This is a genomic window from Nonomuraea sp. N2-4H (assembly GCF_045291505.1).
Classification (GTDB): Bacteria; Actinomycetota; Actinomycetes; order Streptosporangiales; family Streptosporangiaceae; genus Nonomuraea; species Nonomuraea fastidiosa.
Genome location: NZ_CP147987.1, coordinates 2,742,565 through 2,796,537, shown reverse-complemented (window position 1 = coordinate 2,796,537; position 53,973 = coordinate 2,742,565). Strand labels below are relative to the sequence as shown.

64 protein-coding genes and 2 pseudogenes (1 of these 66 only partly in view) are annotated in these 53,973 nt (G+C 70.8%); 35 read left to right on the top strand and 31 right to left on the bottom strand.

Going from position 1 to position 53,973, the window contains the following annotated elements; all coding sequences use genetic code 11:
* The 7 genes and pseudogenes from WBK31_RS12660 to WBK31_RS12630 all read right to left on the bottom strand — a co-directional run.
* Positions 1-270: the 5' end (the start) of a DUF6895 family protein gene (locus tag WBK31_RS12660; protein WP_406675483.1), read on the bottom strand. It extends 918 nt beyond the left edge of the window; the window shows 270 of its 1,188 coding nt (coding positions 1-270); its start codon is at positions 268-270; the stop codon falls past the left edge of the window.
* A gap of 135 nt (positions 271-405) precedes the next feature.
* Positions 406-639 carry a hypothetical protein gene (locus WBK31_RS12655; RefSeq protein WP_406674878.1) on the bottom strand — a complete coding sequence of 78 codons (234 nt, stop codon included), beginning with the start codon at positions 637-639 and terminating at the stop codon, positions 406-408.
* A gap of 199 nt (positions 640-838) precedes the next feature.
* Positions 839-1,814, bottom strand: a pseudogene (locus tag WBK31_RS12650) (IS5 family transposase).
* A 56-nt stretch (positions 1,815-1,870) separates the two neighbouring features.
* Positions 1,871-2,440 (bottom strand): hypothetical protein, encoded by a 570-nt coding sequence (locus WBK31_RS12645; RefSeq protein ID WP_406674877.1) that lies wholly within the window; start codon positions 2,438-2,440, stop codon positions 1,871-1,873.
* Between the two features lie 284 nt (positions 2,441-2,724).
* The gene (locus WBK31_RS12640; protein WP_406674876.1) at positions 2,725-3,084 is read right to left on the bottom strand and encodes a metalloregulator ArsR/SmtB family transcription factor; all 360 of its coding nucleotides are present in this window, start codon (positions 3,082-3,084) and stop codon (positions 2,725-2,727) included.
* A 65-nt stretch (positions 3,085-3,149) separates the two neighbouring features.
* Positions 3,150-4,535, bottom strand: a complete 1,386-nt coding sequence (locus WBK31_RS12635; protein WP_406674875.1) for an FAD-dependent oxidoreductase — start codon at positions 4,533-4,535, stop codon at positions 3,150-3,152.
* Between the two features lie 96 nt (positions 4,536-4,631).
* Positions 4,632-5,726 carry a flavin-containing monooxygenase gene (locus WBK31_RS12630; protein ID WP_406674874.1) on the bottom strand — a complete coding sequence of 365 codons (1,095 nt, stop codon included), beginning with the start codon at positions 5,724-5,726 and terminating at the stop codon, positions 4,632-4,634.
* Between the two features lie 84 nt (positions 5,727-5,810).
* On the opposite strand from WBK31_RS12630, the gene WBK31_RS12625 reads away from it, so the two are divergent.
* Positions 5,811-6,146: a metalloregulator ArsR/SmtB family transcription factor gene (locus tag WBK31_RS12625; protein WP_364069328.1), complete on the top strand. Its 336-nt coding sequence runs from the start codon at positions 5,811-5,813 to the stop codon at positions 6,144-6,146.
* 16 nt (positions 6,147-6,162) lie between these two features.
* Here WBK31_RS12625 and WBK31_RS12620 read toward each other — a convergent pair whose 3' ends face one another.
* Entirely contained in the window at positions 6,163-7,002 is an 840-nt protein-coding gene (locus tag WBK31_RS12620; RefSeq protein ID WP_364069326.1) for a universal stress protein, read from the bottom strand.
* A gap of 323 nt (positions 7,003-7,325) precedes the next feature.
* On the opposite strand from WBK31_RS12620, the gene WBK31_RS12615 reads away from it, so the two are divergent.
* From WBK31_RS12615 to WBK31_RS12595, 5 genes are all read left to right on the top strand, one after another.
* Entirely contained in the window at positions 7,326-7,601 is a 276-nt protein-coding gene (locus WBK31_RS12615) for a DUF4342 domain-containing protein (RefSeq protein WP_364069325.1), read from the top strand.
* A gap of 190 nt (positions 7,602-7,791) precedes the next feature.
* On the top strand, positions 7,792-8,868 hold the full coding sequence (locus WBK31_RS12610; RefSeq protein ID WP_406674873.1) for a PP2C family protein-serine/threonine phosphatase: 1,077 nt from the start codon (positions 7,792-7,794) through the stop codon (positions 8,866-8,868).
* A 60-nt stretch (positions 8,869-8,928) separates the two neighbouring features.
* Complete coding sequence (locus WBK31_RS12605) at positions 8,929-9,825, top strand: universal stress protein (RefSeq protein WP_406674872.1); 897 nt, start codon at positions 8,929-8,931, stop codon at positions 9,823-9,825.
* Positions 9,826-9,921: 96 nt separating this feature from the next.
* Positions 9,922-10,962, top strand: coding sequence for a zinc-dependent alcohol dehydrogenase family protein (locus WBK31_RS12600; protein ID WP_406674871.1), 1,041 nt, complete (start codon positions 9,922-9,924; stop codon positions 10,960-10,962).
* A gap of 799 nt (positions 10,963-11,761) precedes the next feature.
* The gene (locus tag WBK31_RS12595; RefSeq protein ID WP_406674870.1) at positions 11,762-12,163 is read left to right on the top strand and encodes a hypothetical protein; all 402 of its coding nucleotides are present in this window, start codon (positions 11,762-11,764) and stop codon (positions 12,161-12,163) included.
* A gap of 8 nt (positions 12,164-12,171) precedes the next feature.
* Here the strand turns inward: WBK31_RS12595 and WBK31_RS12590 are convergent, their stop codons facing one another.
* A complete protein-coding gene (locus WBK31_RS12590) occupies positions 12,172-12,582 on the bottom strand; it encodes an ANTAR domain-containing protein (protein WP_364069320.1) in 411 nt (136 codons plus the stop codon).
* Positions 12,583-12,777: 195 nt separating this feature from the next.
* On the opposite strand from WBK31_RS12590, the gene WBK31_RS12585 reads away from it, so the two are divergent.
* A complete protein-coding gene (locus tag WBK31_RS12585; protein WP_364069318.1) occupies positions 12,778-15,285 on the top strand; it encodes a cation-transporting P-type ATPase in 2,508 nt (835 codons plus the stop codon).
* On the opposite strand, the gene WBK31_RS12580 is transcribed toward WBK31_RS12585, so the two are convergent.
* Both WBK31_RS12580 and WBK31_RS12575 read right to left on the bottom strand, forming a co-directional pair.
* Positions 15,286-15,807 (bottom strand): hypothetical protein, encoded by a 522-nt coding sequence (locus WBK31_RS12580; RefSeq protein WP_364069316.1) that lies wholly within the window; start codon positions 15,805-15,807, stop codon positions 15,286-15,288.
* Between the two features lie 116 nt (positions 15,808-15,923).
* On the bottom strand, positions 15,924-16,178 hold the full coding sequence (locus WBK31_RS12575; RefSeq protein ID WP_406674869.1) for a hypothetical protein: 255 nt from the start codon (positions 16,176-16,178) through the stop codon (positions 15,924-15,926).
* Positions 16,179-16,195: 17 nt separating this feature from the next.
* On the opposite strand from WBK31_RS12575, the gene WBK31_RS12570 reads away from it, so the two are divergent.
* Both WBK31_RS12570 and WBK31_RS12565 read left to right on the top strand, forming a co-directional pair.
* Positions 16,196-16,411 carry a hypothetical protein gene (locus WBK31_RS12570; RefSeq protein ID WP_364069313.1) on the top strand — a complete coding sequence of 72 codons (216 nt, stop codon included), beginning with the start codon at positions 16,196-16,198 and terminating at the stop codon, positions 16,409-16,411.
* Between the two features lie 126 nt (positions 16,412-16,537).
* Positions 16,538-17,572, top strand: a complete 1,035-nt coding sequence (locus tag WBK31_RS12565; RefSeq protein WP_406674868.1) for a hypothetical protein — start codon at positions 16,538-16,540, stop codon at positions 17,570-17,572.
* A 6-nt stretch (positions 17,573-17,578) separates the two neighbouring features.
* On the opposite strand, the gene WBK31_RS12560 is transcribed toward WBK31_RS12565, so the two are convergent.
* Positions 17,579-18,133, bottom strand: a complete 555-nt coding sequence (locus tag WBK31_RS12560) for a TetR/AcrR family transcriptional regulator (protein ID WP_364069309.1) — start codon at positions 18,131-18,133, stop codon at positions 17,579-17,581.
* Between the two features lie 112 nt (positions 18,134-18,245).
* Here WBK31_RS12560 and WBK31_RS12555 point away from each other — a divergent pair, with 112 nt between their 5' ends.
* Both WBK31_RS12555 and WBK31_RS12550 read left to right on the top strand, forming a co-directional pair.
* The gene (locus tag WBK31_RS12555; RefSeq protein ID WP_406674867.1) at positions 18,246-18,899 is read left to right on the top strand and encodes a class I SAM-dependent methyltransferase; all 654 of its coding nucleotides are present in this window, start codon (positions 18,246-18,248) and stop codon (positions 18,897-18,899) included.
* 244 nt (positions 18,900-19,143) lie between these two features.
* Positions 19,144-20,067 carry a hypothetical protein gene (locus tag WBK31_RS12550; RefSeq protein ID WP_378789557.1) on the top strand — a complete coding sequence of 308 codons (924 nt, stop codon included), beginning with the start codon at positions 19,144-19,146 and terminating at the stop codon, positions 20,065-20,067.
* A gap of 184 nt (positions 20,068-20,251) precedes the next feature.
* Here WBK31_RS12550 and WBK31_RS12545 read toward each other — a convergent pair whose 3' ends face one another.
* Positions 20,252-21,118 (bottom strand): aldo/keto reductase family oxidoreductase, encoded by an 867-nt coding sequence (locus WBK31_RS12545; protein WP_406674866.1) that lies wholly within the window; start codon positions 21,116-21,118, stop codon positions 20,252-20,254.
* 123 nt (positions 21,119-21,241) lie between these two features.
* Here WBK31_RS12545 and WBK31_RS12540 point away from each other — a divergent pair, with 123 nt between their 5' ends.
* A complete protein-coding gene (locus tag WBK31_RS12540; protein WP_406674865.1) occupies positions 21,242-21,667 on the top strand; it encodes a winged helix-turn-helix transcriptional regulator in 426 nt (141 codons plus the stop codon).
* A 14-nt stretch (positions 21,668-21,681) separates the two neighbouring features.
* Here the strand turns inward: WBK31_RS12540 and WBK31_RS12535 are convergent, their stop codons facing one another.
* Positions 21,682-22,026 (bottom strand): hypothetical protein, encoded by a 345-nt coding sequence (locus WBK31_RS12535; protein WP_406674864.1) that lies wholly within the window; start codon positions 22,024-22,026, stop codon positions 21,682-21,684.
* Between the two features lie 71 nt (positions 22,027-22,097).
* The gene (locus WBK31_RS12530) at positions 22,098-22,472 is read right to left on the bottom strand and encodes a hypothetical protein (RefSeq protein ID WP_406674863.1); all 375 of its coding nucleotides are present in this window, start codon (positions 22,470-22,472) and stop codon (positions 22,098-22,100) included.
* Positions 22,473-22,868: 396 nt separating this feature from the next.
* Between WBK31_RS12530 and WBK31_RS12525 the strand changes: the two genes are divergently transcribed.
* Positions 22,869-23,063: a hypothetical protein gene (locus WBK31_RS12525; RefSeq protein WP_364069297.1), complete on the top strand. Its 195-nt coding sequence runs from the start codon at positions 22,869-22,871 to the stop codon at positions 23,061-23,063.
* A gap of 7 nt (positions 23,064-23,070) precedes the next feature.
* On the opposite strand, the gene WBK31_RS12520 is transcribed toward WBK31_RS12525, so the two are convergent.
* The 5 genes from WBK31_RS12520 to WBK31_RS12500 all read right to left on the bottom strand — a co-directional run bounded on the left by WBK31_RS12520 (position 23,071) and on the right by WBK31_RS12500 (position 28,704).
* Entirely contained in the window at positions 23,071-24,573 is a 1,503-nt protein-coding gene (locus WBK31_RS12520) for a hypothetical protein (protein WP_364069295.1), read from the bottom strand.
* A complete protein-coding gene (locus tag WBK31_RS12515; RefSeq protein ID WP_406674862.1) occupies positions 24,570-26,495 on the bottom strand; it encodes an AAA family ATPase in 1,926 nt (641 codons plus the stop codon). Before WBK31_RS12515 ends, WBK31_RS12520 begins: the two co-directional genes overlap by 4 nt.
* A 301-nt stretch (positions 26,496-26,796) precedes the next feature.
* Positions 26,797-27,111 (bottom strand): hypothetical protein, encoded by a 315-nt coding sequence (locus WBK31_RS12510; RefSeq protein ID WP_378789564.1) that lies wholly within the window; start codon positions 27,109-27,111, stop codon positions 26,797-26,799.
* A 96-nt stretch (positions 27,112-27,207) separates the two neighbouring features.
* Positions 27,208-28,098, bottom strand: coding sequence for a hypothetical protein (locus WBK31_RS12505; RefSeq protein WP_378789566.1), 891 nt, complete (start codon positions 28,096-28,098; stop codon positions 27,208-27,210).
* A gap of 12 nt (positions 28,099-28,110) precedes the next feature.
* Positions 28,111-28,704, bottom strand: a complete 594-nt coding sequence (locus WBK31_RS12500; RefSeq protein ID WP_378789567.1) for a hypothetical protein — start codon at positions 28,702-28,704, stop codon at positions 28,111-28,113.
* Between the two features lie 530 nt (positions 28,705-29,234).
* Here WBK31_RS12500 and WBK31_RS12495 point away from each other — a divergent pair.
* Positions 29,235-30,641, top strand: a complete 1,407-nt coding sequence (locus WBK31_RS12495) for a glycoside hydrolase family 6 protein (RefSeq protein ID WP_406674861.1) — start codon at positions 29,235-29,237, stop codon at positions 30,639-30,641.
* A gap of 51 nt (positions 30,642-30,692) precedes the next feature.
* On the opposite strand, the gene WBK31_RS12490 is transcribed toward WBK31_RS12495, so the two are convergent.
* Entirely contained in the window at positions 30,693-32,045 is a 1,353-nt protein-coding gene (locus tag WBK31_RS12490; protein WP_364069285.1) for an MFS transporter, read from the bottom strand.
* Between the two features lie 687 nt (positions 32,046-32,732).
* On the opposite strand from WBK31_RS12490, the gene WBK31_RS12485 reads away from it, so the two are divergent.
* Genes WBK31_RS12485 through WBK31_RS12465 form a run of 5 tightly spaced genes read left to right on the top strand, consistent with a single transcriptional unit; the run spans position 32,733 to position 36,211 of the window.
* Positions 32,733-33,167, top strand: coding sequence for a helix-turn-helix domain-containing protein (locus tag WBK31_RS12485; RefSeq protein ID WP_364069284.1), 435 nt, complete (start codon positions 32,733-32,735; stop codon positions 33,165-33,167).
* A 56-nt stretch (positions 33,168-33,223) separates the two neighbouring features.
* The gene (locus tag WBK31_RS12480; RefSeq protein ID WP_364069282.1) at positions 33,224-33,694 is read left to right on the top strand and encodes a hypothetical protein; all 471 of its coding nucleotides are present in this window, start codon (positions 33,224-33,226) and stop codon (positions 33,692-33,694) included.
* A 9-nt stretch (positions 33,695-33,703) separates the two neighbouring features.
* A complete protein-coding gene (locus WBK31_RS12475; protein WP_378789572.1) occupies positions 33,704-34,795 on the top strand; it encodes an MAB_1171c family putative transporter in 1,092 nt (363 codons plus the stop codon).
* A 17-nt stretch (positions 34,796-34,812) separates the two neighbouring features.
* On the top strand, positions 34,813-35,349 hold the full coding sequence (locus WBK31_RS12470; RefSeq protein WP_406674860.1) for a hypothetical protein: 537 nt from the start codon (positions 34,813-34,815) through the stop codon (positions 35,347-35,349).
* A 55-nt stretch (positions 35,350-35,404) separates the two neighbouring features.
* Positions 35,405-36,211 carry an LLM class flavin-dependent oxidoreductase gene (locus tag WBK31_RS12465; RefSeq protein ID WP_406674859.1) on the top strand — a complete coding sequence of 269 codons (807 nt, stop codon included), beginning with the start codon at positions 35,405-35,407 and terminating at the stop codon, positions 36,209-36,211.
* A gap of 75 nt (positions 36,212-36,286) precedes the next feature.
* Here the strand turns inward: WBK31_RS12465 and WBK31_RS12460 are convergent, their stop codons facing one another.
* Positions 36,287-36,604 (bottom strand): hypothetical protein, encoded by a 318-nt coding sequence (locus WBK31_RS12460; protein WP_406675583.1) that lies wholly within the window; start codon positions 36,602-36,604, stop codon positions 36,287-36,289.
* A 62-nt stretch (positions 36,605-36,666) separates the two neighbouring features.
* Positions 36,667-36,840, bottom strand: a pseudogene (locus tag WBK31_RS12455) (PH domain-containing protein); the annotation flags it as partial.
* On the opposite strand from WBK31_RS12455, the gene WBK31_RS12450 reads away from it, so the two are divergent.
* Both WBK31_RS12450 and WBK31_RS12445 read left to right on the top strand, forming a co-directional pair.
* On the top strand, positions 36,766-36,984 hold the full coding sequence (locus WBK31_RS12450) for a hypothetical protein (RefSeq protein ID WP_406675582.1): 219 nt from the start codon (positions 36,766-36,768) through the stop codon (positions 36,982-36,984). The pseudogene WBK31_RS12455 and the gene WBK31_RS12450 sit on opposite strands and share 75 nt — an antisense overlap.
* Positions 36,985-37,200: 216 nt before the next feature.
* Entirely contained in the window at positions 37,201-37,473 is a 273-nt protein-coding gene (locus WBK31_RS12445) for a GlsB/YeaQ/YmgE family stress response membrane protein (protein ID WP_364069272.1), read from the top strand.
* 132 nt (positions 37,474-37,605) lie between these two features.
* On the opposite strand, the gene WBK31_RS12440 is transcribed toward WBK31_RS12445, so the two are convergent.
* Entirely contained in the window at positions 37,606-38,217 is a 612-nt protein-coding gene (locus WBK31_RS12440) for a class I SAM-dependent methyltransferase (RefSeq protein ID WP_364069270.1), read from the bottom strand.
* A gap of 200 nt (positions 38,218-38,417) precedes the next feature.
* On the opposite strand from WBK31_RS12440, the gene WBK31_RS12435 reads away from it, so the two are divergent.
* The 5 genes from WBK31_RS12435 (at position 38,418) to WBK31_RS12415 (ending at position 41,417) form a co-directional block, all read left to right on the top strand.
* Positions 38,418-39,029: a TetR family transcriptional regulator gene (locus tag WBK31_RS12435; protein WP_406674858.1), complete on the top strand. Its 612-nt coding sequence runs from the start codon at positions 38,418-38,420 to the stop codon at positions 39,027-39,029.
* Positions 39,030-39,037: 8 nt separating this feature from the next.
* Complete coding sequence (locus WBK31_RS12430) at positions 39,038-39,973, top strand: NADP-dependent oxidoreductase (RefSeq protein ID WP_406674857.1); 936 nt, start codon at positions 39,038-39,040, stop codon at positions 39,971-39,973.
* 260 nt (positions 39,974-40,233) lie between these two features.
* Positions 40,234-40,524, top strand: coding sequence for a hypothetical protein (locus WBK31_RS12425; protein ID WP_364069264.1), 291 nt, complete (start codon positions 40,234-40,236; stop codon positions 40,522-40,524).
* 130 nt (positions 40,525-40,654) lie between these two features.
* Positions 40,655-41,107 carry a VOC family protein gene (locus WBK31_RS12420; protein ID WP_364069262.1) on the top strand — a complete coding sequence of 151 codons (453 nt, stop codon included), beginning with the start codon at positions 40,655-40,657 and terminating at the stop codon, positions 41,105-41,107.
* 103 nt (positions 41,108-41,210) lie between these two features.
* Positions 41,211-41,417 carry a hypothetical protein gene (locus WBK31_RS12415; RefSeq protein ID WP_364069260.1) on the top strand — a complete coding sequence of 69 codons (207 nt, stop codon included), beginning with the start codon at positions 41,211-41,213 and terminating at the stop codon, positions 41,415-41,417.
* A gap of 85 nt (positions 41,418-41,502) precedes the next feature.
* Here the strand turns inward: WBK31_RS12415 and WBK31_RS12410 are convergent, their stop codons facing one another.
* On the bottom strand, positions 41,503-42,402 hold the full coding sequence (locus tag WBK31_RS12410; RefSeq protein ID WP_378789583.1) for an AraC family transcriptional regulator: 900 nt from the start codon (positions 42,400-42,402) through the stop codon (positions 41,503-41,505).
* A 90-nt stretch (positions 42,403-42,492) separates the two neighbouring features.
* On the opposite strand from WBK31_RS12410, the gene WBK31_RS12405 reads away from it, so the two are divergent.
* Positions 42,493-43,704: an erythromycin esterase family protein gene (locus WBK31_RS12405; protein WP_406674856.1), complete on the top strand. Its 1,212-nt coding sequence runs from the start codon at positions 42,493-42,495 to the stop codon at positions 43,702-43,704.
* 12 nt (positions 43,705-43,716) lie between these two features.
* A complete protein-coding gene (locus WBK31_RS12400; protein WP_406674855.1) occupies positions 43,717-44,889 on the top strand; it encodes an NAD(P)/FAD-dependent oxidoreductase in 1,173 nt (390 codons plus the stop codon).
* A 92-nt stretch (positions 44,890-44,981) separates the two neighbouring features.
* On the opposite strand, the gene WBK31_RS12395 is transcribed toward WBK31_RS12400, so the two are convergent.
* On the bottom strand, positions 44,982-45,113 hold the full coding sequence (locus WBK31_RS12395) for a hypothetical protein (protein WP_406674854.1): 132 nt from the start codon (positions 45,111-45,113) through the stop codon (positions 44,982-44,984).
* A gap of 601 nt (positions 45,114-45,714) precedes the next feature.
* On the opposite strand from WBK31_RS12395, the gene WBK31_RS12390 reads away from it, so the two are divergent.
* Positions 45,715-46,107, top strand: coding sequence for a hypothetical protein (locus tag WBK31_RS12390; protein WP_406674853.1), 393 nt, complete (start codon positions 45,715-45,717; stop codon positions 46,105-46,107).
* A 24-nt stretch (positions 46,108-46,131) separates the two neighbouring features.
* On the opposite strand, the gene WBK31_RS12385 is transcribed toward WBK31_RS12390, so the two are convergent.
* The 4 genes from WBK31_RS12385 to WBK31_RS12370 form a co-directional block, all read right to left on the bottom strand.
* Complete coding sequence (locus WBK31_RS12385) at positions 46,132-46,845, bottom strand: hypothetical protein (protein ID WP_406674852.1); 714 nt, start codon at positions 46,843-46,845, stop codon at positions 46,132-46,134.
* 131 nt (positions 46,846-46,976) lie between these two features.
* Positions 46,977-47,255 carry a hypothetical protein gene (locus WBK31_RS12380; protein WP_406674851.1) on the bottom strand — a complete coding sequence of 93 codons (279 nt, stop codon included), beginning with the start codon at positions 47,253-47,255 and terminating at the stop codon, positions 46,977-46,979.
* Positions 47,252-47,752 (bottom strand): SigE family RNA polymerase sigma factor, encoded by a 501-nt coding sequence (locus WBK31_RS12375; RefSeq protein ID WP_406674850.1) that lies wholly within the window; start codon positions 47,750-47,752, stop codon positions 47,252-47,254. Before WBK31_RS12375 ends, WBK31_RS12380 begins: the two co-directional genes overlap by 4 nt.
* Positions 47,753-48,279: 527 nt before the next feature.
* Positions 48,280-48,507, bottom strand: a complete 228-nt coding sequence (locus tag WBK31_RS12370; RefSeq protein ID WP_406674849.1) for a hypothetical protein — start codon at positions 48,505-48,507, stop codon at positions 48,280-48,282.
* A 463-nt stretch (positions 48,508-48,970) separates the two neighbouring features.
* Between WBK31_RS12370 and WBK31_RS12365 the strand changes: the two genes are divergently transcribed.
* From WBK31_RS12365 to WBK31_RS12345, 5 genes are all read left to right on the top strand, one after another.
* Positions 48,971-49,447, top strand: coding sequence for a DUF3237 domain-containing protein (locus tag WBK31_RS12365; RefSeq protein WP_406674848.1), 477 nt, complete (start codon positions 48,971-48,973; stop codon positions 49,445-49,447).
* Positions 49,448-49,742: 295 nt separating this feature from the next.
* Entirely contained in the window at positions 49,743-50,051 is a 309-nt protein-coding gene (locus WBK31_RS12360; RefSeq protein ID WP_406674847.1) for a hypothetical protein, read from the top strand.
* Between the two features lie 78 nt (positions 50,052-50,129).
* Positions 50,130-50,906, top strand: a complete 777-nt coding sequence (locus tag WBK31_RS12355; RefSeq protein WP_406674846.1) for an SDR family oxidoreductase — start codon at positions 50,130-50,132, stop codon at positions 50,904-50,906.
* The gene (locus WBK31_RS12350) at positions 50,903-51,271 is read left to right on the top strand and encodes a DoxX family protein (protein WP_406674845.1); all 369 of its coding nucleotides are present in this window, start codon (positions 50,903-50,905) and stop codon (positions 51,269-51,271) included. Before WBK31_RS12355 ends, WBK31_RS12350 begins: the two co-directional genes overlap by 4 nt.
* 89 nt (positions 51,272-51,360) lie before the next feature.
* On the top strand, positions 51,361-51,861 hold the full coding sequence (locus tag WBK31_RS12345) for a hypothetical protein (protein ID WP_406674844.1): 501 nt from the start codon (positions 51,361-51,363) through the stop codon (positions 51,859-51,861).
* Between the two features lie 109 nt (positions 51,862-51,970).
* On the opposite strand, the gene WBK31_RS12340 is transcribed toward WBK31_RS12345, so the two are convergent.
* Positions 51,971-53,191 carry a cytochrome P450 gene (locus tag WBK31_RS12340; RefSeq protein WP_406674843.1) on the bottom strand — a complete coding sequence of 407 codons (1,221 nt, stop codon included), beginning with the start codon at positions 53,189-53,191 and terminating at the stop codon, positions 51,971-51,973.
* A gap of 73 nt (positions 53,192-53,264) precedes the next feature.
* On the opposite strand from WBK31_RS12340, the gene WBK31_RS12335 reads away from it, so the two are divergent.
* Positions 53,265-53,891, top strand: a complete 627-nt coding sequence (locus WBK31_RS12335; protein ID WP_406674842.1) for a TetR/AcrR family transcriptional regulator — start codon at positions 53,265-53,267, stop codon at positions 53,889-53,891.
* Positions 53,892-53,973: the final 82 nt, after the last annotated feature.

Genomic DNA, 53,973 nt, shown 5'->3' with positions numbered 1-53,973 from the left:
AATTGCATGAGTTATGCCAAGTGGCCATGCAATATGAGGCGCCCGAGCAAGCATGTCAAAATATCGCTCGGGATAGGCTCTAGCCGCCAACGTCTTGAGCAGCCGTTTATGGGACTGCTCAAGACAGGGGGCCACCGAAGCATCCGCAGCCAAAACCTTCTGCGTAACATGCAGTAGTATCGCCGCTTCGGTCAGGACCTTATCCTCCACTGCACGGCGCGAGGGTGCCGCGTAATCGGCTCTAGCGGATTGGTCACTGCAAGGTAGCATCAGATCCAAGCATTCAATCCAGTCCGCAGCCAGGTCAAGGATATCGCGAAGGCGAAGAGACAGGTCCGTTTTCGACGGTTTCATGCGTTTCCTTAGTGGCGCCGGGGGAATCCCCCGGCGCGGAGTCGGGCTCGGCTATTCCTGCGACTTGCAAATCACTACGTAGCCACTGCCGCCACCCACGTACCAGCGGGCTTCGCCGTCGCTTTCCGCCGCGTCTACAAAGTCGCTTTCGAGAATCTCTCGAACAGTCATGTCTAGATTGATGATATTTGTGCCCTTCAGTGCGTCCGTGCCTGCTGCGATCTCGCTCTGCGGCATTTCTCCCCCTTGCTTGAAGTTGGCATTGACCACCACGTTTTTCGCCACTTATCCACCCTCCCAAACCGCCGACATCGATAATGGAAGGTCTCTTGGAATTTCATGTCGCGAAATATTGGATCGCTGGGGTTTCATTGCGCCGCCTTAGCCAGGCAGAAGCCGGAAGCGCTCTCTATTCATGCGAATCATGGAGTAACCCATACCCGAATATTGGATTGTAGGTGATTTGTGTAGACCCATGAGCGCTTCAGATGATTGAGCTTAGGAGGAGGTGCAACCCGGCCTCATAGCTTTGCGGGGCCTCGTCGTAACGAGTGGCCAGGCCCCGCCGGGTCTTGATCTGCTGGAAGCAGCGTTCGATGGTGTTGCGCTGCCGGTAACGCTGCGCATCGAAGATCACAGGGCGGCCACCGGCCGAGCCCTTCTCCTTCCGGTTGAGCTGCTGATCGCTCTTCTCAGGGATGATCGCGCCGATCCGGTGGCGGCGCAGGTAGGCGCGGTTGGCCTTGGAAGAGTAGGCCTTGCCCGCGGCCATCGTGCCCGGGCGGGTCCGTGGCCGGCCCACCGGCCCAGCCACCCGGATCTTGTCCAGGACGGTGATGAAGCGCGGGCAGTCGGCGGCCTGGCCGGGCGTGACCACGAAGACCAGCGGCAACCCGGCGGCGTCAACCCCGGCATGGATCTTGCTGCTCAGCCCGCCCCGGAATCGGCCGAGTGCGGCCGCCTTCGCCCGTGCCTTGCGCCGCCGCCGGATGGCAGCACGCTCATGTGGCGCTGATGTGCCGACCTCGGGTGTGGCCTGCGACGCATCACTCGCAGCACCGGCGGCTGCTCCGGCAGGGGAGCCTCCCTTTTCCTCGGTCAGCGCCTGCTCCAGCGCATCCAAGGTCTCCCCGGCGACCGCCAGCCCGACCGAGTTCTGATGCGCGGCGTACGATGGTGGAGTCCACGCTGACCAGTTCCAGCCCGGCCCGTCCACGCGCTGCGGCCTCGGCAGTCAGCACCTCCATCAAGCCCTGAAACACCCCGGCCCTGGCCCAGGTGCTGAACCGGGAGTAGACGGTGGACCAAGGCCCGTACCGCTCCGGCACGTCACGCCAGCCGGGCCCGATGCGGAACCACCACAGGATCCCATTGAACTGATCACGTACTCGCCGCGGCAGCGGCCCAGTGGCCGCCATCGGCAGATGCGGCCCGATCAAGACCCACTCGGCATCGGTCATATCAAAGCGCGCCGCATCCGAGCTCTACCAGCCATGGCCAGGACCGCCTCCGGCCATCACCAAGATCCGAACCTCAAACAGCTCCAAAGCTGCACGGCGAGCTCGGCAGCGAGCTGTCGGGCGGTCCGGCCAGCGCCGATGAGGGTGGCCGAGGCAAGGCCGGTCCAGTCGCCGTAACCGAGCAGGTGCAGGCGCGGCTCTATCAGGGCGCGGGTGCCGTCGGTGGGGATGCGGCCGTTCGCGCCGCGAAGCCGCAGCGGGGCCAGATGGCCGAGGGCAGGACGGAAGCCGGTGCACCACAGGATCACGTCGCAGGGCGCGGTGCTGCCGTCGGCCCACGCCACACCGTCGAAAGTGATGTGAGAGACCATCGTCTCGGCTTTGAGCACGCCACGGTCACGGGCCTCGCGTACGGGAGCGACGGCGACGATGTCACCCAGTTCGCCTATGCCCGGGTCATCCTGTCCGGCCAGGGCGGCCCGTGGCGGCGGGTGCCGAGAGCAAAACAGGGCGCGGCCGTCGAGTTCGTCGGGCAGCAGCCGGGGCGGGCGCAGCGTCACCCACGTGGTCTCGGTGACCTGCGAAAGCTCAGCGAGGATCTGCGCCGCAAAGTTGCCGCGCCCCACGCTCACTACCCGGCGGCCATGGAAGGGCTCGGGCCCGTGGTCAGCCGGCGGTGTGCAGGTGCTCGCCGCAGAAGTCGCGTACGCCGGGATAGTGCGATACGTAGGGGGGGCCACCAGGTGCCCGTAGCCCTGACGACGAAACGGGCATGCCAGGTGCCCGCATCGCTGTGCACGGCGAGGCGATCGCCGTGGCGCCGCACGGCCCGCACCGTGGTAGTATCCGGCGGCCAGCCCGGCCTGCCCACCGCCGATGACGACGACATCGGCGAAGCGAGCCGGTGAGGTCATGCCGTGCCGGAAGCAGGGACGGGCTCGGCCGGCGGGGTGAACAGGGCGCCGAGCCTGGCCACGGTCTCCGGGATGACGCGGTAGTAGACCCAGGGGCCACGGCGTTCGCCGTCGATCAGCCCGGCCGTACGCAGCACCTTGAGGTGGTGGGAGATGGTGGGCGCGGTCAGATCGAAGGCGTCGGTCAGGTCGCACACGCAGACTTCGCCGCCTATGTGTGAGCCGATCATCGACAGCAGGCGCAGGCGGACCGGGTCAGCGACCGCTTTGAACGGCGCGGCCAGCCCGGTGGCGTCGTTCTCGCTGAGCGGCTCCCTGGCGATCGGAGCGCAGCACACGGCGGAGGTGGCGGTCACGACGGCACCTCCTGATTCGACGTCTATCACATGAGAGGGAAAGCGCTGAGTGGCGCGACCGGTGGTCAGCCGCAGCAACCGCCTTCGGAGGTCGTGAGCGGGAGCGGAGTGCTCAGCAGGCCGCCGCTCATCCCCGTGGCCAGGCTGACGCGCTGCTCCTGGGCCTCGGCGAGGCTGGAGGAGCACACGCCGGTCTCGGGCAGGTCGAGCTGTACGTTCCTGGCAGCCTCCCGGTCTCCGGCGAGGGCGGCGACCACCGAGCGGGCCTGTTCGTAGCCGGTGGCCAGCAGGAACGTGGGGGCGCGGCCGTAGCTTTTGACGCCGATGGCGTAGTAGCCGGGCTCGGGATGCGCCAGTTCGTCCGCGCCGTGCGGCGGGACGGTGCCGCAGGAGTGCTGATTGGGGTCGATGAGCGGGGCGAGTGCGCGGGTGGAGCCGAGGACGGGGTCGAGGTCGAGGCGGAGCTCGGCGGCGATGGTGTGGTCGGGACGGTAGCCGGTGGCGGCCACGATGCGGTCGGCGAGAACCGACTGTTCGTGTCCCGAAGGGGTGCGGCTGATCACCCGTGCCCGCGTGCCCTCGCGTTCGATGGCGTGGGTGAAGAAGCCGGTCAGCAGGCGGATGCGGCCGCTGTCGACGTGGGCGTGCAGGCGGGTGCCGAGCGCTCCCCTCGCGGGCAGCGCGTCCGCTTCGCCGCCGCCGTACGTACGGGCGGCGCTGCTCGCGCGGATCGCCCAGGTGATCGAGGTGTCCTCCAGCTCGGCCAGGCCGAGCAGGGTGGTGGCGGCCGAGTGACCCGCGCCGATCACCAGAACGTGCCTGCCCTCGTACCGGTCGCGGTCCGCGCCGAGGACGTCGGGCAGCGCGTGGTCGATCAGATCACCGGCGTCGGCCTCGCCGTGGGCGGGCAGGCCGGACGCGCCGAGGACGTTCGGGGTGGCATAGGTGCCGGAGGCGTCGATGACGGCGCGGGCGTGCAGCTCGCCGCCGTCGGCCAGGCGGATCAGGAACGGCGCCTGCTCGCGGCCCGCCGTACGGACGCGGTCGTGGCCGAGCCTGCTGATCGCCGTCACCTTCGCTCCGGTACGGATCCGGTCGCCGAACAGTTTGGCCAGCGGAGCCAGGTAGCAGTCGATGAGCTCGGCGCCGGTGGGCAGCCAGTCGGGGTCCGGCGCGCTCCAGCCGTCGGCCTCCAGCAGGCGGCGGGCGGCGGGGTCGATGTCGTACGTCCACGGGCTGAACAGCCGTACGTGCCCCCACTGGGCGATCGACGCGCCCGCCCGCTCCCCCGCTTCCAGCACCACGAAGCCGAGGCCGCGTTCGGTGAGATGGGCCGCCGCGGCCAGGCCGATCGGGCCTGCCCCGATGACGGCGATGGGCAGGTCACCGGGCTGCCGGGCCTGGCGGCTCGGCTCCCGCTCGACGGGGGCGGGACCGCGGCATCCGCTCATGGTGCTTCTCCTCATCGGCAGTTTGCTTCGAAAGATATCTAAGCAGCGCTCACCGGCAGCATGCCCGTCGAATTAGAGAGATGTCAAATTAGATGTTCATCTAAATAGCGAGGTGCGAGCGCCCTGACGAGCTCCGCGCACTTGGCGGGTCAGCGCGGCGACGACGCGACGGGCGTCCGCCCCGACTCCGCGCAGCGTGTTGGATGACGGCGTACGCTGCCACTCCAGTCCCAGGTAGCCCAGGCCGGGATAGGTCGGCGACAGGCCGCGGCGCTGGCGCGGCCGCCCCTCGGCGTCCAGCGCGCCCATGTCGGCGAGGTACGGCAGGTCCGGCAGGTACCCGGTGGCCAGCAGCACCGCATCGACCCGCTCGCGCCGGCCGTCGCTCCAGATCGCGTGATCGCCGTCCAGCCGGGTGAACATCGCCCGCCGCACGTAACGACCCTCGCGCAGCGCCCGGCGGTAGCGGCCGTCATCGAGGACGGGCGACGGCGGCGGCATCTGCGCGCGGGCCAGGGGCAGCCGGTCGAACCCGGTGACGCGGAACCAGAAGTGCAGGTCCCGGCCCAGCGGGCGCTGCTCGACGAAGCGGATGGGCGCCCGACTGACCAGCGTCACCCGGCGTTCGGCGGCCAGCTCGTACGCGATCTGGACCGCCGAGTTGCCCGCCCCGACCACGACGACGTGCTCGCCCGGCAGCGAGGCCGGCGAGCGGTAGTCGGCGGCGTGCAGCACCGGACCTCCGGTGAAGGTGTCCAGGCCGGGGAGGCCGGGCCGGTGCGGGCGGCCGAAGGAGCCGCTGGCCGCGATGACGGCCGGGGCGGTCCACTCCTGCCCATCGGCCAGGCGTACGAGGAAGCCGCCCGCGCTGGGCTTCACGGCGCTGACGCGGGAGCCGGTGCGCAGCTCGGCACCGCGCTCGACCAGGGCGGTGGCGTAGCGCTCCAGGTAGGCGACGACCTCGTCTCGGTGCGGGTAGCGTTCGGGGTCGCCGCCGAAGGGCATGCCGGGCAGGCTGCTGTAGCGGGCGGGCGAGAACAGGGTGAGGCTGTCGTAGTAGCGCGGCCATGATCCGGCCGGGCGGTCCGACGCCTCCAGCAGCACGGGCCGCAGGCCCTGCTCCAGGGCGGCGTGCGCGGCGGCCAGGCCGGACTGCCCGGCTCCGACGATCAGGATGGAGTCGTTCGGCATGCGGCAGAACGTACCGTCATTTTCTAATATGTCAATAATTTGGTACGAGGGGTAAGCTGCGGGTGGTATCGGGAGGGAGCAGGCATGAGCGAGACCACGACACCGTCAGAGGCGACAGCGGGCGCCACGTGCGCGCCGCGGCTGCCGCAGGCCGCTCAGGACTTCCTCAAAGCCCTGGCCAACGAGAGCCGTCAGCAGATCATGCTGCTGTTCGCCCAGGGCGCCGAGCTGTCGGTCAACCAGGTCGCCGAACGCGCCGGCATCAGCCAATCGGCCGCCTCCCAGCAGCTCGCCCTGCTCCGGCGAGGCGGCATCGTCACCTCACGCCGCGCCGGCAAGGAGGTGCTGTACCGGGGCGACCGCGACAGCGTCGCCCGCATCCTCGACGACCTGCGGGACTACCTGCGCTTCTGCTGCTGACGGGCTGGGCAGGCGATCACGCGTCCTTCTCGGCGGGAGGACGGACCACGGCGACCGGGCAGGTCGCGTGGTGCAGGACGGCGTGGCTGATCGAGCCGAGCAGCGCCGAGGCGAAGCCGCCGCGCCCGCGCGAGCCGACCACGACGAGGTCGGCGGTCTCGGCCGCCCTGACCAGGGCGGTGGCGGGGTGGTCGCACTGCTGCTCGTCGGTCACGACCAGGTCGGGGTTGCCGGTGCGCCAAGGCTCGACCAGTTCGCGTGCCCGGCGCGGCAGTTCCTCCATGATCTGCTCGACGAGCTGGCCGTAGGCGACGCCGTACGGGGAGAACGGCGGCACCTGCCAGGCGGTGACCACGTGCAGCCTCGCCCGGCGGCTCCTTGCCTGCTCGACGGCGTACTCCATGGCCGCCCGCGCGTGATCGGAGCCGTCGTAGCCCACCACGACGCGGCCGTGCTCCACCGGGTGCGGGGCGCGGACGACCACGACCGGTCCGGCCGCGTGCCCGGCCACCGCGGTGCTGACGGAGCCGAGCAGCATGCCGGTGAACCCGCCGAGGCCGCGGCTGCCCAGCACGATGCTGTCGGCCGTCGTGGACTCGGCGATCAGCCGCTCGACGACGTTGCCGGTCAGCAGCTCGGTCGTCACCTTGACGCCGGCGGCGAGGCCGTGGGCGATGTCGGCGGCGGCTTCGAGCGCGCCCTCGCAATATTCGACGCCCTGGTTGTGCGACCACTGCTCGCACACGTGCACGATGCGCAGGTCGAGCCCGCGCCGCGTGGCGTCGTCGGCCGCCCATTCCACCGCCGCCGCTGCCGCGGGCGAGCCGTCCGCGCCGACCACGATCTGCTTCGACATCGCCCTCTCCTCACCGTTCGATCCCTCACTTTCAGCTTCCATCGAGGCTGGTGAACGGCGCTGCGGGAGGAGGTCACGGGAGCGTGTGCCTTTGGTCCCGGATCGTGCGGTACGCAGGTCCCGCCCCTCCCGTCGGGCCGGCCCTTCGTCACGGCGGCGCCGGGACGTTCGCCCCTGTCTCCTCGCCTGGCTGACGAGGTGGGGTGGAAGGAGAACGTTGAAGGGGGCTGACGATGCAAGCCAAGCGGTGGACGCAGCGCGACATCAGCGCGGTGGCCGGCTCGCCGGTGCCGGGCTGTTCATGGTGATAGGGGGACGTCGCCATGAGCGTCGCCGAGCATGGCCTCACCAGCGGGAGGCTCGCCGACACGGTCAAGACGCTGCTGCACGAGGGCAAGGTGCGGCGGATCATCATCAGGGACGCGCGCGGGCGCACGGTGCTGAACGTTCCGCTGACGGCGGGGGCCGTGGCGTTCGTGGCGGCGCCGTTCCTCACGGTGGTGGCGGGATTGGCCGCTGTGGCCGCCCATTGGACCATCGACATCGAGCAACCGGCTCAGGAGGTGGAGAACGGGCTCAGGGCGGACGCCGAGCGGTGACGCCGCCGGGGCCCGCCTGATACGGCGCGCGGCCCCAAGCCTTCCCCTGCGGGCCCCCAAGTCCTGGTCACGGCAGCTCGGTGCGCATGTTCACCACGGGTAAACAGAAGATGTGGCATACGGGGACAACCCGCACATAGGGAGACAGAAACCGACGCACAATCGTGCGCTGGCCGTCATCCCGCTCGGCATGATCGCGGTGATCACTGCCGCCGATCTGCTGTCCCCCAGCCGCATCCACTTCGGGGCCTTGCTGGTGGCGGCGCCCGCGATCTCGGCGTCCTTCGCCGGTGCCGGGTTCACCGCCGTGATCGGGCTGCTCGCGCTGGCGGGCGAGGCGTTCATCGCCCTCCAGAGCGGGACGCTGGGCACCGACAGCATCAAGGCCGAACTGGCCGCCATCGCGGTGGTCTCGGTGTTCGTGGTGCTGTTCTGCCACCTGCGGAACCGGGAGAGACGGGTCCTGGCGCAGGTGCGGTCGGTGGCGGAAGCCGCGCAGCTGGCCTTGCTGCGTCCGCTGCCGGGGGCGCTCGGGCCGCTCCGGCTCGCCAGCGTCTATCTGGCCGCCGCGGCGGAGGCCCGGATCGGCGGGGACCTGTACGGCGCGGTACGCACCGCGCGCGCCACCCGCCTGCTCATCGGCGACGCCCGCGGCAAGGGGCTGCCGGCCATCGCCGATGCGGCGGCCCTCGTGGGCGCGTTCCGCGAGGCGGCCCGCCGGGATCTGTCCCTGGCCGAGCTCGTCGCGGATCTGGAGGACAGCGCCGAGTTCACCCCGTACCGGTTCGCCGAGGAGAGCCCGGCGGAAGAGGAGAGCTTCGTCACCGCGGCCGTGCTCGAGTTCCCGGATGATGAGCCGGTGCTCAGCGTGGTGAGCTGCGGCCATCCGCCGCCGCTGCTGATCCACCACGGCGAGGTCAGCCTGTTGCCGTGCGATCCTCCGGCCCCTCCCCTGGGCCTGGGGGACCTCAGCAGCCAGCGGTTGTGTGTCTGTTCGTTCCGGTTCGAGCCGGGGGATCTGCTGCTGCTCCACACCGATGGCGTCACCGAGGCGCGCGACGCCTCCGGCGTCTTCTATCCGCTGCAGGAACGGGTCGCCGCCTGGACGCAGGAGACCCCGGAAGGTCTGCTCAAGCGGCTGTGCGACGATCTTCTCGACTACACGGGCGGGCGGCTCGACGACGATGCCGCCATGGTCGCGGTTCACCGCCTGCCAACCGGGAAAGCCGCGGCAAGCGAGACAGACCAACACTTTTCTCACCTGTGACGCTCATCCAGGGACCTATGGGAAGGGGCAACCGGCGAGGCCAGTCCCTGGAGGAAGTCAGTGAGCGGTGAGCGTCCCGTTCTGGTGGGCTACGACGACTACCCCGAGAGCCGGGACGCGCTGGTGTGGGCGGTCGAGGAGGCCCGGCTGCGCGGGCTGCCGCTGCTGGTCTGCCACGCCCTGCACTGGCCGTACCTGCCGAGGACCATCCCCCAGGACGTCTTCCAGCAGATCGAGCACGTCGCGCTGAGCATCGTGGAGGAGGGCGTGCGCCGCGCCAAGGAGCTCGCGCCAGAGCTGGACGTGCAGTCGATGCTGGGCAGCGGCACGCCGTCGGCGGTGCTTCTGCGCGCCGCATCCGAGGCGGAGCTGACGGTTCTGGGAGCGCGCGGTCAGGGCGGGTTCGAGGGGCTGCAGGTGGGGTCGGCGGCGGTGCAGGTGCCCGCGCACAGTTCCAGGCCCGTGATCGTGGTACGGCCGTCGCCGCATCGGCCGAGCGGCGAGGAGGCGCGGATCGTGGTCGGCCTGGACGGCTCGCCGCCCAGCCTGGCCGCCTTCGACTTCGCGCTCGACGAGGCGGCGCTGCGCGGCTGCACGGTGTCGGCGCTGTGCTGCTGGACGGACTGCGGGTCGGCGTCCTGGCAGGAGCCGCTGCCGTTCGTGAACTCGCATGCCCTGCGCACCGGCGCGGAGGCCCGCTTCCGCGAGGTGGTCTCGCATCTGGCCCGCAGGCGTCCGGACGTGACGGTGTTCACGGAGTTCGTGACCGAACGGCCGCAGCGGGTGCTCATCGATATGGCCAGGGACGCCACGCTGCTCGTGCTCGGCAACCGGGGCAACGAGTGCCCGCCTTGCATGCTGCTCGGGCGGGTGACGCAGACGGCGCTGCTGGAATCGTGGTGTCCGGTGGCGGTGACCCCGGCGACCGTGCTGAATCCGCGCATTCCGCCGGGTTGAGCCTGCCGGGGTCCAATGCTCTGACCTGCGGGACCTTCGTCCCTGGCCGCGTACGGGCGGCGCGGGCGAGCGTGGGGGAACCGACGAGGAGGCACGATGAAGGCGCTCATCTACGAGGGGCCGGGCCGGCGTTCGTGGACGGACGTTCCCGTTCCTCGCCCGGCCGAGGCGACGGACGCGATCGTACGGGTGGACGCGGTCACCATCTGTGGCACCGACCTGCACATCCTGAAGGGCGACGTGCCCGCCGTGCGGCCGGGGACGATCCTCGGGCACGAGGCGGTCGGCACGGTGACGGAGATCGGTGCGGCGGTGACGGCGGTCAAGCCGGGAGACCGGGTCTTGGTGTCGTGCATCTCGGCGTGCGGGCGCTGCCGCTACTGTCGCACGGGCGCGTACGGCCAGTGCCTGGGCGGCGGCGGGTGGATCCTCGGCCACCGGATCAACGGCACGCAGGCCGAGTACGTACGCGTCCCGTTCGCCGACACCTCCACCCACGTGCTGCCCGGCGGGGTCTCCGACGAGGCGGCGCTCATGCTGGCCGACATCCTGCCGACCGCGTACGAGGTGGGCGTGCTCAACGGCCGCGTCCGTCCCGGCGACACGGTCGTGATCGTCGGCGCGGGACCGATCGGCCTGGCCGCGATCACCACCGCGCAGCTCTTCACTCCGGCGCACATCGTCGTGGTCGATCTGGCGCCGGCCCGGCTGGAGGCCGCCAAGCGGCTCGGCGCGGACGTGACCGTCGGCGCCGGTGACGACCCGGCCGCCGCCGTCGGCGACCTGACCGGCGGGCTCGGCGCGGACGTCGCCATCGAGGCCGTGGGCGTCCCGGAGACGTTCGAGCTGTGCACGAGGCTGGTGCGCCCGGGCGGTCACGTGGCCAACGTCGGGGTGCACGGTCGACCGGCCACGCTGCACCTGGAGGACCTGTGGATCCGCAACCTGACCATCACCACCGGCCTGGTCGACACCTTCTCCACGCCGGACCTGCTGGAGATGGTCGCGGCCGGGCGGCTGGACCCCACCGGGTTCATCACGCACCGCTTCACGCTGGACGACATGCCGGCCGCGTACGACGCCTTCGCCGGCGCGGCGGCGACCGGTGCGCTGAAGGTGGTGCTGTCCCGGAGCTGACTTCCTCGCGGGGATTTCGGCCTCCTTCAGCACGCCAGGCACGGACCACCGGCACGGCCGGACTCGCCGCGTCTCGCGGAGGGTAAGGAGCCGAAGGGGAATCCGGCTGCCCCAGACCCCGGCGGTCCACGCCGCCCAGCCGCACGTCGGTCTCGGAGGAGCCGAGCTGCCTGACGGCCTCGGTGTAGCGGTCGGTGATCTGGCTTCGCTGGGCGGTCTCCACCGTGCGGGCGGTGTACCACAGACCCCGGCCGGTGAACCGACGCCGCCGATCACCGCCGTGGCCAGGCCCGCGCCGGCGAGCCGCCACCGGATGCGGAGCCACGAGGACGCGGATGGGACAGGGGCCCGTCCGACCGCCTCAGGTTCAGGCGGCGGCATGTCGCGGGCGGCCCTGCGGGCCCGGGCGGTGGCGGGCGTGAAGCGGATCACGCGCGGCGGCACGCGAGGAGGCCGCGCGGGGGAGAACCGGTGGGCACACGTCCATTTCATCGCGCCATTCAGCCGGCGACCGGTATTACCGCGGAAATTCCACCCCACCGGCCGTGACGGCAGGCAGTCCAATACCACAGTAACGCGAAAAACGCTATCAGAAAGCAGAGATCCGGCTGTCCTGCGAAGTGCCGGTGAATGTCCGGGCAATGCCCTGGATCATGCGTATGCCCCCATCGACACTTGCACTACGCACTCGATGGTGAAGGGCACTGCCGCGCGGCCGGCCCGCACCGCTTGGAGGTGGACGGCACACCCTCGATTCCTTTCCGCCAGGAACTTTCAGATGAAGGAAATGGAGCCAGTCATGAAAAGACGTTCGTCCAGAATCGCCGCCGCCCTCGCCACGTGCCTGGCGGTCCTCATCGCCGGTCTGGGACTCGCCTCGCCGGCCCACGCGGCCGACAACAGCGGCTGCAACGGCTACGCCTGCGTCAAGATCATCGGCAGTGGTGGCCGGGTGGATCAGATCCAGGCCTATACGAATATGTGGTCTGTGCTCAGCTTCTATGGCCACTTCCGCCTCTGGGGCCCGGGATTCGCGTACAACACGGCGGACCGCGATAACTCGCACAGCCTCATTCACTACCGGAAGATCGGACGCAATTTCGCCAACGGCAGCCAGTTCTGCGTCGAGGCCTATCGGAAGAACGCCGACGGTACGTACTCGCGCATGGGACTGCCCTGCGTTTACACGCCGATCTCCTAGCGATTCCGTCAGGCGCAGTGCGCGCGAGGCCCGGCCGGATCAACCGATCCGGCCGGGCCCTCGGCTTCCCGGCCCCGCCGGTCAGAGGGTGGATGCGCGCGGGGTCTCCGGGCGGGGGCGGCCGTGCGGTCCACCACCGCCTGCGCCGGCCCGGTCAGCTTGCGGTGATGGCTGCGGGCGAGCCGGCACAGCAGGGCGAAGGCCCGGTCCATGGGCAGCCCGTGCCGCTCGCTGAGCACGTTCTTGGCCTGGTCGATGACGACCCGGCTGGTCGGCGCCCGCTGCGGCTGCCCGGACAGGACGCGTCGCCCCGACCCTGCGCCTTCGTGCCGCGCCCGCGGGGTCAGCACGCCGTGCGCGCTCGCCGCGAGCGCGGGCCGCGCCTCGGCGGTCAGGATCGGGTACGGCGGCTTCCGCATGGGACGAAATACCGTCTACCGGTCACTGAGTGCTGAAAGCTTGCAGACCGGTGGGACTTTCGCCTCTGATGCACGCGGCACCGGCCCTGGAGCCTGAACTGTGGCCGGTGCGCGTGCCGCACCCGGTCACCGCGCCGGCCAGCGCCGACACTAGGACTGACGGACACGCGTACGGCGGGCAGGGAGGGCGGCAACGTGACGACCTCGTCTTCTGGCCTGTCGTCGGCGGAGGCCGCCGCGCGGCTGGCGCGCGACGGCGCGAACGTGCTCCCGCGCAAGCCGCCGACCCCGTTGTGGCGGCGGGTCCTCACGCAGCTTCGCGACCCGCTCATCGTCGTACTGCTCGTCGCGGCGGTGCTGACGATCGGCACCGGCGACTGGACCGACGCCGTCGTGATCATGCTGGTGATCGTGGTGAACACGGCGGTCGGCGTGGCGCAGGAGGTGCGCGCCGACCGCGCCATCACGGCCCTGGCCGACCTCACCACGCCCGAGGCCCGCGTGGTACGCGACGGGCAGCAGCGGCAGATCCCGGCGAGCGAGGTCGTGCGGGGTGACCTGCTGGTGCTGGCGGAGGGCGACATCGTGCCGGCGGACGCCGAGGTGGTGGAGTCGGCGGCGCTGCTGGTGGACGAGTCGGCGCTGACGGGCGAGTCGGTGCCGGTGGACAAGGGCGTCGCCGCGCGGGTCTCCTCCGGCACCGTGGTGGTGCGGGGCAGGGGCCGGGCGGTGGTGACGGCGACGGGCGCGGCGAGCGCGAGCGGCCGCATCGCCGCCCTCATGGTCAAGGGCGGCGGGCTGACGCCGTTGCAGCGCCGCCTGGCCGGGGTGGGGCGGCTGCTGGCCGGTGTCGCGGTCGCGCTGTCGGCGCTCGTGCTGGTGCTGGGTCTGGTACGCGGCCAGCCGGTGGAGCTGATGGTGGTGACCGCGATCAGCCTGGTGGTCGCGGCGGTGCCGGAGTCGTTGCCGGCGGTGGTGACGTTGAGCCTGGCGCTCGGGGCCCGCCGCATGGCGGCGCGGAACGCGCTCATCCGCCACCTGCCCGCCGTGGAGACGCTCGGCTCGGTGACCGTGCTCGCCACCGACAAGACGGGCACGCTCACCGAGGGCCGGATGGTCGCGCGGCACCTGTGGACCCCGTACGCCGAAGCCCCCGTCACCGGCTCCGGCTACGCGCCCGACGGCGCGATCGACGCCGAAGACCCGGCGCGGTTCCGGGCGCTGCTGGAGGCGGCGGCGCTGTGCAACGACGCCCACCTGCGCCCGCCGCAGGACGAGGGCGGCGGCGAGTGGACGGCGCTGGGCGACCCGACCGAGGCGGCCCTGCTCGCCGCCGCCGCCCGGCTCGGCCTCGACCACGCCGGCCTGCAGCGGCGGTTCCCCCGGGTGGCGGAGCTGCCGTTCGACAGCGGACGCAAGCGGATGACCACCGTGCACCTGCTGCCGGACGGCGGCGCCCGGCTCATCTGCAAGGGCGCGCCCGAGGCGCTGCTCCACCCCGACGTGCTCACCGACGATCCCGCGCTGGTGGCCCGGGCCGCCGAGCGCGCCGACCGGTACGCCCGTGACGGCTACCGCGTGCTCGCCGTCGCCGGCGCCGACCTGGACGCCGTGCCGGCGCCCGTACGGGAGAGCGGGCTGAGCTTGCTCGGGCTGATCGCGATCCTGGACCCGCCGCGCGCGGCCGCCGCCGGCGCCGTGGCCGACTGCAAGAAGGCGGGCATCAAGCCCGTGCTCATCACCGGCGACCATCCGGGCACCGCCCGCGCCATCGCCGCCGACCTCGGCATCGTCGGCCCCAGGGACGCCGCCGTGGACTGCCGCGAGCCCGGCGTGCTCGTGGACGAGGATGGACCGGCCGCCGTCTACGCGCGGGCCACGCCGGAGCAGAAGCTCGACCTCATCGAGAGCCTGCGCGGCCGTGGCGAGGTCATGGCGATGACCGGCGACGGCGTGAACGACGGCCCCGCGCTGCGCCGCGCCGACATCGGCGTCGCCATGGGCAGGCGGGGCACGGAGGTGGCGCGGCAGGCCGCCGACCTCGTGCTCGCCGACGACAACCTGGAGACCGTCGTCGCGGCCGTCGAAGAGGGCCGCCGGGTGTACGCCAACATCCGCCGCTTCCTCGTCTACGGCCTGTCCGGCGGCGCGGCGGAGATCGCGGTGATGCTGCTGGGGCCGTTCGTCGGGCTGCCGCTCCCCCTGCTGCCCGCGCAGATCCTGTGGATCAACCTGCTCACGCATGGCCTGCCCGGCGTGGCGCTGGGCGGCGAACCCGTCATCCCCGGATCCATGTCGCGCCCGCCACGGCCGCCCGGCCAGAGCATCATGGGGGCGGGCCTGTGGCAGCGGGTCGTCCGCATCGCCATCGTGCTCACCGCCGTCACTGTCGGGGTCGCGGTGTGGGCTTCGGCGACCGGGCGGCCGTGGCAGAGCATGGCGTTCTTCGCGCTCGGGGCGACCCAGCTCGGGGTGGCGCTCGGGACGCGTACCCGGCCGCGCTCGCTCGCCAACCCGATGCTGCTCGTCGCCGTGGCGGGCGCGCTCGTGCTCCAGCTCGCCGGTCTGTACGTGCCGCTGCTGCAGGAGCTGCTCGGCACCCGGCCGCTCGCACCCGGCGACCTGCTGATCGTGCTGGTGCTGTCCTCTCTGGGGTACGTCGCCGCCCGCCTCGACCGCATCCTGCACCCCTCGCGTTCGTGACTACTTCAGCCAGGCGTTGCGCCGCACGATGGGCAGGCCGCCGAGGCCGAGGGTGGCGCCGGCGTCGGCCATGGCCAGGCCGATGAGGACGATCGCGTAGACGATGTGGTCGTCCATGAACGGGTTGGTGTCCAGGGGCAGCTCGGCCGCCCACATCAGGACCAGCATCAGCGTGCCTGTGGCGGCGGCGATGCGGGTGCCGGCGCCGAGCATCAGCGCCAGGCCGATGCCGAGCAGCCCGGCCATGAACAGCCAGTCCACCCACGCCTGACCCGCCAGCGCGGAGAAGAAGCCGCCGAGCGCGTTGTCGCCGGTGCCCTTGAGGAACCCGGTCGTCGGGCTGCCGCCCGCGAGCCAGGCTTTGCCCGGCGGGGTCGCGAAACCCCAGCCGAACGTCTTGTCCAGGAACGCCCATAAGAAGATCCAGCCGATCGCGAGCCTGGCGGCGGCCCAGACGTACTCGACCGGGCGGCGTCCCTCGGTGGTGGCGGTGGTGGCGGGCCTGTCGATCGTGGCGGCCATGACGGTCCCTCCCCTTCCAGTCGTTCATCGTGTCCCCTCCATGACACGGTTGGCGGTTGGTCGGGGGCAGTGCCGGACGGCCGCCGTACGGAGGGACCTTGGTCCTCTCCCGGCTCTCAGAGCGCGTCGTCGAAGAAGAGCCGGATCATGTTGCGGGCCAGGGCCTCGGGGTCCTCGTGGGCGGTCTCCGGCAGGGCGCCGTTCAGCTGCAGCCCGGCGAAGCAGTGGGCCAGCGACCAGGCGGCGATGGTGGTCAGGCGGTCGTGCTCAGGGCTCGGCGACAGCTTACGGGTGCTGGTGGCGAGCACGTGCGCCGCCCGTTCACGAATCTTTCCGGTGACAAGATTGGAGGACGGAATGGCTCCGTTCATCGCCCTGACCGGCCGGAGTGCTGGAGCTGGCGGGCGCCGCCGGGCTGCTGATCCCGCCGCTGGCGCCGTGGGCCGCGATCGGGCTCGCGCTGCTCATGGTCGCGATGTTCCCCGCGAACGTCTCCGCCGCCAGCCGCGGCCTCACCCTCGCCGGCAAGCCGGTGACCCCGCTGCCCGCCCGTACCGCTTTGCAGGTGCTCTTCATCGCCGCCGCCATCGCCGCGGCCGTGTAGTCCTCTCTAGGACGCCCGCGACGTGCCGCTCGCCTTCGTGGAGAGCCGATCAGGACCTTCGGCGGGACTTTCGACCCTGCTGCGGCTCGGGGACTCACGGCAGCCTGAAGTGCGAGGAGGACCTACATGCCCATCGCACTCACCGCAGTCGCCGCCAGCCGGTTGCTCGCCGCGGCCGGGTCCGCGCCTTCGGTGCTCAACACGCAGCCGTGGCGTTTCACCGTACGCCGTCCCGACGTCATCGACGTGCTCGCCGACCGGTACCGCTGGCTGCGGATGAGGGACCCGCAGGGGCGTTGGCTGCACATCAGCTGCGGGGCGGCGGTGTTCAACCTGCGCATCGCCGCCCAGGCGATGGGGTACGAGCCCGCCGTACGGCTGCTGCCGGACCCGAAGAGCGCTCCCGAGCTGCTGGCCCGCGTGACACTCGCCCCGCCCGCCCCGGCTCCGGCTCCGGCCTCGATCTCGGCTCCGGCTTCAGCTCCCGCTGCGGCTCCGGAGCTGACTGCAACGTCGGCTGCGGCTGCGACTCCTGCTCCGGGCCAGGCCCCAGCGTCAACCTCGGCCTCGCCGGCGGAGGAGGCGCGGCGTCTTCACGACCTGATCAGGGTCCGGCGGACGTACAGGGGCCCGTTCGCCGACCGGGTCATCCCCGAGCCGGTGCGGGCCGAGCTGTGCACGGCGGCGGTGCTGGAGGGTGCCAGGCTCTCCTTCCGCAGCGGGCGCGCGGCCGTCGACCTGCTCGGCCACGTGGCCGTGGCGCAGGCCGAGCTGGACCGCGACGAGGAGTACCAGGCCGAGCTGGCGGCCTGGGACCCGTCCTCGTACGTGCCGGACGTGGACCCGGTCCGCGACTTCGGCTGCCAGGTCGGATACGCGCGTTTCGAGCCGCGCCCGCAGCTCGCCGTCCTCACCGCCGCGGCCGACGAGCCGGTGGACTGGTTGCAGGCCGGTCAAGCGCTGCAGCGCATGCTGCTGGTCGCCGCCGGGCACAGGATCTCGGTCTCGTACCTGAACCAGCCTCTCGACCTGCGTGACATGCGAGGCCGCCGTAACCCGCGCCACCGGCGCGGCCACCCACAGATGATCATGCGGCTGGGGTACGGCGGGATCGCGCCCCGCGCTCACCGCCGCCCCATGACCGAGCTGATCGCCGAATAGGGCGTTTCAGGTCTCCTTCAGCGCCGCCCGCACCCCCGGCAGGACGGCCGCGCGGAAGGCGGCGTCGAGCTCGGCGGGCGAGGCGGTGGTCTCGCCGTCGATCCAGGCCCGCAGGAGTCCCATGAACGCACCGACCACGCAGGTCACCAGCAGGTCGAGCGCGGCCGACGCTCGGCCGCCCGCCGCGATGAGCTCGTCCTTGACCCGCGCGGCCAGCAGCTGCTCGCCGCGCCTGTGCGCCAGGCCGCCGCCGCGCCTGCCCATCAGGGCGCGTACGAGCCGTTCCTGCTCGCGTACGTGCTCGAACATCGGCCGGCTGAACGCGAACAGCTCCCCCGGGTCGTCCCTCGGCGCGGGGTGGAGGAAGGTGAGCTGGTCGAGGTTGCTGAACAGCACGTCCTGCTTGTCGGCGAAGTGGGCGTAGAAGGTGGAGCGGCCCACGTCGGCGCGCTCGATGATGTCGGTGACGGTGACCGCGTCGTACCCCTTCTCCAGGATCAGCGCCACCAGCGCCTCCTGGATGAGCCGCCGTGTCCGCCGTACCCGCCGGTCTCCGGACACTTTCCCGCCCCTTGTTCCGTACGGCACGCATCGGCCGAACTGTTCGTTGACCTCCCTCTAGTATGGACACACAATTCGTTTCTGAACACCTCGTTCGGAAAGGCAGCTGATCATGGGCTTGGGCGAACTCCTGCGCGGCCACCACGAGCACTCACACGCCGGCAGCACCATCGACCACCCCCGCCTCTACGACGCCTTCGGGGCGATCGCGTTCCTCGGCGGCCGCCGCGCCGCCTTCACCCGCCTGGCCACCGTCGCGCGCCCGCGCATCGGCGACCGCGTACTCGACGTGGGCTGCGGCACCGGCTACCTCACCCGCATCATCGCGCCGGTGGTCGTCCCGCGCGGCCACGTCACCGGCCTCGACGCCTCCCCCGCGATGATCGAGTACGCGACCAAGCGGGCGCCGTCGAACTGCACGTACGTGGTCGGCGAAGGCCAGAACCTGCCGTTCCCCGACGGCTCCTTCGACCTGGTCGTCTCCAGCCTGGCCATCCACCACATGCCCGCCGACGCCAGGCCCGAGGCGCTGCGCCAGATGTTCCGCGTCCTGCGCCCCGGCGGCCGGTTGCTCATCGCCGAGTTCCGCCCGCCGTCCAACCCCGTCGCCCGGCGCCTCGTCGGCGCGGTCACCGGCCACGCCATGCATCACGACCCTCGCGACCTGCTCGGCACGATGATCCCGGATGCCGGTTTCCGCGTGGACGATGAGGGGCCGATGCCGAACCTGATGATGTATTACGTACGCGCGACCCGCCCGCAATGATCGTATAAGAGAGAGGGCGTCTTGTTGGCGGCAATGTCCCGGCATCACTCCAACGATCCGCCGACCGCATGGGCGGCCCTTTATACCGAATTCACAGGCCCGTAATCAGGGTGGGGCACGGATCCGCAGTAGACCTGCTCGTCAGGAGTTAAACTCGATCTACCGAGGCGCATCTCTCTCGCGGGCGCGCCGTCGAAGTCGGCCTTTCAGCCGAACCTCACCTTCAGGTAGATCGGTTCAACGAATGAGCTCTGACGAGACTGCTCGGAAAAAGAGCAAGGGCGGTGTTACCAGATTTCTTGGGAAGGACTGGTGGCAGGGCATCGGCAGCATCGCTGGCGTCTTGAGCGTGCCTATAGCGCTTCTGTCCGGCGCCAGCGGAAGTTCCACCGACGCGAAGCCGGAAAGTGTACAGAGCAGTCCGCCGCCAGCGAGCGCAACATCCACGCCTACACCCACACCTACTCCTCCGCCCTCGTCTGAGGGAGCACCCCTAGCGGTCACCCTGGTCGAGGTCGAACCGAATCTCGAAGGCGGAGGTGACTACATTCTTCCGAAACCGGTGAGATTGAGCACGCAAGAGCTGAACGAGCTCAATCGACTGGAAGAGAAAGGCGAAGTCGGCGAAGTCGAGTCCTGGTTCGAAGAACACGGTAGTGCCGCTATCAATGTACTGAGAGTCAAGGTCGTGGTAGAAGGGACCCCCGAGAGCGGCGTCCGCATCACCCAGGTATCGGCACGCAAGAAATGCGCACCCCCCTATCGCGGCACGCTCTTCCATTCACTGGCGGGCGGGGCAGATGACCCCGTGACTCGCCTGGGCTTCGATCTGGACACTCCTGGCGGCGTCAGCATCGCTCAGAAGATCACTGATGAATGGGACTTCGCAGGACCATTCTTCGCCGAGAAGACCATTTCCCTGAAGCGCGGCGAAGACCGCGTCCTGTACCTCTACGCGAGAACCAATGATCATTCATGTTCGTTCAGGTTCGTCATCGACGCCCTAGCGCACGGGACCCAACACGAGATCGTCATTGACGATCATGGCCGACCCTTCAAGGTCACGGCACGACTTGTCGACGCCGCAGGGAACCCCGATCTGTCTCAATACACTGTCGCGTACACGAGTGACGAGCAGAGCGGCTACAAATGGCGGCGCGTTCACTAGGTCGCCTGCGGTCCCAGGACCAGGAATCTCTCCGAATCGCGAATGCCCGAGACGGGCTCGACTACTGCCGTCCTGGCCGAACGCGGGCCGATGATGGCTTACTCGTACACAAACTCGTCCACCGCGATGAGGTGCCTGGAGGGAGCATCGTCGGGCTTTCCAGGCACCTGGACGGCACAAGAGCTCAGCGGCCTATGGCGTCCAGCTCGGCCATGTCCTCGGGGGTCAGGGTCAGGCCCGCGCCGGCGATGTTCTCGCGCAGGTGGGCGGCGGAGGACGTGCCGGGGATGAGCAGGATGTTGGGTGATCGCTGGAGCAGCCAGGCGAGCGCGACCGACATCGGGGTGGCGCGGCGGCGGGCGGCGACCGCCGAAAGGGCCGAGGACTGCAGCGGGGTGAAGCCGCCGAGCGGGAAGAAGGGGACGTACGCGATGCCGTCCTCCGCGAGCCGGTCGACGAGCTTGTCGTCGTGGCGGTGGGCGAGGTTGTGCATGTTCTGCACGCACACGATCGGCGCGATGCTCCGGGCTTCGGCGACCTGCTCCTCGGTGGCGTTGCTGACCCCGAGGTGGCGGATCAGGCCCTGCTGCTGCAGCTCCACAAGCGTCTCGAACGCCTCGGCGACCGATTCCCGCTGCGGGCCCTCGGCGTTGCCGAGCCGGAGGTTGACCAGGTCGAGGACGTCGAGTTTGAGGGACTTGAGGTTGTCGTAGACCTGGTGGCGCAGGTCTATGGGGCGCCGGGCCGGCGGCCAGCCGCCCTGGGCGTCGCGGGTGGCGCCGACCTTGGTCGCGATGAGCAGCGACTCCGGGTAGGGGTGCAGGGCCTCGCGGATCAGCTCGTTGGTGAAGCCCGGCCCGTACGCGTGGGCGGTGTCGATGTGGGTGATGCCGCTGTCGACCGCTGCGCGGAGCACGGCCAGGGCGCCCTCGCGGTCGGCGGGCGGCCCCATGACGTACGGGCCGGCCAGTTGCATGGCGCCGTAGCCGAACCGGGTGACGGTCAGGTCCCCCAGGGTCCAGGTGCCGCCGGGCAGGGCGGAAGTGCTCACGCCTTCTCTCCTTGTCGTACGTGGTGCTTTTCGCGTTCGTGCATCAGGATGGGAGAGCAGCTTCCTGTAGGGAAGTAGGCACTTGAAAGTGCGTAACCCACCCGAAGGCGAGAGGGGCGATCGGTGGCGACGACGAACGCGGCGCAGCGGCGGGAGCAGGCCAAGATGGAGTACAACGCGTTCCTGGCCGCGTGTCCGAGCCGGCAGTTGCTCGACCGGATCGCGGACAAGTGGGTCGTGCTGATCCTGTGCGCGCTGGGCGGCGACGCCGCCGGGCAGTCCGGTCCGCGGGCGATGCGGTACTCGGAGCTGGCCCGGCTGCTGGCCGGGGTGAGCCAGAAGATGCTGACGCAGACGCTGCGGTCGCTGGAGCGCGACGGGCTGCTCACCCGTACGGTGACGCCGACCGTGCCCGTCACCGTCACCTACGAGCTGACCGAGCTCGGCCTGTCGCTGCACGAGATGACGCGCGGGCTCCGCCACTGGGCCCAGGCGCACATGGGCGAAGTGCTCGCCAACCGGGAGGAGTACGACGCCCGTACCTCATGACCTGCACCCGCCCGTCATGACATCAACGGCTGGTCGAAGTCGGAGGCGGTCAGCGGAGCATCCGCGGCGGGAGCGACCTTGAGCTTCGCCGTCGCCCCGGGGTGGCCGGTTTCCGCGGCGAGCCGGTAGAAGCAGCGGGCGATGCTGGCCCTGGTGGGGCCGCCCGCCTCCAGGGCGCAGGCGTGCCGGTAGGCGACCTCGGCGGCCTGTGCGCGCACGTCGTCGGCGTTCTGCAGCTCCAGGGCGGCTTCGTGGCCGGCGTCGGCGGCGCGGGCGAGCCAGGTCATGCCGTCCAGGCTCCAGCCGCGCAGCAGCGTGAAGAGCGCCAGGTGGAAGCAGGCTTCGGTGTCGCCGTTCATGGCCTCGCGGGCCAGGCGGGCGGCGACGCGGCCGTGGGTCTCGAGGTGGGACTGGACGATGTCGTCGGCGGTCAGCTGATCGGGCCGGCCGGGACGAGGGGGGCGGCGCAGCGGATGGCCGGGCGGTCGCCGTGCCGGGCGTGGAGCAGGCGGGCGCTCCAGGCCGCCAGGTCCATCGGGCCGAGGTCGAGGTTGCCTTCCCTGGCCGCCTCGTGGCAGGCCGCGACGAACGAGACGACCCAGCTCCACTGAGGCAGGTGGCGGCGTTTGCCGCTGAGGATCTCCTGCGTGGTGCTGGGTGCGAGCTCGCGCCCCTCTCTGCCGTTGGGCAGCCGTCTGCGCGACAGCCTGCGCAGGTGGGACAGCGGCGGGTTGCCCGCCTGTTCGCGCAGCCGGTTGAGCTGGTCGATGAAAGCGCGGTGCGCAGGGTTGTGCGGTTGGGTCATCGATGGCGATCGATTCGTGATCTTTCTACTGGGGGAGTCACGCCGTGACGAATGGGATCTACGAATCGTGACGACAATCATGCTGCCATCGATGCGGTGCAAGGCGCGCGCCGATCACTCATTCGAGGTCGTTCGGCCTGACCTCCCCCGCTTCGCCCCAGCTCACGCGGCATGTCCAGACGGACATCGGAGGAGTCCGAACGAAGCCGAACGCCATCCTCCGCCGGGGAACGGATCCGTTCTGATCGTTACGCTCCGCATCGACATCGTTCGACTCCTTTTTGCCTGCTGGTGATCGCGTACCGCTGCAAGGCATCGTGATCACGCTTTGCCGTTCCATTACCTGGAAACGGGCATTCGATGACCTTGACCCTTCACGACGACGTGAGGAACGCCATGAACAACAACCGGGGACTGTGGGTCGCCCTGATCGTTACCGCCGGTTTCTTCGTCGCCTTCGCGGGCGGAGTTCTGGCCTGGCTGGGCGGTGCCGCCGTTCCGGTGGCCGTGCTGACCGGGGCGGGCGGATTCGCGGGTTTTGTCGGGCTCGCCGTGGCCGTCATGGCGTTCCTGACCCGTGCGCAGGACTAGGAGGCGCCTAGCGTACGGGGTACAGGCCGAGGATCTCGGGCTCGCCGCGCGGCAGCAGGCGCAGGACGGGCAGCCGCTCGATGCGGCGGTTGCCGGTCTCCGGGTCGATCTCGATGAGCCCGGAAGCCCCCTGCACGCCGTTGACCTTGGGAGACATCAAGTAGATGTGGTCACGGACCTTGCGGGGCGGCGGGATGGGGTTCGACAGGGCCGCGAGCCGGATCGCCCGGGCGGCGACCAGCACGGCGTCGTGGGCCATGATCGCCCAGCCGGTGCGCAGGTGGCGGGGGTCGAAGCCGACGTCCCTGAAGGTCTGCTCCAGCTTGACGAGCTGGGGCTCCGCAGGCTGCCCGGCGCCGCCGCGGAGGACGGCGGGCTCGGCCAGCGGCGAGTAGATCAGCGAGATCGGCTTCTCCTGGGAGTACAGGGCGTCCACGGCCGGCTTGTTCTCCGGGCTGTCGGTGAGCAGGCGCGCCGCGTCGGAGCCGGTCACGATGGTGACCTCGTCGTCGTGGCATTTGCGCTGGCTGAGGTACTGGATGAACGCCGGCAGGTCTTTGCCGCGCCCGCCGTACAGGATGAGGTCGGGCGAGTCATCGTCACACAGGCTGCCGACGATGAGGTCGAAGTTGATGCCGGGGTCCCGGCTGAAGGGGTTGCTGACCCGTCCGCTGCGCTTCCAGTGTTCACCGAAACGAGTCTTGAAGGCGTTGGACAGCGCTGCCGCGTAGCGGTCGTTCTCCTCGCTGTAGGTCACCATCATGGCGCTGCGTTGCTCGGCGGTGCGCTCCTCGGTGGTGCGCACGTACTGTGCCACCGCCGCCAGTTCCTCGCCGACCGTCGGGTTGACCCGCGCGAAGCCGTTGGCCTGCTTCTTGGTGATGTCGTCGGCGGTCATGACGTCGGCGATCATGGGCAGCTCGGCCTCGCTCAGCCGTCGCATGCCGTTGACCGCCTCGTCGCTGCTCAAGCCGAGCCCCACGACGGCCCTCAGCCGGTCGGGGCCGTCCACCATCTCGAGCAGGTCGTCGGTGACCTCCTGCCAGTGGGTCTGCTCGCTGTCCATGTTGGCCAGCACCATTTTGATCAGGGGTCTGCTGCCGACGAGGTTCTCGCGGTTGGCCCGGCGCAGCCCGGCGACGGCTCCCTCCAGCTCGGCGACCACCCGCCCGTCCGGGTTGGTCAGGCCGGCGGCGAACGCCACCGTGACGTACGTGCCCTCCCCGCCCGCCGTGGCGAACTCGTTCTCTGTGATCAGGGCGTTCACGACATGCTGGAACCGGGGCTCGAACGCATAGGAGTCGCTGATCCCCACGCATTCCTCGCGTCCGGCTGCGGCCACCGTGACGCGTGCCACGCCCGGCGCGCAGCGCGAGAGGTGATCGACCACCTGGAACCCGCCATAGGCCAGCAGCACCACCGCGCACACCCCTGCGACGATCCAGCCCCACCTGCGGCGGGGCGGCCTGGGCCACGGGTTCTCCTCCAGCGGCAACAGCGTCTGCGTCATCGACCCCACCTCGTGGCCAGGGCTCCGTACCGCGCCGCCTCGGCGGTCAGCGGTTCCGAGTCGTTACTGCACTTGCCGGACAGCTCGGAGAAGGCGTTCTCTATCTGCTGGTACAGAGCCGCGCGCCGGCTGTCGATCAGCGGTTCGCTGGCCACCCACAGGCCCGCCACCAGCGTCGCCACGCTGTGGGTGATCGTCGGCTCGTACCCGGCCCACCGTTTCATGCCGTTGACGTGGTCGAGCGGAGGTCCTTCGATACGCGCACGGCAGGGCGCCGCCACCACCGCCTTCAGCTCGTCCAGCCAGGTCTTCGTCGGGACGTCGGGGTGATGGAACCGCCTGGTCATCTCCTCGGTGACGTACTCGACCTCGCCGAGTGCGAGGGCGTGGTGCAGCTCGCCGGTGGTGTCGCCGTGGCTCTCGGCGTTGCCGCGCAACCAGCCGTACACGGTCGTCCAGCCGTTCTCCGCGCCGGGGTCGCGCTCGGCGAGGCGCTGGAGCAGCAGTCGCCGTACGACCGGGTGCATGACCGGGCTGCCCGTGGACGTTCCGGGCATCCACACCTCGGCGTCGGTGATGCGCTTGACGCGAACGTCCGGCAAGGGGGCTTGCCCTGCCATCTGCACCGCTTCTGCCATGTCGCGCGCCGCGGCGCAGGTGGCCAGGAGGTCCGCTTCGGCGTCGGGGAGGTCGCCCAGGAGCATGCCGCGGAGCCGTTCCCCATACGTCTGGGGCCCGCTCGCCGTCTGCGGGCTCATCTCCAGGATCCGCCGGAGGTCGATGGGGTCGGCCTGGTGCTGCGCGATGGCGCTGAGAAGCAGGGATGTGGCGCCGGCGTGGCCCTGGGTGAAGCCGTAGACGGCCATCTCGGCGTGCTTGCCGTTGCATCTGCGCAGGTCCAGGTCGCGGACCAGCTCGTGGACGTGCGCGGTCGTAAGGTCGGCGAGACGTACCGGGAACCAGTGGCCGTCGGCGTCGTCCCGCGCGTCTAAACGCTTATCGACGTCCGCGGTCTCCGTCGTGGGCAGCAGCCGGTTCGATCCGGCCACGTCGGTGGTCAGCGGGCCGCGGGTGGTGGCGGTCACCATGATGGTGTCCTGGCGCTCGCCCGCGGAGATCAGGGCGTCCAGGAACGCTCGTCCCGCCTTGGTGTCGGCGTTGTCCAGCATGATGACGCAGCGATAACCGGCCCCGCGCAGCCGTCGCCGCCGCCGGAACGCGGCGCGCAGGTCGGCGAGGAACGCCGAGAGCATGAGCTCATCGGCCTTCGCGCCGTTGCCCGCGGTGTCCCTGTCGTGGGCCCACGCGTTCAGGTCGATGAGCACGTCCAGGGGATCGTGGTCCAAGCCCCGGTCCTGATGGCGGTACCAGCTCGTACCGGGGCCGATCACCACCGGGCGGGCCCCCCGCCAGGACCTGAGCCCGATCAGCACCACGCCGAGCACGGCGTCGATCAGGTCCGAGGTGACGATCCCTTGTGTGGCCCCGGACGCCGGCGTCCCCACCGCCTGGGCGAAGAATTTCCGCAGCTCGTCGACCCGGTGATACTTCTCGAACCGTTCCTGCAGCTCCTGCCGGGCAAGGGCGCGCACCTCGTTCAGCCGGGGCTCGGCCATGGCGATCTGCCCGAGCACCAGCCTGGGGAACGCCATGCGGCCGTACGGTGCGCCGTGCCGGTTGAAGTCGATGCTGATCATGTTGAGGACGTCGCAGACGGTGTCCCTGGCCAGCTCCTCGAAATCGACCTTCGCGTACGGCAGGCGGCCGTCGAGATATTCCCCGATCCCGTTGAGCAGGGCCGTCTTGCCGCTTCCTCGAGGGCCGGTCAGCAGCAGGACCGGTCTGTCGGGCCCATGGGGGGTATCGCGCTTGGACAGCGCGTGCACCAGGGTCACCGCACCTCGCCGGCCTTTCAACCGCATGATCGACTCTCCCGCAGCGCCATTCCGTGGTGAGCATGCTACGTCCGGACTCACCTACTCCGCGGTGCTACAAGTGATATTTGTCGACCATTCGCCAATATTCATCGGCGACCGGCCTGTAATGCCGCATGTCAGTTCGAGAGCATCGTTCCGGCTGCGACTCGGCTTACTGAGCTGGCGCTATGCGCCGGCCGTCTTCTGACCGCTTCATCGGCGATGATCTTTTATCGCGTTATAAGAAATAGCTTGTTAAGTCGGTTGATGTCGCTGATGAGAGACGGAAAGTTTCCGGCAAATGCGCTCAGTGTGAATGATGCCCGTTCGGCCACCCGGGCTGCGCAGGCCCGGCGGAGTGCGTCCCCGTGTTCAGGAGAGCCCGCCTCCGCCTCGCCTTGATGATGATCAGAGTGGTCACGACGCCGGCCGCGAAGCCAACCGCCGCCCCGGCGGCGAGGGCGGGCAGCCATGTCATCACCTGCTCGGCGAAGGTCGGCTCGGTGAACTGGTCGTAGTACTCGTTCAAAGCGGGCAGGTCGTCGTCGTAGTACTGCTTGAAAGAGGGCACTGCGGGCAGGTCGTCGTGTAACGCGCCAAGCGACAAGGTCATGATCCGCATGATGGCCGTTGGTCCCCTCTGAGCGCCACACCGGGCGTTCCCGACTCACGTCGCAGAGGGTGTTCGGGCGGCAGGACTGCCGTACGCCTGGTGTGCTCACTGGCCGGGTGGGCACTCCGGCGGGATCTTGAGTACGTGGAACTCCAGCCGCAGCGACGCGTCGGCGGGAAGTGCGATCGCCCGGGCCCACGGGCTCGTCGCGAAGCAGGCGGGCAGCAGGAAGTAGCGCTGGTTGGAATGGATCAGCAGGCGCAGGCCGGTGTAGCGGTAGCGGTACATCGCGTTCGGGTCGGGAAGGACGGTCTCGGTGATTCCGGGGCCTTCCAGGAAAAGCCGCCGTGCCGCGTAGACGACCGTGCTCGGCAACATCCCAGGATCGGCCCAGTACCGGTCGGCCGCCTCCCTGCCTCGTTGCTGCGCGTACTCGGTGACCGACCACAACAGCAGGAGCAGCAGAAGCGCCCCGCAGACCGCGCGCCGTACGACCGGACGGGTGGCGGTGGTCGCCCGGCCCATGGTGAGCCTGCCGTACAGGCCGGCGCTGTAGACCAGGATGACGATGCCGGCGCCCAGGCAGAGCGGCAGGACGAAGGGCCGGAGCGCAGCCCATCCGGCCAGGCCCAGGAGTCCCGTCACGACGCCTGCGAGCCCGAGCGCGGTCGCGACCGCGATGCCCCGCATCGCGGCGGTGCGATGCCGCTCGGCGGAGCGCGTCACCCAGCCGTGCAGCGGAGGAGCGATCAGGGCCACCAGAAGAACCAGGATCAGGGGTTCGATGGCCAGCGCGACGCTGCGCAGCACGTAGTCCTGGAAGGACAGGCCCAGCATGCTCTGGTCGATGCCGAGAAGCCCGTACATGGTGTTGGCGCGTACCGCTCCGAAGTACATCATGATCGCCGCCACCAGCGTGGTCGGCGTCACGATGTGCGTGAGGATCCCCCAGATACGGGTGAAGTCCGCGCCATCGCCGCCCCCGGAAGTGCTCATGGGCGGGTGCCGCTACGTCTCGGCCGGGGCCGGATCGTCGCCGTCCACGGGCGGCGCGGGGGCCACTTCATCGGTCGGCCCTTTCTCGTCGGGCTGCTGCGTGTCTCCGTCATCGGTCTCGCCGCCCTGCTCGGTCGGAGGAGTCTCGGACTCGGAGGTCACCGTGGTCTCCGGCCCCTCGGACGGCGCTTCGGTCTCGCCGCCCGAGGGTGTCGCGCTCTCGCACTCGGGAATGGCGGCGGGGTCGGCGGCCACCGCGCAGGCGTCCCGCAGATAATCGCCCGCCTCGTATCCGAGCGCCTCCAGGCGCTTCAGAGCGGCACGAACTCGGTCCTGCTGTCCCAAGGTGGCGGCGGCGACCAATTCCGCGCGAGCACCGAGCCCTGCCACCAGCGTCCGTATGCTGGCGGGAATGGCGCCTTCGACCGCTTTCGCCTTATCGGCGTTCTCGAGCGCGAGCTCGGCATTCTTCTGCGACCGGCTGGAGAAGCCCTGGGCTCCCTGTTTCGCACTCTCGTTCGCGCGGGCCGCCGCCGCGCAGTTCAGCGCTACCGCCTTTGCGCTGTCGCTCTTTGTGCTGTTGCTGCCGCTCCTGGATTTGGCCACCCTTTCCATCCGTGGGGCCAAGCTGGCGTCGGACTTTCCCAGTCCTCGCTGACATTCCCGGCAGACCTGGGCCGTGGCATCAGGAAGGTCACCGCTGTTGTCTTCCGAGACGAGTTTGCCCCGGGGGTGATGACCGGCCGTGCTCGCGTACCCGGCCCTGCCTGCCCCGGAGCGCCGGCTCTCCGATTCCCTCACATCTGAGCGATCTGAGCCGCAGCCTGCCGTCGGCCCGGCGACCATCCCGAGCATCACCGCCACGACCAGAAAGGCCCTTGCCACCGGTCCCTCCCCCCGCTGCCCGTATCGAAGTGGAGTCATACCGCTCCGAGGTCTGGCCCATGCCGGACAAACAGCACCAACACCATGTGCTGATGCACTTTTGGTCCTTATGTCGTAGGGCCTCGCCAGGATCCGCATTCGCCCTGGTCGCGTTCGACTTCGGTGACTTTTCCCAAGATGTCACGACTTTTCATGATCTTTGTGATATTCACAACGCGAGATCCAAGAACACCCCAGAAGGGAAGCACTACGTGCGACTGTTCACCCTCGCGATCGCGCTTGCCACGGCCCTGACATCGTTACCCGCGGCCGCGGCCGCGGCCGCTCCCGCGCCTGCCGCCGCCACCGAGCTGGTCGTCAACGGCACGTTCACCAACGGCACCGCCCCTTGGTGGAACTCGGCCAACACCACGATGACCACCGACGCCGGGCGGCTGCGGGTCGGCGTGTCCGGCGGCACCGCCAACCCGTGGGACGCGATGGTGGCCCAGAATGACATCCCGCTGGCGCAGGGCAAGACGTACACGCTCTCGTTCGACGCCTCCGCCAGCACGAACGTCTCCGCGGTCACCACCGTGCAGCTCGGCGACGCCCCCTACACCAACACGCTGACGCAGCCGATCTCCCTCTCCCCCACCAGCAAGCGCTTCAGCTTCCCCTTCACCTCGACCCTGACCACCTCGGCCGGTCAGGTCACCTTCCAGCTCGGCGGCGGCGCCGCTCACACGTTCTACCTCGACAACGTGTCGCTGACCGAGGCCGGCGGGTCCTCCTCGAGCCCGATCGAGCTGACCGACGGCTTCTACGTGGATCCCGAGTCCAACCCGGCCCGCTGGGTGGGCGACAACGGCGGCGACTACAGGGCCGGCCGCATCGAGGCGGCCATCGCCTCCAAGCCGATGGCCCGCTGGTTCGGCAACTGGAACCCCGACATCAGCGCCGCCGTGTCCTCCTACGTCTCCGGCGCCGCCGCGGCCGGCAAGCTGCCCGTGCTGGTGGCGTACAACATCCCCGGCCGGGACGCCTGCGGCGGCCACTCGGGCGGTGGCGCCGGCAGCGTGGACGCGTACAAGGCGTGGATCTCCGCCTTCGCGTCCGCGATCGGTGACCGTCCCGCCGTCGTCATCATCGAGCCCGACTCGCTGGGCGACTTCGAGTGCATGGACGACAACCAGAAGCGGGACCGCGTCGGCATGCTGAGGTACGCCACCGAGCAGTTCCGCGACAAGGCGCCCAACACGTGGGCCTACCTCGACGCGGCGAACGCCGGCTGGTTCGGGGACCGGCCGGGGCAGATGGCCGAGAGGCTGCTCGAGGTGGGTGTGAGCAACGTGCGCGGTTTCGCGGTGAACGTCTCCAACTACTACACGACCTCCGAGTCGGCCGCGTACGCGTCCGCCGTGAACGCCGCGCTGGGCGGCACCGCGAAGTGGGTGATCGACACCAGCCGCAACGGCAATGGCTCCAACGGCGAGTGGTGCAACCCCGCCGGTCGCCGGCTCGGCACGCCCGCCCAGGTCGGCGGCCCCGGCGGCACGGAGATGCTGCTGTGGGTGAAGGTCCCCGGCGACTCCGACGGCGAGTGCGGCATCGCGCCGACCACCCCGGCCGGGCAGTTCAGCCCTGACATCGCCATCCGCCTCATCGACGGCGTCTGACCCACCTGGCGGTGCGGCGGCGTGGACGTTGTCCCGCCGCCGCACCGGTGTTCAGCAGCGTCGTACCAGCCGCCGGTGCACAACGAGGGCGCCGATGAGGAGCCCTGCGGCCGCGAGCACGGTGGCGAAAACGAAGGGATTCGCCGTGTGCAGGCCGGGCGCGAATCCGATCCCCACATAGACGGTGACGCCGCAGGCGCCGCCGAGCTGGTCGACCGCCCGCTGCACCCCCGAGGCGATCCCGGCGTCCTCGCCGGTGGTGCCGCTGACCGCGAGGTACTGCAGGCCGATCAGCCCGAAGCACATCCCGGCGGCGACCAGCACCATCGCCGGGATCAGCCACGCCGCTCCGGCTTCGAGTACGGCGACGAGCGCGATCGTGGCCATCGCGCCCGTGGTGAGCCCGAGTCCCGCCAGCACGCACGCCCGCACTCCCCAGCGGCCGAGCATGCGCGGAACGAGCAGGGAGGCGGCGATCGTGGCGACTCCCATGGGCAGCATCGTGAGCCCGGCCGCCAGCGGGCCGATCCAGAGGACGTCCTGCAGGTAGAACGTGAACAGCAGGAACGACGTGGACAGCGCCCCGCTGAGCAGCATGGTGGTGACGTTGGCGGTGATGCGGGCGCGGTGGGCGAAGAAGCCCCGCGGCACCAGCGGATGCGCGGAGCGGGCTTCGACGCGCAGGAACGCGCCGCCCGCCAGTGCCGCCCCGGCCAGCACCGCCGCGCTCAGCCAGGGGTTCATGCCGGGTTCGCCGGCTCTGACCACCCCGTACGCGAACAGCAGCGGGCACGCGGTGATCAGCAGCGTCCCCGGCACATCCAGCGGGCCGGATGAGCGTGCCACGGACCGGTCGGCTTCGATGAGGAGCAGGGCGGCCGCGATGACGCCCAGGATGACGGGCACGGGGAGCAGGAACGTCCACCGCCAGCCCAGCCGCGCGGTGATGACGCCGGACAGGACGAACCCGAGGACGAGCCCGCAACTGGCGACCGCGGTCCACACGCCCAGCGCCCGTGACCTGCGCGGCCCTTCGGGGAACAGCACCACGACGGTGGCCATCGCGGCCGGCAGCGCGGTGGCCTCACCGGCGCCCTGCAGGAGACGCGCCAGAACGAGGACTTCGAACGTGGGCGCCAGCCCGGCCAGCAGCGACGCCGCGCCGAAGAGGGAGGCGCCGGCCAGCAGCATGCGGCGGCGGCCCAGCAGGTCGGCCAGCCGGCCGCCGAGCATCAGCAGCCCGCCACCGGCGATGGTGTAGCCGACCACGACCCAGGTCAGGGAGTGCCCTGCGGCACTGAGGTCCCTGCCGATCGAGGGCAGGGCGATGTTGACCACGGTCACGTCGACCGCGAGAAGGAACTGCAGCATCGACATCGCGCACAGCACCAGCCATGCGCGCATGGGAGAGATCGGGCGTTGCCCGTGGGAGGAAAGCATCAAGCGCTCCGGTGCTCATGGGGGCGTCTGAGCAGCACGAAGGTGCCGCTCCGGACTGATCACGAAGCGACCGGACGTTCTCGCGCAAGGAGGGTGGTGTGCCGCGAACGTCCCGCCGCTAGCGGAGCGTCCTGGTCACCGCCGCGCACGCGGCCGAGCATGAAGCGCCTGACATGCCCGGCACCTTACCAGTGCGGCCCGCGCCGGCCCGCAACGGCCACCCGGCTCACCGGCCGTGGACAGGCTGTAGCGACAATCATGGGAAAGACTCGCCCCCGCCCTTCGGCGAGGGAGATCGGGCCACCGCACTGGCCCTGTCCCGGGCGGGGGCAAGCCGCCTGACGGCGCGCGGCCGCGTGATCGTCCGCTGATGCGAAAGGGGCGGACAGGTTCGGGGAGAGCCGCAGGACGAGATGTCGGCCGTCTGTGTCCGGCAAGGTCACGGGGGGCTCTCCGATGAGGTCGGACGTCGGGAATGAGGATCCTGCGTGTGTACCGACAGTTCACACCTGGGCGCTTGATCCTTCCCCGACAGGGGAGCATTGTCAACTACCGGGTCACACCTGGACAAATTGTGTACTCTGTGGTTCCACTGCCGGAGTGCAGATAACCCCCAAACCGGGGCGAACCGGCATGAAGGAGCGGGACTGAATGGCTACCCTGGCCGAGCGGTTGACCCAAGCCCTGGCTGCCAAGGGTTATTCCGCCCGAGAGGCGTCGAAGCGGCTGCGCGAGCAGGGCGTTGAGATGTCGCACGCCTACATCAGCCGCATCGCGAAGGGCAAGCAGACGAACGTCGGCCGGGACCGGCTGGCCGCCCTGGCACAGCTCCTCGGCGTCTCGTACGGCTGGCTCAACGGCGACGACGAACCGCCGCCGCTCAGCGCCGAAGATCAGCGGCTGGAGGCGCAGATCCGGCAGGGGGCCGAGCAGCTCGGCGTGGAGTACATCGCCGAGCGTACGGCCGGTTTGTCGGAGATCTCGCGCAGCGCGCTGCTCACGATGATCGAGGCGATGCGCCGCGCCGAAGGTCTGGACGATCCGGCACGGACCCCCGACGATGATCAACCGACGCGCTCGCAGTGACCATGGCTTGAGCGGATGGTCGATAGTCTGTCCGGGCCTCGGCGGAAAGGTTACGAATGCCGTCTCCCACGCTGCTGGCTGCCCTGGAGGCGGCGCCCATCCCGCACCCGTTCACGCTGGATGCGTTCCTTGAGCGCATCCGCGCCGAGCGGCGGCGTCCGCTCCACATGCACGACCTGCCCGCGGAGGCCGCGGGCGCGGTGACCGGGCTGTGGTTCGGCACGCGCAGGGCCGACCACATCTTCGTCGCGCCGGGCGCGTCCGGGCTGCTGCGGGTCAACATCGTGCTGCACGAGATCAGCCACATGCTGCTGACGCACGGCCGCATCGGGGGCGACGTCGAGGAGTTCATGCGCCGCATGATCGGCCCCGTCGTCGGCTGGAACGGGCGCGGCCGGTACGAGACCCAGTGGGAGCGCGACGCCGAAGAGCTCGCCACCCTCATTCTGACGCGCGCGTACACCCCGCCCGAGAGGGGCGATGAGGGCCTGCGCCGCCTGTCCAGGACCTTCGGATATGAGACGTAGGAGGCATGCGTGGGCCTGGCCGAGTGGTTAGCCATGATCCTGCTGTGGGGCGCGTCGATCTCCCGCATCCGTCCGGCGATGCGCTCGCACGAGCAGCGGATGCTGTGGGCCGCCTTCACCGGGCTGGCTCTGTCGCGGGTGTTCACCGCGCCCGCGGTGGTGACGTGGATGGACGCCGCCACCGGCACGGAGCTGGCGACGCTGCTGCGGCATCTCACCGGCCTGGCGTCGGCGACGAGCCTGCTCGCGTACGTCGAGGCGATCACCCGGCGGGGGCGGCCGTCGCGGGCCCGCTGGATCTGGCCGGCCGCCCTGCTCACGATGGGCGTCCTGGTCACCATGTTCGCCGTACGCGGTGGCCGCATCTACTGGGTGGACGGCGCGCACTCCCCCGGCGCGACGGCCGTCGAGGGCCGCGTCTATCTGGCGATGTTCGACGCCTGGCTGATGACGTGCCTGGCGTCGGCGGGCTGGATGTTCGCCGGGTACGCGCGGGTGGCGCCGCCGCTGTTGCGGCTCGGCCTGGTGCTGTCCACGATCGGCATGGCCGCCGGGGTGATCAACCGGGCGCACGTCATGACCGTCAACCTCGCCACCCTCCTCGACCCGGACACCACCTTGCGGGAGATCCCCGTCCTGGGGCGGGTGACGCTGCTGGCGTGCGTCGTCGGCATCACGGCCGGCACGTCGATTCCGGCCTGCCGGCTGGGCGTGGCCAGGCTGCGCCACCTGGCCGCGCTGCGCGAGCTGCGTCCGCTGTGGGACGCGCTGACGGCGCAGTACCCCGACCTTTCGCTGCCGTTGAAGGTGGACCTGCGCGCCCGGGTGGTGCGGCGGGTGCTGGAGATCCGCGACGGCATGCTCAACCTCACGACGGTGGCCGAGCCGCCGTCGAGCGACGACCCCGCCCGGGTGGCGCGGTGGGTCGCCGACGCCCTGGGCGCGGCTCGCGCAGGACACGAGCCGGGGGTGCCGTCCGGTCGCATCCCCGGCCCTGATTTCGCCGGTGACATGGAAAGAGAGACACAGTGGTTGCGACAGGTCGCGAAGGCGTTCAAGCAGCTCGGCAGCGGCCGCAGGTCCGCCTCGCTCGGCGCCTGACCGATGTGTTCGCCCCGATGTGGTTCGTGATGGGCCTGCCGCTGGTGGTGGGCGCGGTCACGTCGGGGTGGCCCGGGGTCGGCTGGGGCGCGCTCGCCTCCGGGTTGTGCGGTGGCGTGCCCGCGATCGTCATCTTCGGCGGGGTCCGCAAGGGGTGGTTCGGGGACTGGCACATCGGTGAGCGGTCCCAGCGGCCGAAGCTGATCGCGGTCATCGTCGCCCTCGTCGTCGTGGCGCTGGCCCTGCTGGTCGTGCTCGGGGCTCCCATGGTGATGGTGGCGTGCGTGGTCATCATGCTCGCCACGCTGGCCGTGGTCGGGCCGGTCACGCTGGCCTGGAAGATCTCCTTCCACACCGCGGTGGCGGCGGGGTCGGTGGTGATGCTCGCCTGGGTGCTTCCGTGGCCCGCCCTGGTGCTCGCCGCCGGGGCCGTGCTGGTGGGGTTGATCGGGTGGGCGCGTACGGTGCTGCGCGACCACACGCCCGCCCAGGCGGTCACGGGCGCCGTCGCGGGAGCGTCCGCCACGGCGGTCACCCTGGCCGTGATGCTGTAAGCCGCCAGTGCCCGCGTTCCGTCGAACTGTCGGTGCCGGGTGCTTGAGTGGGGGCATGCGGTACGGCATCGACGTCGCGATCCTCGGTGACCTCGCCGAGCCCGCGCACCTGGTGACCCTCGCCCGGGAGGCCGAGGCGGCCGGGTGGGAGGCCCTGCTGGTGTGGGACCATCTCGGCTTCGCCTGGGGCGTGCCGTCGGCCGACCCGTGGGTGGCGCTGGGTGCGGCGGCGCAGGCGACGTCCCGCATCAGGCTGGGCACGGCGGTGACGCCCGTGGCCGGGCACCGCCCGGAGCGGCTGGCGCAGACGGTGGCGACGTTCGACAGGCTGAGCGGCGGCCGCGCGATCCTGGGCGCCGGGCTCGGCGGCGTGGAGCGGGAGTTCACCGCCTTCGGCGCGGCGCGTCCCGGCGGGGCCGTGCTCGACGAGGCGTTAGAGGTGCTGGCCGCGCTCTGGTCCGGCGAGGAGGTGCGCCACCGGGGCGCTCACTACACCGTCGACGGGGTGCGGCTCGCGCCGCTGCCGGTGCAGCGGCCCCGGGTTCCGGTGTGGGTCGGTGGCACGGCTGCCGGCGCGCTGCGGCGCGCCGCCCGCTGGGACGGGTGGATCGTCGCGGGCGACGACCAGGACGGCCGCATGACGCTCTCCCCCGAGGCCCTGGCCGCTCAGGTCGGTGAGGTGCGGCGGCATCGGGCCGCCGACGGCGGCTTCGACGTGGCGGTCATCGGGGTGAGCGACCCCGGCTCGCCGGTCCAGGCTTACGCGGATGCGGGCGCCACGTGGTGGTTTGAGCACCTCCACGGTTACCGGGGTTCGCTGGAGCAACTGGTGCGGCGGGTCAAGGCGGGCCCGCCCGCGTGACATCCCTGCGACGCGGACCGGCGCAGCTCGATGCCTCCCCGACTGTGGTGGAGTGCGCGTTTCCAGATGCGAGGTTCAGCGACGGCGGCGGACGATCGCCCCGATCACGAAGGTGCCGATGTACGCCAGGAAGGGCATCGCCAAGATCAGCGTCATGGGGCGGAACAGGGCCTCGGTGACGGGGTTTTCGTTGATGACGTCGTACATGCCCGTGGCCAGCATGACGAGGGAGATCACGACCCCGGCCGCGAGTCCGAGAAACATGGCCATGACCGCGACGTGCACCAGCGGTCGCGGGTACCTGCGGGCGCGGGCGATCTTGTCTGCCGCCTTGCCGACCGGCGCCCAGTCCTCGCCCCTGCGCAGCATCCACACCTCGCGCAGAGCCTCCACCTCGCCCTCTCCAGGTCGGGGAGGTTCTTCTCGTTGAGCTGCGGCAGGATACGGCGGCGGCCCTCCGCGTCGTAGAGGACGACGATCAGGTCCGGCGCCCCGCGCCCCGCACCGGGGTTGATCTCGATCTCGATGCCCTGGACGTCCGGCCAGGGCGTGGCGTGGCTGCTGAACGCGTTTCTGATCGTGATCCGGTCTCCGTCGACGATCGTCGCGCTCCCGGTGCCCGCGCGCACCGCGAAGAGGATGAGGGCGGCGAACAGCGCCCCGACGGCGACGGGGACGAAGGCCGGCACGTCTTCGTCCAGAGCCAGGCGCACGACCAGCAGGACACCTGCGGCCGCGGGGGCGGCAAGGGCGGTCCACAGCCAACCGCCTGACGGATACCGGTACTCGCGGTGGAATGCGTGATCGGCGGTCACACCGGCATCGTAAACGCGGCCCGCCGGGACCCCTCCCGGATCAGCGGCGGCTCACCCCGTCGTTACAGGACCTTGTCGTTTGCGCGTTTGTGCATTCGGGAAGCAACGGATTGCCGACGTGTCTCTGCGACCTGCCGTACCTCCGTCAAGCGATCACCAGAAAGGCGGCGCAGCATGGAAGTCACCGGTATCATCTCCGCGCTCATCATCGGGGTGATCATCGGCGTTCTCGGGCGCCTGGTCGTTCCCGGACGTCAGAACATCCCGTTCTGGCTCACCATCGTGATCGGCATCGTCGCCGCCCTCATCGGCACGGCCATCGCCGCCGCGCTGGGCGTCGCCGACACCCGAGGCATCGACTGGATCGAGCTGATCATCCAGGTCGTGCTGGCGGCGGCGGGCGTGGCCGGCGCGGCCGCCCTGTACGGCAAACGCCGCACGTCATAGCGGCCGCGTTGTACGGCGCACGCCGCACGTCACAGCGGCCGCGCTGCACGGCGCACGCCGCACGTTATGGCGATCGTCGTCCGGCGAGCTCCGGCGCATCCACGCCGGCCCGCTCGCCGGGCGCCATCATGCTCATGCCTCGAGGACGGTGACGGAGAAGGGGCGGTGCGCCTCTTCCTCGACGTGGTGCAGGATGCGTGTCAGGCCGCCGAGGTGGACGTACAGGCGTTCGGCCTCCGGCCAGGGGTGGACGAGGGTGAGCAGGCCACCGGGGCGGACGAGTTCGATGAGCCGGGCGGAGGCGAGCCGCAGGCGGTCGCCGCGGCCGAGGTAGTAGAGCGTCTCGGCGCAGAAGACGAGGTCGAAGGAGTCGGCGGGGCGGTAGGAGATCAGGTCGGCGCGGATGAACGTCGGCCGTTTGCGGGCGGGGCGGGCGCGGGCGCGGTTGAGCGCACGCTCGGAGACGTCCACTCCGGTGACCTCCGCGTCGGGGTACCGCGTGGCCAGCATGTGTGTGAAGACGCCTTCGCTGCAGCCCACGTCGAGGATGCGGCGATAAGGGCGATGAGGGACCAGGCGTAACGTCGTGGCGTACTTGTGCTGCTCGTAGTCGTCGGTCAGGAGATGCCAGGGATCGGGCGAGCGGTGCCACCAGTCGAAGTAGCGCCGTAACAGCACCGCCTGCGCCCCGGGCGGGAGCAGCGACACCGTCTTGAAGAGCGCGCGATGCAGCAGATCGGGCAAGGGCTGCCGGTCAGCCTCAGGCGGGCGCGGAAGCATGCTCTCACGCTAAGTTCCGCCGCTCGGGCCGTCATGGGCCTCAGGTCGGAGCCGTGCGCTCGTACTCAAGACGGAGGGCGGAAGCACTGTAGTGGGTATCAAGTTACAAGATTTGATATCTGTAACTTCGGCGGCTAGCCTGGCGGCGTGGAGCTGAAGCACTGATGGCCGCCCGCACTCCGCTGGACGCGGACGCGATCCTGGCGGCCACCGAGGAGATCCTGCGCCGCCACGGGCCGGACAAGGCGACGGTCGTGGACGTCGCCCGTGCGCTCGGGGTCAGCCATGCCGCCGTCTACAAGCACTTCCCGTCGAAGCAGGCGCTGCGCGAGGCGGTGACCCGGCGCTGGCTCGACCGCAACCGCGACACGCTCGCCGTCATCGCGGCCGACCGTACGCTCCGGCCGCCTCAGCGGCTGCGCAGGTGGCTGCATGCGGTCCTGTCGCTGAAGCAGGCCAAGATCCGTGAGGATCCCGAGCTGTTCGCCGCGTACGGTCATCTCGCCGCCGCGCACAGCGCCGTCGCCACCGGGCATGTCGCCGACCTGTTGGGGCAGCTGACGGCCATCGTCGCCGACGGCGTCGATGACGGGAGCTTCCGCGCCGGTGACGCGGAGGCCGCCGCCCGCGCGGTCTTCCACGCCACGGCCAAGTTCCACCACCTCGCCCATGCCGCCGAGTGGCCGGACCCGGGCATCGAGACCCAGCTCGACGAGGTGTGCGGCCTGATACTCGAAGGTCTGCAGGCACCTCGACGGGGCGACAGCAATCACTAAGGAGCATCGTGGTTCACGCAATCGGAGTGACAGAACCGGGCGGGCCGGACGCGCTCGTCGAGCTCGACCTGGAGCCGGAGCCGCTCGGCCCCGGCCAGGTGCGGATCCGGGTCACCAGCGCCGCGGTGAACCCGACCGACACCCTGGTCAGGTCACGTCCGCGGCAGGGCGAGGCGGACGGCGTACGGGTGCCGGGCATGGACGTCGCCGGCACGATCAGCGAGATCGGCCCGGACGTCGACCGCCCGTTCCAGATCGGGGACGCCGTCATGGCCATCGTGGTGCCGTCGGGCGAGCACGGCGGCTACCGTTCCGACCTGGTCGTGCCGGCGCGGTCGGTGGCGAAGATCCCTGCCGGGCTGCCGGACGCCAAGGCCGCCACCGTTCCGATGAACGGCCTCACCGCGCAGCTCGCGCTGGACACGCTGGCGCTCCCGGCCGGTGCGACGGTGGCCGTCACGGGCGCCGCGGGGACGCTCGGCGGGTACTTCGTGCAGCTCGCCAAGCTGGCCGGGCTGGTCGTCGTGGCCGACGCCGCCCCGCAGGACGAGGAGTTCGTACGTTCGTGCGGCGCCGACGTGGTGCTGCCGCGCGGTGACGGGTTCGTGGCGGAGGTCCGCCGCCTCTACCCTCACGGCGTGGACGGGCTGCTGGACGCCGCCGTGCTGGACGCCGCCGCGCTCCCGGCCGTCAAGGACGGCGGGACGCTGGTCACCGTACGCGGCTGGCAGGGCGACGGGACCGACCGGGTGCGGGTCGCTCCCATCTTCGTCCGCGGCTACGCCGAAGAGGCGGAGAAGCTGGACCGGCTCGCCGAGCTGGCCGGCGACGGGCGGCTCACCCTGCGCGTGGCCGGGCAGCCGCCCGCCGCCGAGGCCGCCGACGCGCACCGCTCGCTCGAAAAGCACGGCGTCCGCGGGCGTTTCGTCCTGCGGTTCGCCTGACCGTTCCGCCGCCCTCGGCCTGCCGGGTCACGGTTCCAGGCCGAGGGCGGCCAGGCGGGCGGGGTCGGAGGCGTTCGCCGACCCGGCGGCCGGGATCGCGTTCGGCTACACCCGCCGCCGGTTCGGGTTCGCCTGGCACTACCCCGGGCACCGGCGGCCGGCCGAGGCCGTTTCCGCTGCGGTCGCGTGAAGGGGTCGCGTGGTGAACGTTCGCCTCGCTCTGGCGGTGATCGCCGCCGCACGGCTGCTGATCGGCCGCCATGGCGGCGCGCGGGCACGGCACGATCATCATCACCGGCGGCATGCCCGAGCCCAAGCCGCAGTACGTGAGCCTGTCGCTGGGCAAGGCGGGCGTCCGTACCCTGGTCACGCTGATCGACCAGGCGTACGGCGCCTCCGGCGTGCACCCGGCGAGCGTCACCGTGGACGGCCCGGTCGCCCCCGGCACCGCCTTCGACCCCGACGACATCGCCGAGCACTATTGGACCCTGCACGCGCAGCCCCGCGACCGGTGGACGCACGAGATCCTGCACTCGGGCGCCCCGCGCTGATCGCGTACTTAGGCGGGACGGTCGCTGATCGCCCACGCCGGGCGGAACGGGCCGCTGATTGCGGACGCGAGGCGCAGCGGGTAGATCTGATCGCCTTCGTCGTCTCTGCGGGAGGAGCGCGTCAACCGCGATGTCGCCTTACTACCACGTCTGCTTCGCCGTTCCCGATCTGCGGGCGGCGATGCGGGACCTGTCCAGCGCGGCCGGGGTCGCCTGGCGCGAGCCGCGCGACGGCCGTATCGGGGAGTGGGACTACCGCATCGTCTTCTCCGCCGAGGGGCCCGCGTTCATCGAGCTCATCGAGGCCGCGCCCGGAGGGCCGTGGGGCGACACGAGCACGCCGCGCTTCCACCATCTCGGGTTCTGGACGTCCGACGTGGCCGCGGGCGCCGAGCGGCTGGCCGCCTCCGGCTTTCCCGAGACGTTCTCCGGCTGCCCGTACGGGCGTCTGTTCGCCTACCACCGCCTCGACTCCATCGGGGCGGACGTCGAGCTCGTCGATCAGCGGCAGCAGGCGTCGTTCCTGGAGACGTGGCAGCCGGGCGGGCCGCCGATGCCGGTCATCGACGAGGAGCGGGCGTAACGCACGCGGATCTCCGAGCGCTAGCCAAGGCGGGGGCCACTCGCGGCGCGCGGCGGGTCGCTCGATCCGGTGAGACGGAACAACGGAACGGAGGCACGACCGCATGGCGATTCCACCGATCAAGAGCGTCACCTTCGGTGTCGAAGTCAGCGACCTCGACGCATCGGCGAAGTGGGACGAAGCCCTGCTCGGAACCGCGCCGATGTCCCCTGACGAGGGCATCCTGGAGTTCAGGCTCGCGCAGGGAACGCACCTGATGCTGTCCGCGGGCGAGCCGGGCCGGGGCACGGACGTCGCCCAGGGCGACTGACGTGCGCGCCCCGTTGACCGCACCGGTGAGGCCGTAGTGTCCGCCGTCATCGAAGCCACCCACCTGGTACGCGTGCTCGGCCAGGTCACGGCCGTGCCGGGGTCACGCTCGGCATCGCCGTGGCCCGGCGGCGGTAGGCGCCCGGGGCGAGGCCGAAGTGGCGCTTGAAGGCGTTGGCGAAGGCGAACTCCGAGGAGTAGCCGACGCGAGCGGCCACGGAGTCCAGGGAGGCGGCGGGGTCGAGGACGAGGAGCCGGGCGGCCGTGGTCATGCGCCACCAGGTCAGGTACGTCAGCGGCGGCTGGCCGATGAGCGCGCCGAAGCGGCGGGACAGGGTGGCTCTGGACACCCTCGCCCGGTCGGCCAGTTCCTGGACGGTCCAGGGGTGGGCGGGGTCGTCGTGCATGGCGTTGAGCGCCGCCCTGATGTCGGGTGCGGCGAGGGCTGCGGCCCAGCCGGTGTCGGGCTCGCCGCCGGGGTGCTCTTCGAACCAGATGCGCAGGACGTACAGCAGAAGCATGTCGAGCGCCACGGGCAGGAGCGCGGCGGCGCCGAGGCGGCGGCTGCCGGTCTCCGCGCCGAGCACCTCCACGGCCGCGCGCAGGCCCGCGTGGTGTCCGGGGCGGGCCGGGATGTGGATGACGCCCGGCAGCTCGCGCAGGAGCGGGTGGGTCCACTCGGGGCTGAGCCGGTAGCCGCCGCACAAGGTGACGGTGGTGGATCCGGTGGCGTGTGCGGTCGTGGACGGGCTGTCGGCCAGGGTGTAGCCGTCGCCGTGCGGGGAGAAGACGACGTCGCCGGGTGCCAGGTGGGCGGGCTCGTCGGCCTTGTCGATCAGCCAGCAGGTGCCCTGGAGCACCACCAGGAAGCCGGCCGTGCCCGGCAGGTCGGGGAAGGTGCGCCGCCAGGGCGCCCGCCACTCGACCCGTTCGGTGGCGGGCGTGCCCACCCGTACGGCGGAGATCACGTCGCTGAGGATGTCCATCTCGTTCACCCCGCGCTTTGATACGTTCGCGTATAAAAGTGCCACAGCTGAGCATTCATTGTCTCACCGTACGCTCGTAGCCTCGGACGCATGGCACGTACGACAGAGACCGCCGCCCGGCGGTGGGTGGCCGAGCACGCCCGCGCGCTGACGACCACCGACCCGGCGGACGCGCTCACCGACCTCCACCCGCTTCGCGAGCTGCTGGCCGATGCGGAGATCGTCGGGATAGGCGAGCAGACCCGCGCGGCGCACGAGGTGATGACGCAGGCGCACCGGGTGCTGCGGCTGCTGGTCGAGGACCTGGGGTTCCGCGTCCTCGCGATCCAGGACGACGAGGTGGCGGTCGAGCGGGTGAACGCCTATGTCCTCGGCGGTGACGAAGACGTCCGTACGGCGATGTCCGAGCTGTGGGCCCCGTGGCGGACCGCGGAGCTGCGCGCCGTCGTCGAGTGGGCGCGGGCGTTCAACCGGCGGCATCGGTCCGACCCGCTGCGGATCGTGGGGCTGGACGCTCCGTCCGCCCGGCCCGCGGACTACCAGGCCGTGATCGAGCATGTGGCCCGCGTACGTCCCGAGCTGGTCCCCGAGCTGCGCCGCCACTACGACGTGATCGTCACCGCACACGAGGTGCCCGAGCACGTGCAGCACGCGCGGGGCGTCCATCCTGGACGTCCCTTCGTCGAGCACGCGCGCGACGCCCTCGACCTGGTGGCCGCGCTGCCCGACCCAGGCGTGGCGCTGGAGAAGGCGAAGCTGATCGTGGACGCGCACGCCGGCAGCTTCGCCGGCGGCGGCTTCGACTACGCCGAGACGAGGCGCCGCTCGGTCGCCGTGCTGACCTCGCTGCTGCGCGACGACGGCGTGAAGATCGCCTACTGGGAGGGCATGTCGTTCACCGCGAACGCGCCCCGCGTCATCCCCGCCGCCCTGCTCGGCCCGTTCCAGAGCGTCGGCAACGAGCTGCGCGAACGGCTGGGCGAGCGCTATGTCTCCTTGCTGATCGCGTTCGCGCGCGGCGATGTGAGCGGCCTGCATCCGGGCCAGGTCGTTCCCGATCCGATGCCCGGGTCGGCCGACGCCGTGCTCGCCGCAGGGCCTGATCGCTATCTGCTCGACCTGCGTTCGCCTCGGCCCGAGCCGGTGAACGACTGGCTGGGCGGGCCGCACAAGCTCCGCATCATCAGCGGGATCTACAAGGCGGAAGCCGATCCCGAGCACTACCTGACGGCCGGGCGGCTCGACGAATGGTTCGACGCCGTGCTGCAGGTAGGCACCGTCACCCCGACCACCCTCTTGTGAGGAGAGAACGATATGCGTACGACCGTGGCCGTCATCGGCGGCGGATACGGCGGCATCACCGTCGCCAAGGAGCTCGACGGCGTCACCGACGTGGTGCTCGTCGAGCCTCGGGACACCTTCGTCCACAACGTCGCCGCGCTGCGCGGCCTCACCGATCCGGGCTGGACGGACCGGATGTTCCTCCCCTACGACCGGCTGCTCGAGCGCGGCACGATCATCAGGGACCGGGCCGTGCGGGTGGACGAGACGTCCGTCTGGCTGCGATCGGGCGAGCGGATCGAGGCCGGCTACATCGTGCTGGCGACGGGCTCGTCCTACCCGTTCCCCGCCAAGGTGGACGTCGAGGACAGCGCCGCCGCCAAGGAGAGGTACCACGCGACCCGCGAGGCGCTCGCGAGGGCCGGCCGCGTCCTGCTGCTGGGCGCCGGTCCTGTCGGGCTCGAACTGGCCGGGGAGATCCTGGCGGCCTGGCCCGACAAGTCGATCACCCTCCTCGACCCGGGGTCCGAGATCGTCTCCGGCGGGTATTCCGCCGAGTTCAGGGCGGAGCTGCGCCGCCAGCTCGACGCGCTGGGCATCCGGGTCGTCCTCGGGGCGCGCCTGCGCGAGCAGCCCCCGTCGGAAGCCGGTGAGTACGCGACGTTCACCGCCACCCTCGACTCCGGCGAACGGCTCACCGCCGACATCTGGTTCCGCTGCTTCGGCGGCGTCCCCGACACCGGCTACCTGGCCGGGAGCCTGGTTTCCGCGCGGCGGCCGGACGGGCGGCTCGCGGTCACCGACGAGCTGCGGCTGCCCGGCCAGTCGCGGGTGTTCGCGCTCGGCGACGTCACCGCGATCCCCGAGGCCAAGCAGGCGAGCGCGGCGACCCGGCACGCGTCGGTGATCGCGGCCAACATCCGCGCGCTGCTCCAGGGTGATGACGAGCTGACCGCCTACCGGCCCGGCCTGCCGGGGATCGTGCTCCCGCTCGGCCCGGACGGCGGCGCGACGTACGCACCCGACTGGGAGGACTACGTGGACGCCGCCACGCAGGAGCACATCAGGCAGCATGCGAAGGAGCGCGGTGACGGGCTGCTCGAGCTGGGCATCCTCGACGCGGAGCTCACGTCCCAGCTCAAGGGGCGGCACCTGAACGTCGAGGAGTACGCGCAGATCCTGAACGCGGAACCGGCAGGGGCCTGAGAGGGGGCGTTGACGGCGAGGCCAGCCCCGGCGGCCGCCTCGCCGGAAGTCGATCGTTGACGGCGAGGCCGGCCTGGGTGCCCGCCTCGCCGTCATTTCCGCAGTTCGGCCAGGATTGTGGCGGTTTCGTCGGGGTGGGATTTGGTGAGGTGCCGGCACGCGTGCTCGATGGTCCAGGCTCCGGCGGGGGTGGTGTCCGTCCAGCCGGAGAGCGTGACCAGCACCAGCTCGGGGTGCTTTTTGTTCCTGCCAGCCCCGCAGCGCGCAGTGCCAGTCGAGCCCCTTGGCCAGCGCCTCCTGCACCCGCCAGTCGCCGTCGTCGGCGCAGGTCGTGGTCATGACATCCAGCGCCGTCCGCTCCCCCACCGCCACCGCACCCAGCAGCATGGCGACGCCCATGCGAACCTCACGCTCACCATCGGGCTCCCACAACGCCACGAGCGCGTCCAACAAATCACCCGGCCGCCCCTGCCACTCCCGCCAGAGCCGTTCCGTCCTGCGCCGCAACTCGGGCACCGACGCCCCGCTCAGCGCGGCGCGCAGCTCGTCCACCGTGCCGGTCGTCACGCCGCCTACGTTACGAGCCCGGGCGGTTCGAGCGCGGTCGGATGACACCCCTTCTGTGCTTGATCGGTTTTCTCGGGATCGAAGCGGCCACGTGCCCCGAGGGCTGGGGGTTTAGCGGGCTGCAACCGAGGGGTGAGTTGACCGTGCCAGCCTGGGGCGGAATCGGAACGTGCGAATCGGTGGGATGATCTTGGCCGTGGAGCCGCGTGGTCAGCAAGCCGCCCGGTCTCCTCGCGGACGATGATCGGGGTGAAACACGTGATCAAAGGAACCGAGTCTGTCAGCCGGGCGCCTTCGCTGGAGGAGCGGCTGGAGGAATGGTCGTTGCGGACCGGGGTCAAGGTGGAGGTGTGGGCCCTGCCCGGCCGGGCCCTCCCTGGCCGGGTCGACGGTCTCGTTCACGGCGTGGTCGGCGACGTACTGGAGGAGGTGGAGAGGCAGGGGCGCGCTCGTACGGTCTGCGTCGCTCTCACCGTGGGGTCCAGCGGGTTACGGCTGACGATGAGCGACGACGGGCACGGCATGGCGGCCGAGCCGTACGAGGCGCGCCGGGCCGAGGTCGCGCGGCTGGGCGGCGGGCTGACCGTGAACGCCGTACGGGGTGAGGGGACCACGGTGAGCCTCGCCGTCCCCGCCCGAGCGCTCGGCTAAGACCAGCCCGCCGACCGGGGCTTGTCAGCGCGTGGGATCGTGCTTCTCGCGCCAGAGCTCCGTGCCGTCCTTGTCGTAACCGGCGATCGTGAAGCCCTCGGCGTACAGGTCGTCGGTACGCTCCTGCGTCCCTGCGAACATCCGGAAGCCGCCGAGCTTCCACGGGTCCGGCCTGGTGGCGGCGCTCACCGAGGTGCCGTCCTGGAAGATCAGTGCAACGCGGGCGGTCTGGTCGCCGGTGATGCCGAACCAGCGCTTGTCGTACTCGCGCAGCTCCACGTTCATGCGGTTGCCGCCCATGTCGAGCAGCGTCTGCACGTCGGCCAGGCGGTGCAGGCCCACGGCCTGCCCGTCCAGCTTCCAGATCAGCGTCCTGTCGGGCGTCTGGTAAAGGCCGGCGTCGAGCTTGGCGGGCATCTTCACCGTGTCGCCGACGGGCTTGGCCGTCGCCTCGGGGACCGTCAGCGGGCGCGGCGCGATCCGTTTGATCGTCTTGCCGTCGCGGCCGGCGAACTCGATCGCCGTCACCGGTTTGCCCGCGGGCACGGTCACGGTCCAGACGGCCTGCGGGGCGCCCTGCGGAGTCGTGAGCGTGCCGGTGACGCGCCCGCCTTGCTTCAGTACGGCCGTGACCCGGGTGACCTCGGTCCCCGCGCTGCCGTAGTGCAGGACCTTGCCCGTGGCGGGGAGCGGGAACGTCCGGGTGTCGCCCTGCTCTGTGGCCTGCTCGCCGTCCACCGGCTTGTCGCCGCAGGAGCTCGAGCTAGCTCCCGTCCTCGCCAGTTGCTGGTGGCAGAGGACGGTGTCGCCGCTCGTCGTCCTGGCGTACCAGAACGAGATGGGCCGCCTCTCGGAGGGGTTCTCGATCGTCAGGCGCTCGCCGATGGGGCCGGCTCGCCGGGCGGGGCCGGGGTGGATGTGACGACGACGGCGACGTAGCCGGGATCGCCGCTGCCGCCCGCGATCAGCATCGTGACGGGCGTGGCGAGGGCGACGACGCAGACGCCGGCCAGCAGCGCGTTCTTGCGCATCCTGCGCCGCCGCGACCTGGCCACCACCTCGGCCGAGAACCTCGGCGGTGCCTGCGGCGCGCGGGTGGCGGCGCGTCCCAGCGTGGCTCGCAGGCGGGACTCCAGGGGGTCGGTCATGCGGGGCTCCCGTTGATCTCTGAAGTGCTGGGCAGCATGGAACGGAGCTTGGCCAGGCCGAGCGAGGCGTGGCTGCGTACGGTGCCGCGCGAGATGCCGAGCACGGCGGCGATGTCGGCGTCGGACAGGTCCTCGTAGTAGCGCAGCACCAGCACGGCCCGCTGCTTGCGGGGCAGCGTGGCGAGCGCTTCCCACAGGCCCTCGTCGCTGTCGGATGGCGGCGAGTCGAAGCCCGCGATCTCGGGCAGCGCCCAGTCGGGCCGCTCGCGCCTGCGTAACCGCCAGGTGCTGATGTGCAGCCGCACCATGATCATCTTCACGTAGCTCTCGGGGGCATGTTTGCGCCGGACCCGGGGCCACGCCTGATGCAGCCGGATCAGCGCCTCCTGCGTGAGGTCGGCCGCGTCGTGCGGGTCGCCGCTGATCAGGTAGCCGTAGCGCAGCAGGGCGTCGGCTCGTTCCGCCACGAAGTCCTCGAAGCGGGGCTCGTCATCCAATGACTTCTGCCTTTCCTCGTACCGTCACGGGATAGACGGCCGGGAAGTCCGAACTGTTGAACCATGACGTCCCCGGCGGATACTCGCGTGATGGACGACCTCACCGCACGGACCGCCGCGACGTACGACCGTATCGCCGCCACCCATGCCTTGCGCTCGGAGCATCCGGACGCCGCGTTCCGCGCTTTCCGCGCCCGCTTCACCGCCCCGCTGCCCGCCGGAGCGCGCGTCGCCGACCTGGGCTGTGGTCGGCCGCTGCGCTCGTGCACGTGCCGGTCGCCGAGGCCGTCCCCACGTTGCGCGCCCGGCATGCGGCGCTGCGGCCGGGTGGCGTGCTCGCGGTCCGCCGCGACAGCTAGAGGCTGCTTCTTGGATCTGCCGGCGAGGCGGTCACGATGGGCCGGAAGGCGTAGCCGATGCGGCGGGGCGCAGGTGACGTTTCCGCGCCCGTGTCCGGCACCAGTGCAGGTGCTGAACGGTCTATTTCGAGCTGGGCACGTCGTGACCGCGGTGCGGTCGACCGCCGATCACTGTTCCGATTCCTGCTCGGGATCGCGCCGGGCCCGACTCGTTTCCTTACGACCGACGAATGACAGGACGAGGAAAACCAGACCGATCAACGGCCCAATATAGAGAAGAAAGGCTGTGATGGGATTGTAGTAGAAATCCACTGGTTCCGGCCCCGCCTGCTGGGAGGCGACCAACCAGAGCACGACGCAGATCGCGAATCCGATGCGCGCCTGTCTGCGCGTCATGACATCTCCCGATTACTTGTCGGTTGCATAAATGTCGGCGGGGCGACCAGGGCGGATCAACACCGCAGGGGCCGAGCGCCCGACTCGAATCGACCGGCGGCAATGCGAGGCCCGCAAAACCATCCGCATGCCTTTCCTGCAGAATGTTTTTGTGTACTCGGGATCGTACACCCGCCGTTCGGGACCGGTCCCGAACGGTGAGCCCGCCGCCCTCAGCCCTCGTGGGCCGCCGGGTCGGCGACCGTGATCTCTCCCTCCGGCTCCCCGGCCGGTTCCCGCGCCAGTTCCTGGGCCGCGCTCACGATCGCCTCACGCGTGCGCAGTGTCCGCGGATCGTGAGACCGCCGGACGGAGGCACGCGCTCGGCCCGGCCTGCCGCCAGCGGCCATGGCCCCTCCCGACGCCACTTCTTGAACGCTGCACAACAAGTCGGATAGTTTCGGGATCCCTGGAGAGGAGCCCCTTGACCACTCCCGCGACCACCTCCGCGCCGTCGCTGAGCCTGCGCCCGCTCGCCGGCCTTCACGTGGAGATCGCAGAGCCGATCGACGCCGGCCGGATCCGCGCCGGACAGCGGCTGATCATTCCCATCACGGGCGGCACCGTCACCGGCAGGATCAGCGGCCACGTCGTACCCGGAGGAGCCGATTGGGCGATCGCCCGCGACGATGGCACGACGCTCGTCAGCGCCACCTACGCCCTGCGGACCGACGACGGCGTCATCCTGACCGTATCCAATCAGGGCAGCCTACGCGGCGACGATGACGCCACGCTCGGCATCACCGCCTGCCGGATCGAAGCCCCTCAGGGTGCCTACTTCTGGCTCAACGACGTCCCCATCGTCGGCTCGCTCGTGCCCTTCCGCGCAGACGGCACCATGGGCGTGGATCTTGCCTTCTACACCGTCGAGGCCGCCGCGCCGCCCCTGCCCCCTCAGTGAGCCCTCATCGCTTGACTGAGCCGGGACCGTGAGCCCGCTGCACACCCGGACTGCCGCTCACTAGCGGGGGACGGCCCGGGACAGTACGCAGGCCGCCGGAACCGTCGCGCCGGCAGGTGAGCAAGAAGCCACTGCGGCCCAAGCAGATCGACGCCGCGGGCGACGCGATCGCCTCCTCGGCCCCGGACACGGGCCTGCGGCCGCCCGGCGCGGCGGCGATGGCGGCGCTGGCCGCCGGTCGGGGCGTGCCCGTGACCGTGGGTGATCTGCTCCGCCCGCCGCCGGCAGCCGGGTCGTGGACGGGTTGTGGTCGGCGGCTGCGCTCGTGCACGTGCCGGTCGCCGAGACCGTCCCCACGTTGCGCGCCTGGCATGCGGCGCTGCGGCCGGGCGGCCTGCTCGGGCTGAGCGCCGCGACCGGCGACGGTGAGGGGTGGGAGCCGGTCGCGGGCGACGGTCACCTGCGCTGGTTCGCACACCGCGAGCCGCAAGCGTTGCTCGCCGCCCTGGCCGAGGCGGGTTTCGAGGTACGCGAGCACGCCGAGAACGCCGTCTCCCGCTCCTGGTGCAACGTGCTCGCGGCCCGCCCTGCGCCCGTCCCGTGATGACGCTCCCCATTGACGGAACCGCCGGTTTCGTCAATGCTTGTCGAAACTGACGGTTCCCGAAAGGTGGACGACATCATGGACCTGCACTTGCGAGGCAAGCGCGCCCTCATCACCGGCGCGTCGCGCGGCATCGGCGCGGCCATCACCGAGGTGCTCGCCGAGGAGGGCTGCCACCTCGACCTGGCCGCCCGCAGCGGCCCCGACCTGGAGAAGCTGGCCGCCCGGTTAACGGACGAGCACGGGGTGGACGCCCGCGTCCACGTCGTGGACCTGCGGCGCGGCGACGACCTCGACCGGTTCGCCACCACGGTCGAGGTACCGGACATCCTCATCAACAACGCCGGCGACATCCCCGGCGGCCCCCTGCACGCGGTGGACGAGCAGGCGTGGCGGCACGGCTGGGAGCTGAAGGTGTACGGCTACATCAACCTCACCCGCCACCTGTACGCGAGGATGAAGGAGCGCGGCCACGGCGTGATCATCAACAACATCGGCGCGTCCGGCGAAGGCTACGACGCCAACTACATCGCCGGTAGTACCGGCAACGCCGCGCTGATGACGTTCACGAAGGCCCTGGGCGGGCGCAGTCTCGCCGACGGGATCCGCGTCGTCGGCGTCAACCCGGGCCCGGTCGCGACCGAACGCATCCAGACCCTGATGAAGGCCCAGGCCCGCGCCCGCTTCGGCGACGAGTCGCGGCACACGGAGCTGACCGCCATGTTCCCGCTCGGCCGCGCCGCCCTCCCCCGCGAGGTCGCCGACCTGGTCGCGTTCCTCGCCTCCGACCGCTCCGCCTACACCACCGGTGCGATCTTCACCATCGACGGCGGTGTATCCGCCGCCGGGCTGTGAGCGCCTTCCTCTGGGCGGTCCAGGGCGCGCTGGCGGCGATCTTCCTGACGTCCGCGCTGCTGAAGGTCCTGCAGGCTCCCGACGCCCTGCCCGAGGCGCTGAGCGGTTACTCGATGACGTCGGTCCTGCTGATCGCGCTCGCGGAGGCGGCCGGCGCGGCGGGTGTGGTGCTGCCGGCCGCCACGGGCGTCGCGTCGGCGCTCACCCCGCTGGCCGCCGCCGGCCTCGCGGTGATCATGGTGCTGGCGATGCGGCTGCATCTCCGGCGGCGCGAGTACCTGTCCGTGGCGGTCAACGTGGTGCTGTTCGCGGCCGCGGCGTGCGTGGCCGTGATCGGCTTCGGCGTCTACGCCGTGCAGACGTGACGGGGGTACGCCGCGGGGTGTAGAGAGCGCGGCGGAGGGCGCGCCCCGGAGCCGATGTCCCACCCCCTGACCCGGAACACACTCGGGCCATGCATGCTGACATCCTGAACTCCCCCGCCCGCCGCTTCCCCGGCACCGACATGCCGGTGACGCTCATGCTCGCGCTGATCGCGGCCGGGCTGCCCCGCACCGTACTCGCCGACCTGGGCATCGTCGCCCCGGAGAGCTCGCTGCTGTACGACGTGCTCGCGCTCGCGCCGTTCGCGGCGTGGGTGGTGGTCGCGCTCGTACGCGGCACGCGCCGGCCGTTCCTGGACTTCCTCGTGCTGGGAGCCCTGTACGGCCTGTCGCTGCTGATCGTCCACCAGATCCTCTGGGATGTGGGGCCTTCGCTGGGCCACAGCCCGCCGGAGAGCGCCCTCGCCTTCGCCGCTCGCTTCGACCCCGCCTGGCAGGAGCTCGCGCTCCGCGCGTACACCAGCGGGATCGCCATGATGATCGGCCTCGGCAGCGGCGCGGCCGTCGGCGTGGTCGCCTGGTGCGCTCAGGCGTGGCGCAGGCTCCGTCGCAGCAGCAGGCCCGCCCGCTGAACCCCGCGCGCAGCGGCCGTTCCGCCGGGGCCGAGCCCCGCGCGCGGCCTCGCGCAAGACTCCTCGTGAGCTCCCGGTACGCCTCGCGGCGTGCCGGGACGCGGTCGTGTCACCAGGTGACCGGGAGCCGATCGACGCCGTAGAGCGTGGCCCGCGTGCGCAGCGGCACCTGCTCGGGCGGCACGGCCAGGCGCAGGCCGGGGAGGCGGCGCAGCAGGGCCGGGTAGGCGACGCGCAGCTCGGCGCGGGCGAGCTGCTGGCCGAGGCACTGGTGGATGCCGTGGCCGAAGGCCAGGTGGCCGTGGCCGGGGCGGGTGAGGTCCAGCCGGTCGGGGTCGGGGAAGCGGTCCGGGTCGCGGTGGACCACCGGCAGGGAGAGGGTCACGGTCTCGCCCGCGCGGATGGTCTGCCCGGCCATCTGCACGTCCTCCGTGGCGACGCGGATGGGGCCGATGTGGATGATCGTGAGATAGCGCAGCATCTCCTCCACCGCCCGGTCGGCGAGGCCGGGGTCCTGGCGCAGGAGTGCGGCCTGGTCCGGGCTCTGGAGGAGCAGGAAGGCGCCCAGGCTCAGCATGTTGGCGGTGGTGTCGTGGCCGGCGACCAGCAGGAACGTGGCGGCGCCGGTCAGCTCGGCGTCGCTGAGCCCGCCGCCGGCGGCGATCAGCCCGCTCAGCACGTCGTCGGCCGGTTCCGCGCGCTTGCGCCCGGCCAGCTCGGCGAGGTAGCCCATGACGCGCTGGACGGCGCCGGCCCGCTCCTCCGCGCTGTTCGCGAGGTCCACCATGATCGCGGCGTCCTTCTGAAACCGGTCCCTGTCGGCGTACGGCACCCCGAGCAGCTCGCAGATGACCATGGAGGGGATGGGCCGCGCGAAGGCCGTCACGAGGTCGGCGGGCGGGCCGGTGCGGGCCAGGTCGTCCAGGTGCGCCTCGACGATCTCGGCGATGCGCGGTTCGAGCGCCCGCATGCGGCGAGTGGTGAACTGGCCGGTGAGGAGCTTGCGGAAGCGGGCGTGCTCCGGGTCGTCCATCGCCAGGAAGAACCCGGGCGGCAGCTTGGTCTCCGGGGCCTTCACCACCGCCATCTCCTCGATGGGCGGGCTGAAGTCGGCATGGAAGTCGTTGCTGAAGCGCGGGTCGTCCAGCACCGTACGGGCTTCGGCGTAGCCGGTGACGAGCCAGCCCTGGCGGCCGTCGGCGTAGGTCATGCGGTGCAGCGGGCCCTGGTCGCGTAGCGGGCGCAGCGCGGCGGGCGGGTCGAAGGGGCCGGGCCGGTCGGTCGGCAGGCCGGGCAGGGGCTCGCCCGCGGCTTGTCCATCGGTTGTCATGCCCCCAGAAAAACGCAGACTCTGCAGAATTGCAAGGTCTGCATATTTGCAGGTCCTGTGATAACGTTGCTGCATGTCTGCTGACGTGGGACTTCGCGAGCGCAAGAAGGTGCGGACGCGCCGCAAGCTGGTGGAGGCGGCCATCCGGCTGTTCGACGAGAAGGGGTACGAGCGCACCACGGTCGACGAGATCGCCGCCGCCGCCGAGGTCTCACCCCGGACCTTCTTCACCTACTTCGGCAGCAAGGAGGACGTGCTCTTCCTGCAGGCGGAGGACCGCCTGGATCAGCTCGTCCAGGCGGTGGCCGAGCGCGAGCCAGGCGAGCCGCTGGGCGCGCTGCTGCTGCGGCTCTACGGCCTGCTCGTGCAGGGGTTCGCCGACGACGACGAGCTTGACGTCGCCCTGTCCACGGCGCGCTCCCGGCTGCTCCTTTCCGAGCCGGCTCTGCGCGCACGCGCACTGTCGCTGATGTTCGACCAGCAGCCGCGCCTCGCCGAGGCGCTGCACCGGGCCTACCCCGATCAGCTCGACCTGATCGCGGCGGCCGCCGTCGTCGGCGGCTTCTGGGGCGCCATGGGCGTGGCCGGCCTCGTCGCGCAGCAGCGCGGCGGCTCGCCTGAGGAGATCCTGGCGGCGGGCCGGCGCGCCGTCGAGGTCATCGCAGGTGGCGTGGAGTCCTCGGCCAAACCCTCCGCCTGACGCCCCGTCGCGCTCTCGCGTACGCCCGGCGGCGTACCGGGAGCGCCATCCCTGGGCGGACGCCGCACCCTGCGCGCGGCCG

Bases quoted from the DNA above. Each gene is read 5' to 3' on its own strand.
- WBK31_RS12625 (WP_364069328.1), top strand. From the start codon at position 5,811: ATGAGCGAGACCACGACACCGTCAGAGGCGACAGCGGGCGCCACGTGC.
- WBK31_RS12535 (WP_406674864.1), bottom strand. From the start codon at position 22,026: ATGAACGGCGACACCGAAGCCTGCTTCCACCTGGCGCTCTTCACGCTG.
- WBK31_RS12485 (WP_364069284.1), top strand. From the start codon at position 32,733: ATGGCTACCCTGGCCGAGCGGTTGACCCAAGCCCTGGCTGCCAAGGGT.
- WBK31_RS12620 (WP_364069326.1), bottom strand. From the start codon at position 7,002: ATGTCGAAGCAGATCGTGGTCGGCGCGGACGGCTCGCCCGCGGCAGCG.
- WBK31_RS12405 (WP_406674856.1), top strand. From the start codon at position 42,493: ATGGCACGTACGACAGAGACCGCCGCCCGGCGGTGGGTGGCCGAGCAC.
- WBK31_RS12590 (WP_364069320.1), bottom strand. From the start codon at position 12,582: ATGCGGAAGCCGCCGTACCCGATCCTGACCGCCGAGGCGCGGCCCGCG.
- WBK31_RS12530 (WP_406674863.1), bottom strand. From the start codon at position 22,472: ATGACCCAACCGCACAACCCTGCGCACCGCGCTTTCATCGACCAGCTC.
- WBK31_RS12470 (WP_406674860.1), top strand. From the start codon at position 34,813: ATGTGGTTCGTGATGGGCCTGCCGCTGGTGGTGGGCGCGGTCACGTCG.
- WBK31_RS12490 (WP_364069285.1), bottom strand. From the start codon at position 32,045: ATGCGCGCATGGCTGGTGCTGTGCGCGATGTCGATGCTGCAGTTCCTT.
- WBK31_RS12610 (WP_406674873.1), top strand. From the start codon at position 7,792: ATGATCGCGGTGATCACTGCCGCCGATCTGCTGTCCCCCAGCCGCATC.
- WBK31_RS12595 (WP_406674870.1), top strand. From the start codon at position 11,762: ATGAAAAGACGTTCGTCCAGAATCGCCGCCGCCCTCGCCACGTGCCTG.
- WBK31_RS12420 (WP_364069262.1), top strand. From the start codon at position 40,655: ATGTCGCCTTACTACCACGTCTGCTTCGCCGTTCCCGATCTGCGGGCG.
- WBK31_RS12435 (WP_406674858.1), top strand. From the start codon at position 38,418: ATGGCCGCCCGCACTCCGCTGGACGCGGACGCGATCCTGGCGGCCACC.
- WBK31_RS12515 (WP_406674862.1), bottom strand. From the start codon at position 26,495: ATGCGGTTGAAAGGCCGGCGAGGTGCGGTGACCCTGGTGCACGCGCTG.
- WBK31_RS12630 (WP_406674874.1), bottom strand. From the start codon at position 5,726: ATGCCGAACGACTCCATCCTGATCGTCGGAGCCGGGCAGTCCGGCCTG.
- WBK31_RS12525 (WP_364069297.1), top strand. From the start codon at position 22,869: ATGAACAACAACCGGGGACTGTGGGTCGCCCTGATCGTTACCGCCGGT.
- WBK31_RS12425 (WP_364069264.1), top strand. From the start codon at position 40,234: ATGGCGGCGCGCGGGCACGGCACGATCATCATCACCGGCGGCATGCCC.
- WBK31_RS12445 (WP_364069272.1), top strand. From the start codon at position 37,201: ATGGAAGTCACCGGTATCATCTCCGCGCTCATCATCGGGGTGATCATC.
- WBK31_RS12415 (WP_364069260.1), top strand. From the start codon at position 41,211: ATGGCGATTCCACCGATCAAGAGCGTCACCTTCGGTGTCGAAGTCAGC.
- WBK31_RS12465 (WP_406674859.1), top strand. From the start codon at position 35,405: ATGCGGTACGGCATCGACGTCGCGATCCTCGGTGACCTCGCCGAGCCC.
- WBK31_RS12345 (WP_406674844.1), top strand. From the start codon at position 51,361: ATGCATGCTGACATCCTGAACTCCCCCGCCCGCCGCTTCCCCGGCACC.
- WBK31_RS12380 (WP_406674851.1), bottom strand. From the start codon at position 47,255: ATGACCGACCCCCTGGAGTCCCGCCTGCGAGCCACGCTGGGACGCGCC.
- WBK31_RS12355 (WP_406674846.1), top strand. From the start codon at position 50,130: ATGGACCTGCACTTGCGAGGCAAGCGCGCCCTCATCACCGGCGCGTCG.
- WBK31_RS12600 (WP_406674871.1), top strand. From the start codon at position 9,922: ATGAAGGCGCTCATCTACGAGGGGCCGGGCCGGCGTTCGTGGACGGAC.
- WBK31_RS12565 (WP_406674868.1), top strand. From the start codon at position 16,538: ATGCCCATCGCACTCACCGCAGTCGCCGCCAGCCGGTTGCTCGCCGCG.
- WBK31_RS12480 (WP_364069282.1), top strand. From the start codon at position 33,224: ATGCCGTCTCCCACGCTGCTGGCTGCCCTGGAGGCGGCGCCCATCCCG.
- WBK31_RS12510 (WP_378789564.1), bottom strand. From the start codon at position 27,111: ATGCGGATCATGACCTTGTCGCTTGGCGCGTTACACGACGACCTGCCC.
- WBK31_RS12550 (WP_378789557.1), top strand. From the start codon at position 19,144: ATGAGCTCTGACGAGACTGCTCGGAAAAAGAGCAAGGGCGGTGTTACC.
- WBK31_RS12370 (WP_406674849.1), bottom strand. From the start codon at position 48,507: ATGACGCGCAGACAGGCGCGCATCGGATTCGCGATCTGCGTCGTGCTC.
- WBK31_RS12410 (WP_378789583.1), bottom strand. From the start codon at position 42,402: ATGGACATCCTCAGCGACGTGATCTCCGCCGTACGGGTGGGCACGCCC.
- WBK31_RS12580 (WP_364069316.1), bottom strand. From the start codon at position 15,807: ATGGCCGCCACGATCGACAGGCCCGCCACCACCGCCACCACCGAGGGA.
- WBK31_RS12555 (WP_406674867.1), top strand. From the start codon at position 18,246: ATGGGCTTGGGCGAACTCCTGCGCGGCCACCACGAGCACTCACACGCC.
- WBK31_RS12340 (WP_406674843.1), bottom strand. From the start codon at position 53,191: ATGACAACCGATGGACAAGCCGCGGGCGAGCCCCTGCCCGGCCTGCCG.
- WBK31_RS12520 (WP_364069295.1), bottom strand. From the start codon at position 24,573: ATGACGCAGACGCTGTTGCCGCTGGAGGAGAACCCGTGGCCCAGGCCG.
- WBK31_RS12635 (WP_406674875.1), bottom strand. From the start codon at position 4,535: ATGAGCGGATGCCGCGGTCCCGCCCCCGTCGAGCGGGAGCCGAGCCGC.
- WBK31_RS12505 (WP_378789566.1), bottom strand. From the start codon at position 28,098: ATGAGCACTTCCGGGGGCGGCGATGGCGCGGACTTCACCCGTATCTGG.
- WBK31_RS12400 (WP_406674855.1), top strand. From the start codon at position 43,717: ATGCGTACGACCGTGGCCGTCATCGGCGGCGGATACGGCGGCATCACC.
- WBK31_RS12335 (WP_406674842.1), top strand. From the start codon at position 53,265: ATGTCTGCTGACGTGGGACTTCGCGAGCGCAAGAAGGTGCGGACGCGC.
- WBK31_RS12575 (WP_406674869.1), bottom strand. From the start codon at position 16,178: ATGAACGGAGCCATTCCGTCCTCCAATCTTGTCACCGGAAAGATTCGT.
- WBK31_RS12615 (WP_364069325.1), top strand. From the start codon at position 7,326: ATGAGCGTCGCCGAGCATGGCCTCACCAGCGGGAGGCTCGCCGACACG.